This is a genomic window from Proteus mirabilis ATCC 29906 (assembly GCF_000160755.1).
GTDB classification, from domain to species: Bacteria; Pseudomonadota; Gammaproteobacteria; order Enterobacterales; family Enterobacteriaceae; genus Proteus; species Proteus mirabilis.
On sequence record NZ_GG668576.1, the window covers coordinates 1,074,308 to 1,131,978 of the forward strand.

Consider the following 57,671-nt stretch of genomic DNA (forward strand, 5'->3'; position numbering starts at 1 on the left):
GTTTTTTATATTATCTTCTTTATTGATAAACAAAAAAACCTGATATAAACATACCAGGTTCTATCATTACTTAATGATTTTTAGTGAAAATTACAGGCTTTCAGTGAAAGTACGAGTAATTACATCACGTTGTTGTTCTGGTGTCAGTGAGTTAAAACGCACTGCATAGCCGGATACACGAATAGTCAATTGAGGATATTTCTCAGGATTGTTAACGGCATCTTCTAATGTTTCACGGCTTAATACGTTAACGTTTAGGTGTTGACCACCTTCTACACGTACTACCGGTTTAGATTCTACCGGTACTTCACGGTATTCGATGTTGCCTAATGCATCACGGCTAACAACTTGGCCTTCTTCAAAGCCTTTTTTTGCACAAATACAACGTGCTTCGCCGTTTTCATCATCTAACAACCAAAAAGAATGTAATAAATCGTCGTTATCAGCTTTAGTAATTTGGATACCAGTAATCATTTCGACCTCCAATGTGGGCACAAAATCAAATTCTAATGGCATATCAGAATTTGGGTATTTGGTCTAACCAATGTTTCTGTTTACTTATATACCAGTATAAATGGCGTCATTCTTTGATAAATATCAATAAAATTGATAAGGACATAACGGGTAATGGTGCAAAGTCTTGTTTTAAATCAATAATTACAACCCATGCAATTGCAATTTTTTTTGTAAATTTTCAAAAAATTTTTTAAATAACAATTAATTCGATTTTTTCGAGACGGAACATTTTCTTTCCATGGGTGAAATCGGTAAGCTTAGCCCCATAAGATATCAACAAGGATTTTATGTTATGACTACACCATTAACTTGGCATGATGTAATAGGTGCTGAAAAAGAAAAACCCTATTTTCAGCAAATTTTGTCTCAAGTCGCACAACAAAGACAAGCAGGCAAAATAATTTATCCTCCACAAGAAGATGTATTTAACGCTTTTCGCTTCACTCCCTTTGAAAATGTTAATGTTGTGATTTTAGGTCAAGATCCTTACCACGGCCCCAATCAAGCCCATGGGCTTTCCTTTTCTGTACGTCCCGGTGTTCCGGCTCCCCCTTCATTAGTTAATATGTATAAAGAGCTTGAACAAGAATACCCTGACTTCAAACGACCTAATCATGGTTATCTTGAGAGTTGGGCTCAACAAGGGGTATTACTACTTAATACTGTTCTTACGGTAGAGAAAGGCCAAGCTCACTCTCATGCTAACTATGGTTGGGAAGTTTTTACTGACGCGGTTATCGAACAAATTAATCAACGTCGTGAAGGAGTTATTTTCCTACTTTGGGGCGCTCATGCTCAGAAAAAAGGTCGTTTTATTGATACTAATAAACACTTTATCTTAAAAGCCCCTCACCCTTCACCACTCTCTGCACATCGTGGTTTTTTAGGATGTGGTCATTTTAAACAAACCAATAATCTATTAGCGCAACAAGGACGCACGCCCATTAATTGGCAACTTGATCCTATTGAATAAACTAGTGATAAAAACACAAAACCGCACAAAAGTGCGGTTTACTTATCCTACGCCCTGACTTGGCGCATTGATATAAGAATTATGGCTCTTATTTCGATACTACTACCATTGCTGGACGTAATAGACGACCATTTAAGGTATAGCCTTTTTGCATCACATCAACGACATGGTTTGCTTCATGCTCAGGACTATCAATTAATGTCATAGCTTGGTGTACTTCGGGGTTGAAGGCGACATTTTTTTCTTCAACGACTTCAATACCAAACTTACGCACCGCATCTAAGAATGATTTCAGGGTTAACTCTAAACCTTCAATCATCGGTTTCATTTGTTCATTTTCATGATCAGCGGCAGATAAAGCACGCTCTAAATTATCCAATACAGGTAGTAGCTCATTAGAAAATTTCTCAAGCGCAAATTTATGTGCTTTTTCAACATCCTGTTGAGTACGACGGCGAATATTCTCAATTTCGGCTTGAGCACGGATCATCGCTTCACGTTCCGTTTTTTGTGATTGCTGCAACTGTTTTTCCAACTCATCAACGCGTGCAAGCGCTTGAACTAACTCAGCTTGTGCATCAAACTCCGCCTGAGCGTCTTCGCTTTTCACTTGCTCTTGAGATTCATTCATTACCGATTCCATTCCTTCTTTTTCTTTTGAGACTTGCTCTTCATGTACGTTTTGTTCTTTACTACTCATGAATATCTCCGCGTAGTTTTAGTATTCATCTTCATATTTAGTTTATTATGGGGATCAATAAACGGGTTTCAAGGAATAGGCGCTAAACGAGGGTAAAAAAAATGCCAGATAATACCGTAACGGAAGAAAAACAATTTAAATGCATTGGCATCGTCGGTCATCCCCGCCATCCTGAAGCACTTTCGACACATGAAATGCTCTATTATTGGCTCCTTGATAAAGGATATGACGTCATTATCGATACCCAAGTTGCTGAAGAATTAAAACTCACCGATGCACAAACGGGCGATTTAACACAAGTCGGCAAACTCGCTGATCTGGTTATTGTTGTTGGGGGTGATGGCAATATGCTAGGCGCCGCCCGTGTTTTATCGCGCTATAATATCAAAGTGATTGGTGTAAACCGCGGTAACTTAGGTTTTCTGACCGATCTTGATCCTGATAACGCATTACAACAATTAACTAATGTATTAGCAGGCCATTATCGTGAAGAAAAACGCTTCTTACTTGAAGCTCGTGTCTGTGCTGAAGGACAAAGAACACGGATTGGCACCGCCATTAATGAAGTCGTGCTTCACCCCGGCAAAGTGGCGCATATGATTGAGTTTGAAGTCTATATTGATGATCGTTTTGCATTTTCACAACGTTCTGATGGTCTAATTATTACCACACCAACCGGATCGACGGCGTATTCACTCTCTGCAGGTGGCCCTATTCTTACACCTAATCTTGATGCGATTGCGCTGGTTCCGATGTTTCCCCATACGCTCTCTTCACGCCCTTTAGTCATTAGTAGCGACAGTCAAATTCGCTTAAAATTCTCACAAACCAATATTGATTACGAAGTCAGTTGTGATAGTCAGCTTGTATTACCTATCAAAGAAGGGGATGAGGTAATTATTAAGCGGAGTCGACAAAAACTTAATTTAGTCCACCCAACTGACTACAACTATTTTAATACACTCAGCTCAAAATTAGGTTGGTCAAAAAAAATGTTCTGATTTTTGTGCCTCGCTACTTTACTGTATAAAAAACCAGTTTATACTGTATGTAATTACAGATATGTTTTTATACAGGAGAGGCACTATGCTGACTCAATTAACTATTAGTCATTTTGCCATAGTCCGTGAACTTGAAATCGACTTTTCTGGTGGCATGACCACAATTACCGGTGAAACGGGCGCAGGTAAATCTATTGCGATTGACGCATTAGGCTTGTGTTTAGGAAACCGTGGTGATGCTAATATGGTTCGCCCTGGTGCCACTAGAGCGGATTTATGCGCACGATTTTCACTCTCTGATACCCCTTCAGCCCAGCGTTGGTTAGAAGAACATCATCTTGACGATCATAACGAATGCCTATTAAGAAGAACCATTGCAGCAGATGGCCGCTCTCGTGGTTTTATTAATGGTACTTCTGTCCCTTTGTCTCAACTAAGAGAGCTTGGCTCATTGCTGATCCAAATTCATGGGCAACATGCTCATCAACAACTATTAGAGCCTCGCTACCAAAAACATTTACTTGATATCTATGCTAATGAACCTGCTTTATTAAAAAAGATGAAAGCGGCTTATCAAACCTGGCATCAGAGTTGCCAAACCTTAGCGACTTTTCAACAACAATCTTTAGAAAGAGAAGCAAGGCAACAACTGATTGATTATCACTTAAAAGAGCTTAACGAGTTCCAACCTGTTGCGGGGGAATACCCTGAATTAGATCAAGAGTATAAAAGGTTATCTAATTGTGGTCAATTTCTGACCTTGAGCCAAAATAGTTTGCAGATCTTAAGTGATAACGAAGAACAAAATATTTTAAGTATGCTGAATGTGGCCAAACATGAGATCAGCGAACTTTCCACAATGGAGAGCCAATTTAATTCACTGTTAGATATGCTGGAAGAAGCAAGTATTCAAATTAGCGAAGTGAGTGATGAACTACGCCACTACAGTGATCGTTTAGAAATGGATCCTAACCGTTTATTCGAATTAGAAAAACGTATTTCCAAATATATTAGTCTATCTCGTAAACATCGTGTCACCCCTGAAGAGCTATATGAATTGCATCAACAATTAATTGAAGAAAAAGAGGCACTATTACGCCAAAATGATGACTGTGATGCATTAATGGAACAAGTTAAAATTGATCATGCAGCTGCATTGGACGTGGCAAAACAACTTCATCAAATTCGTCAACAGTATGCACACGAATTAAGCCTGTTGATTACCAATAGCATGCATCAATTATCAATGCCTCATGGCTATCTTACTGTAGATACATTGTTTGATGAAAATGTCTTACAAATTGATGGTGCGACAAAAGTTGAGTTCAATGTCACCACCAACCCGGGGCAACCTCATCAAGCACTCTCTAAAGTTGCGTCTGGCGGTGAGCTATCACGTATCGCACTTGCTATCCAAGTGATCACCGCAAAAAAAATGGATACACCCGCGCTGATTTTTGATGAAGTGGATGTTGGTATTAGTGGACCAACAGCAGCTATTGTCGGTAAATTATTGCGTGAATTAGGCGAATCGACACAAGTTATGTGTGTTACTCACCTACCGCAAGTAGCAGGCTGTGGTCATCAACACTATTTTGTTAATAAAGAGACTAATGGTGAAGAGACAGAAACCACCATGAAGCTGTTAACTAAAAAAGAGCGTTTACAGGAGTTAGCCCGCTTATTAGCAGGAAGTGAAGTGACTAAAAACACCCTTGCTAACGCAAAAGATCTGCTGGCAGCCTAACGATTAACAAACTTTTATCGATATTTAGGGTCTTAGGCAGAGTGTGAAAGGTTTTCAATTGCTGCATTGTCGATTATCATCGTCACTATGACCCTAAAAGGAATGTAATAGCCATGCGTTTTAAACTGTTAAAAGTTGCCGCCTTATCTTTAGTCGTAATGACTTCAGGTTGCTCGATGTTCGAAAGACTGGTTTATCACCCAGATATCAATCAGGGTAATTATTTAACACCAGCCGAAGTCGCCAAAGTTCAACAAGGAATGACACAGCAGCAAGTTCAATTTGCCCTCGGAACACCTATGCTGAAAGATCCTTTCGGAACTCAAACTTGGTATTATGTTTTCCGTGAACAGCCAGGCCATCAAAAAGTGCGTCAAGAAACTCTGACACTGACATTTGATAATAATGGCATACTGACTAAGATTGACAAACAAGGTGATATGCCGAGTTTTTCTAATCAAACCAGTAAAGACTAATCTCACTATACGATTGGCAAAAACGAAATTGCACCCCATTTGTAATTCAACAATGGGGTGTGTTTTATGACCAACATATCGGCGCAATCAATGAGATACAATGATTTGATTATGACGTAGTGAAAATGTTAACTATTCAGTTTTCTGGCGTGCTTTTTCAGCGCGTTTACGGCGCATCTCTTTAGGATCAGCGATTAACGGTCGATAGATTTCAACGCGATCGCCATCACGCACATTATCACTCAATTTTGCTGGCCGACTATAGATACCCACTTTATTTTTAGTTAAATCGATATCATTACAAATCGTTAAAATATTTGAGGCAATAATTGCTTGTTCAACAGTATCCCCCAGTGTTAACTCCACAGGGATAACATATTGTTTATCTGGTAACGCGTAGGCTACCTCAACCCATATTTTAGTCACGATAAATCTCTTTCGCTCTTTGAGTAAACGCCTGCACCATATTATTTGTTAAGTCTTTAAAAATACGGCCAAAAGCTAACTCAATTAATTTATTGGTGAACTCAAAGTCTAGCTGAAACTCAACCTTACATGCATTATCATCTAATGCGGTAAATACCCAGCCTCCGGTTAGTTTACGAAAAGGGCCATCCACAAGACGCATATCAACACGTTCATTGGTTTTTAAAAAATTATGGGTAGTAAATGTTTTACTGATCCCTGCTTTAGAAACCTGAACAGATGCAATCATTTCTTCTGGAGTGCTTTTGATCAGTTTACTTCCAACGCATCCTGGTAGAAAATCAGGATAAGTAAGAACATCATTCACTAGTTTAAACATTTGCTCTGCACTAAAAGGAACTAGAGCAGATCGACTAATCTGAGGCATAGTTATTCCTGTACGACAACACTGTGTGCGATCATATCATTGAACAGTGATTAAATAAAAATCTAATGGAATATAGCTTAAGTTTTACGCAATTGAAAAGAAAACAGACGCTTAAATGATTTCTTTCTATTGCTCATACAGTATAATGTGGAAATTATGACAAAGAAAAAATCACACAAACCCGGCTCTGCCACTATTGCACTCAATAAACGTGCTCGCCATGAATATTTCATTGAAGATGAAATCGAGGCGGGACTGTCGTTACAGGGCTGGGAAGTTAAATCACTGCGTGCGGGTAAAGCCAATATCAGTGATAGCTATGTAATCATGCGTGATGGTGAGGCGTACCTGTTTGGTGCCACCATTACACCGTTAAACGTTGCCTCTACTCATGTTGTTTGTGATCCGACACGTACGCGTAAGCTGTTATTAAAACAACGTGAATTAGCTAATCTCTATGGCCAAATAAACCGTGATGGTTACACCGTGGTTGCCCTTTCCTTATATTGGAAAAATGCATGGTGTAAAATCAAAATTGGCGTAGCTAAAGGTAAAAAAGATCACGATAAGCGTGACACCATAAAAGATCGTGAGTGGAAATTAGACAAAGCACGGATCATGAAAAATGCTAACCGCTAAATTGCGTTAACTACTAGCAATAGCAGGTATTTTTCTGATATACTCACTTTCAACAACTTGGGGCTGATTCTGGATTCGACGGGATTTGCGAAACCCAAGGTGCATGCCGAGGGGCGGTTGGCCTCGTAAAAAGCCGCAAAAAGATAGTCGCAAACGACAATCAATATAAAGCACTAGCAGCTTAATAACCTGCCTAGAGCCTTCTCTCCCTAGCTTCCGCTCTTAAGACGGGGATAAAGAGGAGTCAAACCCAAAAGAGATCGCGTGGATGCCTAGCTTGGGGTTGAAGCGTTAAATTTAATCAAGCTAGCTTATTTGTGGCGTGTCTGTCCGCAGCAAGTAAGTGAATTTAAAGACTAGACTAAGCATGTAGTGCCGCGGATGTAGAAATTTCGGACGCGGGTTCAACTCCCGCCAGCTCCACCAAATAAAACAAGGGGTTACGTGAAAACGTAGCCCCTTTCCTTTGTCTAATGACCACTTTACGTCCACTGCTTAATCTAGATTCATGAGTAGTTGCTATGAAATTTATAATATTATTTTCGCTAGTAACTGTATTAATTTTTATCCTAATGTTTTTTTTATTGTTACTGGCATCTTAGAAGCAAGTAATTTTGATAGTACAAAGTTCGATAACTGGTCAGAACTTTTCTCTATTATAAATGTACTATTAACATCTGCTCTATCTTTTACATCTCTGATGATATTGATTGCGACCCTTAAGAATACACAAAAAATGACTAAATCTACTTTTGATGCCTTAGTCAACCAGAGAGATGATAACCACATAAGCCAAATAGAAAGCCTATGCCAACGTTTTAATCAAACTTTAGATAAAGAAAATACCACTTTTGGTAATAGCGTAGACTGCTATTTTGATACTATGATTTCCGATTGGAACCATGGAACAGCTGATTGGATCATAGAAAATAAAATAAAATCTCATGAACTAGTATTAGAACATTGTAAATCTATAAGCATAAATTATATTGGTAGAATCAATACTGAAACTGATTTATTACTTAGCATATTAAGATCTTTATCTTCAATATCTGATTTAAACAAAAATGATATTGCAAGGGCAATAATAAAAGATAGTATTGATGCAGAGAGAAGATTTTGGTTTTGTTGTATGGTAGACGAAAAATCTAATCATGAGTTTTTTACTCACCTTGCTAACTTTACTGACTTTATGATTATGAATGAGTCCTTATCCCACGAAGTTTTTATGCAAGAAGTTATGTCAACTGACTCATAATCGCTTGGTCACTGGTTCAAGTCCAGTAGGGACCACCAAATTTTAGCTGTTAAATCAGCACATTAAGCCACTTCTTAGCAAGTGGCTTTTTTTTGTTTTTATAGGCCAATGGCGACAAAATGGCGACAGTTTTTGTAAGTATAAAATGAAACTCTTTCTACTTCGTTAAAAATAAGAAAATTAAATACCAAAGATAAATGCATTATTTTGTTATATATTGCATTGAATCATTATATTTTTTAATTTTATTAGGGTTTTCTATGATTATGGTAGGTGATGTACTTCTTGTTAATGGTAACAGTAAGCTTTCATCAGGTCTTATAGCAGCTCAAAAAACTATTTATTTACAAAGCCGCTCTAGCCATGTTGGGTTATTCATAGGGGAGGGGATCCTTATTCATGCAACTGGTGACAATGGTATCCACTTATCTTTTTTACCTGATGAGATTAAAAAAGTTTGTGAGGGATGGCAGGTCATTAGGCTTAAATATCTCACTGATGAACAAAGGGGTAATATTCAAAAGTCAGCTCTTTATTATGTTAGGCAGTCATATAACAAAAAAATCATGATGCATAACTCGTCTGAAACTGCTTTTTGTTCAGAATTAGTAGCTAAGATATATAATCGTGCAGAAATACCATTATTTTCAGGGAAATCATCTAGTAAAATAGCTCCAGCTCATTTCGATGAAGCAATAGATAGGGGCGAGCAATGGGAAGATGTTACTCATGAATATCATGAGTTATTAGCAGATATTGAAAAAAATGAGTTCATGTATAGGCAATGCTTTGATTCAATAAATAAAGGGTTAATGAAAAGGGCATTTACTAGTAGAGCTAGATCGACCCTCTTTGATATTTTAAAAAAAATAGCTGAAGATTCGGATGATACTGATTTTAAAAAGGTTATAGAAAAAATTCAGTTAGAACTTACTGAACAAAGGATTCTTAGTTTTTGGGATGAAAAGGATGGGCTACCTTTAGACGATAAGTAATATTTCAGTTTGCTTTTTCCTCTCAAGCCACATGTTTACTGTCTTTTTGAAATTATGTGGCTAATTTTGAGAATCAATAAAATCCACGTTAAATACAAATTTTCTATATATTTCATTGCATTGTATTTTTAACGCAATCCATTCTGTAATCCAATAACTGAAATCACCTGAAATCTTTTACAATCATTTCAGTTTGACGCTTACGCAAAGAACCCAATCCGCGCGCGCCCTCGCGATATGTTTTGTAAAAAATTCAAACTGAAATATTTTTTTGATCCAAATTGTGCAGGCGGGTGCGGAGTAGTGCGTTTTACGTGGTGAATGATTTTATTTTGTGAGTATTGAACGCCTTAGCGTGGCGTAAAAGTGGTTATATTGAGGGTATAAAAAAGCCCGCAAGCGCGGGCAAGGATGGTAACGGTTTTATCAGCCGATAACAGGTGAATACTTCTGTTTAAGTCCTGCTGATTTGGTGCCTGTGTTGCTAATGGCTGAGGCATTTAACGGACTGCCCGTGTTGTTATGAGTATGGCTTGCAGTGAGTGCAGCTAACTCATTCACCACATCTAAGGTATCTAACATGCATTGCATCACATTCAATTATTCATTACCTAAATAAACAACCGGTGCCGTGATTTTTTGCATGGCGCCTGCGATACTGGAACGAATCCCTCCTATTTTTTCCTCCAGTTTCTGACCAACATCAACCGTCATATTTTGCCCCACTGCAATAATCCTATTGGCTTGCGTTGCTTGGCTAAAGTCACCCTCTGCAATCTGCATAATGACACCTGCCATTAACGTGCTTGTGCCTATCAAGGTAGTTTTATCGGTGGCTTGTACGGTGGTTTCTCTTGCGATAACTGTGCGATTTTCCGTATCAGTTTTCACCTCACGATGCATCGACTCTTCAATAATTTTCTGGTCAGTTTGACGATGCCATGTGCCGTCCTGCGTAACCCGTTGTGATACTTCTTGGCGTTGCTGTTGCAGTTGTTCGCTTGGATGGCAAGAACTGACGGAAATTGACAACAACGCGAGTGAACAATATTGCATTAGTAGAAAGGATGAACTACTTAGCGAAAGACTACTCGAAGCACTATAATACGAGCTCACTGAGTATAGGTTATAGCACTCTTTAAGCTAAATAACGAAGCAGGTGTTTTTTAATCACCTGCGTTTTAGTGGTAACAACTGCATTAACAACAGTAGTTCTTATTTAAAGGGTAACCAGTTCTGCTATCTTTGTTGCAACATCCGTTAATGTATCTTCTCCTGTATCCAAGCCACTTCGAGAGGCAAGTAAAGGACTGACATTACGAAGAGCTTCATAGGTTGTATTATGAACAATCGGAACAAGTTGGTTACCCGCCAAAAGCGCCGAAAGCTCCTTATCAGCAACACCTTCTCTAGGCAGGCGGTTTAGTAATGCAGGTGTAACCAGTACTAACCCAATCCGCGAGTTTGCTAAACCTTTATCAATAGCTCGCATCATCGGGACACCAAGGGCAAGATCTTTCTCGCTAAACCAAACTTTAACACCCGCAGCCTCCAGTAAATCATGAAGCTCTTTGGCAATCCCCTGCCTATCATCCCACGCATGGCATAGAAAAACATCACGGAGATCGGGTTGCTCTACAGCTCGCTTTTCGACCGTTTGTCTAATTGGAGTAAGTGATTGCACTTGAGATGGCGTGTAAGACACAGATGAACCTGATTTTGACCAACTTGGTCTCGAGCTGCTGCTAGTTCCTCTGGTACTACCTCCATAGTTTCCTGATGAAGAATAAGGACTGTAAGTATCGTAGTTATAGCTGCGGCGATAACCACCACGATTTCGGCATGCTGGGCAGGCTGCGGCCGCTGCTGCTGATTTATGCCCACGTACTGGAGCTGTACATCTTGACATATAAGACTTTCCTTCTATTTCTCTAAAAATATTATTTTGGCTTCGTACCAATGATTAAACGTCAGTACCTATAACTATTAGACTCAACTTAAAAATCAAAGAGAGATGACAAGTAGAATCAATTATTACCTGTGCAGTTAAACAGTATACTAAAAGTTATTGTTCAAATAACCTTCAACTTTATACTTTTTCTCTATTTCGAACTTAACCAGTTACTAGATTAATATTTAATATCAAATAAATAATTATTTTATATATTTTATTTTGTCATCACTTAATTTTTAACCTAAGTTAAATATTAAACTCTTTTTACCAAAAAATGTGATTTTGCCTAATTGCGATTCCTGTCAATTTATATAAATGTTAATAATGCATTTAACTTAGGATAAACTGGCTCAGTTCTTAGTGGCTAAAGAATACTTAAGTGTTTGCGAAGAAAAATTCACCATTAAACCCGAATTCCTTCAGCCAATTACCGCTTAAGGTGAGTTACGGGCTGGGGGGTTAGGTTTACCGTCGTTCAGGTGGTAACACACTGTATAGTAACTAGTTTTTTCTCTTCAACTTTAAGGCTGCCGTATTTACGTACGAAAAAATGATTGACTTGGTTGAACGTAAAAAAACGTGGAGAGCGGTTTGAATGCAGGCTATGAGCCAATGTAAGCATTAGCTTCAAGGAGAAAGTTTATGGAGTCTGCTCGTGATAAATGTACCCGGGAGATCGTCGATGCTGAGGATCTCTGGTGGCTGGATAACGTTGATACTGAAGGCTATGTGTGCTGGGGATGCGGTATAACTATGCACCCTGCTGCATGGGAAAAAGATAAAAAAATACTCTTTTAGTTTCTTTCAAATAATAATGTATCGAAGGTAATTCATCTGCTATACATTATTATTTCATTGGTCTGCTTTTTAGGTATCTTAATAATCATCTAATAATAATGGTGATATACGTTAATTTAAATTTAAGATAACACCTTTCTAATGGGATATATAAAAAAGTCTAATAGTCAGCGTTAAGTCAGAAGTAGAAGTAGAAGTAGAAGTAGAAGTAGAAGTAGAAGTAGAAGTAGAAGTAGAAGTAGAAGTAATGATAAGAAAATATAAAACACTATCGTAAAAGTCCAAATTATATGTCAAATAAAACGAAAAATTCCATCTACTACATTGTCTGAATTTTTAAGCTCGTTTTCAAGTTCTCGCATTAGCAATGCGAGAACCATTATGGTAACATATTCACTGACACGCCAAGCATGATATACTATCGTCATCGCAGCCAGCCCAATTGTACATAGAGCACAATCAGGTCTGACTCTTTAAGTATTCTATTTTTAGGTTCTGCTTTTTAGATTTTGATTTAATCCGAAACAAAAAATTTAACATCAATATCATAACTTGATGCTTGTAAAAGCCATGTATCTATAAGCTGATATGCTTGTAATGATTCAGCGGATATTTTTCCAATTCCTGAAAATTGGTTTTCAAAATGTTTTTTAGAAAAAGCATTGCCAATAACAATCCATATTTCTTTTCGAACAGATATCATTGAGCGACGGTCTTTAATTAAGTCAAGAACATCATCTAATGAATGGTTAATATCAAATTTTTTATTATATAACCGAATTCGGCTATTAAGTTTTATACCATTGTCATTTCCATTATCACTTGGCCAACATTTTTTTAATCTTGAAAGGTTTGCATATTCAAGAGATGAATTTTGAGAGATCAAGAAATGTATATTCTTTAATGCTTGACTCCCAACTTCTGTGATAGCACCTGCAGATGATTCTGGATTTATAGTTTTCCCACATTTCACATGAACATATACCAATTTACTTTTCGAAGAAATTACAAAATCTGCAGGCTCAGTATCCATGTCTGTACATAAAATCATATCAACATCCGGAATATGTTCATAAAAATCTCCAAGTTCAGAGATTGTCGGATTATAATTTTTCACATTTGATAGATTATCAATCAGACTAAATATTGAGTTCCTTCCGAATGCGGTTGATGTTAAATTAGGAAGATCCTTTTCACTTAAATTAGGGTTTGAAAGGCATTTTAGTGGATAAATCTTATCACGTACTGCTTGACTTATTTCTCCACCTTCAGAAGGTAGTTGAAACTTATAAAACATTCCATTCAAGAAAGTTACACCTTTGTTAAATAACAATTTAACTGTTTTAGCATTAAAAATATTTTCAGATGATACGATAGAACCATTTATATATATATTAACCTCATTACTATTAACTTTAAACTCACCATTCTTAAAATAAAAAACTATTTTGTTCTTAAAAATCGATGAAATATACTGTTTGTAATCAGACAATCTAAATTGTGGGGATATTTTTTTAATTATCCTAATGTTGGTATCCTCAAATTTAAAAAAAGAAACCCCCTTGTTATATGACTTAAATAAAAATGTATTTGGAATCACAATCCTACAATTAGAATACTCAAACTCAAGAACACCCGATATATCATTAAAATCAATTACACATGATATAGGTTCTTCATCTGGAGCCTCGTTAATAGCTTGAGAGAAAGAACTTAAAAAGTTACTTTTCAGTTTATTATCACTATCGAATATATACTTGATCTCATCAATCCATGCACAAAAACTATCGTAGTCAAAATTTCGATTTTTTTGATCACTTATCCTACCAGAACCTATTCCTAAATAATATGAGGATGCAATTTTGTCATCTATATTCAAATTAGAACCTTTCGCCGTCGTCACAGCATAACTTGAATTTGATTGTGGATGATTTGTACTTTCTAGGTTTTCGCTAATATAGGTAATCCCTTCGGCTTTTAATGAACTTCCGAATAATGCACGAGAAGTTGCTTGTGTTGTTCTAGATTTTTCTGTTTGAGAAAAAACCTTATAAAGAATATCGGAATTCACTGCTCTACCTAGATTCAGGTCAGTTCTATTATTAAATCGACGACGACTACTATCAAATATAGCAACTAAAGTTCCAAGGTCTTTTACTATTACAACTTCTAAGGAGGGTTCAAAAAACAATCTATCCATTAAAAACTTAGAATTATTAAAACAAACAGAAGTTATCACTCCAGTTTTTTTATCATATTTTGACAAAGCCCCTTCTCTAGTAAACTCCCAATAAATTTTATCCATAAAATCAGCCAAATCAAAATTAGGAAGTTTATTTATAAAGCATACTGATGCTAAAGGAATAACTAAGGATTTTGCAGGTTCAAACTCCGCGAAATTAAATTTCTTTTTATATGAAGATTCAAAATAACTATGCTCAGGAAAAGCATCCAAATAGCTTTTTAGCAAAGAGGCAGTATTTAGTGTGTTCAAGAATTTTTCAGAAGAAGATTTATCCGATATATAATCATCGAACTCAATATAGTTACTCCAAAGTCTAAAATTTTTACTTTTTTCTAACTCAAATATGATTGGATTATAATCACGAAAAACTCTCACAACACGACCAATTGTTTGAACTAACTCCTTACCACTTCCAACAGAATAGGTAAGAATCAGTATCTTCGCCTGCGGGAGATCTATTCCCTCGTCAAGCTTACGTTGATGGATATAAACTTCATATTCAAGTTCGTCAATTTTAGCTGGGACATAGTGTAAGTTATCATCTAGAGGCTCATCTTTGAAACGGTCGTGAATCGCAAGTGTTTTAAATGTATCCTTAAGAAGAAAATAATACTCACAAATATCATCGAAATTTCGGCATTTCACAATACAAACAGCATCTGGATATTTTCCCCTAAAATCCAATATCTTACGTATCAATTGTTCAGGAGTAATCTCCTCAAATATTGGTTTAACTATAACCTTATCATTTATAGCCTTCTTATATGTATATATAAATGAATGCTTTACATCTATATCAAAATTAAATAAATCATTTCTATAAGGAGTTGCTGTTATGATTACTTTTTTTGATACAAATTTTCTTATAACAAAACCCCATTGTGGTGATGGTTCAGCATGGCCTTCATCTATAAGTATTAATTGGAAAGAGTTTTTTATTTTATCTATATCCGCTTCTGGTAAATTTGTAAGCTTTTGAAATGTGGTACAATAGACACCACTAAGAACATCTAGCGAGATACCATTGATAACATTCTTTTTTACCAATGAGGGGTCATATTTATCTTGCAATATTTTCTCAAAAAAACTTCCTTTTAGTTGCCTGTATAATTGATTACATACAGCACGTCTATGGCTTACAACCAGGATTTTATCAATTTTACTATAATGAGCCACACAACATATCACACCGCTTTTACCTGAACCAGTAGGTAAACTAATCAGGCATGAGCCTTCTGATGGTTCATCTAAATAATTAGATATAGTATTAATACTGTCGTTTTGACAATCTCGTAACATAGAGACTATTGATTCTGGAATTTCTACGCTCATTAACTATCCCCACAGATTTTAGATATATGTAATTCCGTTAAACCTTTATTAATAAAGGACCATTATAGCCATCCAATATAATGATTTTTGTTATAAATAATCCTTATGATCAGTTTTACAAAAAACTTTAAGTGTCCTTTCCATTCAATATACTTGTCCCCATTTTGTCTGTCCTAAAATAGACTTCACAATAAAAATATCAATTTTTATACTTTTCTTTGATATACTCTGCAGATTTTTCCATCTCAGAGAATATGGTGCTTTTATTTATATTTAACAAATCAAGCTCACCTAGTATTTTCTTTTTATTAGTTATTTTCAGTGAAAATACTTCAAAGTTACCATTATATTGTTTATGAATGGTGCTATTTAAACCAAAAGCAATAAATAATCCAGATTGAGATATCATTCTTTTATTATTTTTTCTTGTCTTTGAAATCATCGGACAATCGAAATGAATAGGATTCATAGTACTTAGAAAGTCAGGCTTTTCATGTTTTATATAATGAAGGAGTTGATATGACTCCTCATTAAAATTCTCACTATGTTGTTTCATCTGAGTATTATATTTTTCGTTAATATTCAATAGGGATAATTGCTTATCCGAAGAATAAATATTATCTGAATTTAGGTAGCTATCTTTTAAAAATTCAATAAACAAATTCATTTTATACCTAACAACATTGGTTTGTAACTTAGATTGTTGATCAATTGACAACTTTGAAACATTCGAAATGCAGCTAATCGTATTAGAATCGTAATACTTGATTTTATCTTTTCTTATTTTGAGAATGAAAAATTCTCCATCAGGTTCTTTTTTACATGCCCTACATTTCCCACAATTTTTGCACCCACTTCTATCATCGCATTCTTTTTTCTCACATGCAAAATACAAAGCTACAAGGGGATTCGTGGTTAAATCTGACCCGTCCTAAATAAATTTGACACTTTTCCAATCTAAAATTAGAGAGTGTAATGAAACCAACAGTTAAACGAACTCAACGTGATTATTCTCTTGCTTTTAAATTGGCGGTTGTTGACCAAGTAGAAAAAGGCGAGCTCACCTATAAACAAGCTCAATATCGATATGGCATACAGGGTCGTTCAACTGTTTTGGTTTGGTTACGTAAGCATGGTAGATTAGATTGGTCGGAAGGTACGCCCAATACTCTTTATAAAGGTGCTGCTATGAACCAAACCTCGGAGCAACAAACACCTGAACAACGCATTAAAGCCCTTGAAAAAGAGCTTGAGGAGATGTAGCTCAAAGCTGATTTTTTTGAGGCGGTTGTCAAAGTGATGGATAGGGATTTTGGCGTTCGTCTCTCAAAAAAGCGCAAAGCCGAGTTATTAAGGAAAAAACGGTTGAAAAACTCACCGTAACCAAAGCTTGTCGTTTTATGAAAATCACTCGGCAAGCCTATTACAAACGTCAAGATACGTCTGATAAACGGAAAAAATTAGATGCAATTATTGTTTGTGCGGTGAAATCTGAGCGAACTGTTCACCTCACCCTAGGCTTGGGGTGCGAAAATTACACTTTCTTTTGAAACAAAAACAATTAATTATTGGTCGTAACCGATTATTTTCTTTGTTGAGAGAACACCGCTTATTAGTGCCTAATAAGCGGTCATATCATCGAACAACACTGAGTCATCATCGATTTCATCGACATCCAAATTTAATTAAATCAGGGTTTATCCCTTCACAACCGGAACAACTGTGGGTTGCTGATATTACGTATTTATTTACACACGAAGGAGATACTTATTTAAGTCTGATCACCGATGCTTATTCGCGAAAAATAGTGGATTATCATCTTGATGACAATATGAAAACAAAAGCCGTCAAGAAATCATTTGTACAAGCATTAAAAAAACGAAGTTCGACCACTCCCTTGATCCATCATTCAGATCGAGGCTTACAATATTGTTCGACGGGGTATCAGGAAATCCATAAAAAACATAATATTCAATGTACTATGATGGATGGCTATGACTGTTATCAAAATGCATTAACAGAGCGAGTCAATGGGATATCAAAAATGGAATATTTGTTAATAAAGCCGAGAAATTTAGAACAGGCTCGGAGGTTAGTTGAAGAATCAATACATATTTATAATGAAAGGCGACCCCATTTATCATTAAACTATAAAATGCCCAATGAGATTCATCGAGCATTTTATACCTGAAAAGTTGTCAACCTATATAAGGACTAGTCATAGAGATGATGAATATTATCCGAGGCTTACTGGCTTTACTCCTTTCTTCGGCCCGACCATATCCATGTCTTTTTCCTTCTGACCAACTTTGGCAAGTTTGTTGCCGTCGATGGAAGCCCAGAAGTCGAGAGAGCGTCTTACACTAGCCATAGCTTTACTAGAAGTGATTTTTCTATGTTGTTTGATCATCTTTAACCTCTTTAGCTACAGATCTTATGGGTAATATTACAACAAATGCTTTTATTAAACAAACAGCCCATCGACTGCTGCTTGAGATTGTCATTCTTCATCTGAGTCAATGCCATCCACTTTCAATTTTATGGTATTGAGGATGTCACACACATTTGCAGACATTTTTCTGTGGTCATGCCATACCTGGGCAAATCCGTAACTCCTATAACGCGGTAGTGCATTTTCAGAAGGATCTTGAATATAAACGTCTTCAAGCTCCTCGAGCTGGCAGAAGGTAGTCGCGTAAATAAGTGCGATGATCAACACGTTGCCTGTTAGGTCAGTATCTTCATCTAAAATGAAGTTTTCTAACATGCAAATTGAGAATTGCTCACGGCGACAGTCGAATTTACAAATGATAACCGCCTGAAGCTGTTCTGGCTCTTCACGATCAATCAGCTTTAACGTTATATCCAGTATTCCGTCTTCAGCGTTACCGCTATAGGCCTGCATCGCCCATCGCCAGTTCAACTGGCTTTGTAAATTTACGTCTTCAATCAGGCGTCTCTCTTCATCGCTCAAAACGCCTACTGAGATATTAGTCCATCCAAGTCTTTCAATAACTTCTTGTGTTGTTGTTAGGCATTGATCATGTATTTGCTGAATAGATAGGAAATTCACTTCATGTCGTCCTTTATCTTTTGTCCCACAGCAATTATATCACTCAAGTGTGAAAGTTAGTGTGTTATTCTGACCTGCCCCCGCTATATGTGATTTTAGAGGTCTGACGTGACTATTCCCAGTTGATTGACACACGGCATTGTTAGCAAGATTCAGGTCGATTCAATTACGAACGTCTGCTTTTCGCTGTGAGTTCAATCGGTGGATGCAACACACTGGTTAAATCGTTCTGCTGGTGATTCATAACCTAGCGTTTTTCTTGGCCTCTCGTTGACAAGCTTTGGGTCTCAAGGCATTATCCCATGCTTTTTTATCCGCTTTCGCTGCACAGTAGTTGGTTAATCCACCATGTCTACGGATCTCACGACTAACAGTTGAAGGGGCTTTTGATATTTTTTTAGCTATCTCCCTGATACTGCACTTCTCTGCTAATCTTCTCGATATTTCTTCTCTTTCATCAAGCGAAAGCGATAATCTGTGGCGTTTACGGGCGGGAGGACGGAAGCCACCCGTTTGATAAATAATGGGCATAATAGAAGAATGGTATCTATCAAACATTCTTGCGATCTCATGTAAAGAATCACCTTGCTTATATCTGTCCCAAATAATCGCTTTTTGTTCAGGTGTATAGTAAATACGTTTTCTTGGCTTCATAACAATGCCCTCCTTATTTAAGGATAGCGTTGCATCGATTAATTGAACTCACAGCTCTAAGCGGACATCGTGTCTTCGGGTATAGGTCATTTAGGACCAGAAGAGGAAGTTAACTGTTTTAGAAATCAATCTAATCAGTATAATATCTCTCAATTGATGAAATTTAGAACGGAAGAAATAAATGACGACAAGAGAGTATTTGCAAAAATCAATTTTTGAGTTGGAAGCAATATTCGAACGGTCGCACAATAATGCTAGTGAACTTGAACGACTATTGAACGAACTGGCCTTTCGAAACACAGCTAAGGCGCGAATGCTGACGACTAAAGTCGAACAAGCCCTAACTGCCGTTAACGATTGCAGTTTAGTCTCTATGCCTAGTTCCACTCCATCAGAGCTTAATCCTAATTCAGTATTCACTCAATCATCCGAAGTTGTTGCCCACAATACACCCGAAATGACGGTACAACTAAAGCATAAACCTACTCCAGACACAGACCAGCAAATTGAGCTAGGTTCGTTCCCGTCTTTCACTCCGTCTGGTAAGGCAAATGATGCGCCCGCGATATTGACTGCATGGACAGCACTCGAAGCTCTGTCACCTCAAAGCTATAAGCGCCCAGAAGATATGGCAGCTGGTGACCGTTCTAGAGTTGCCCTATTGGATCGAGACATTCCATGGGGACCAAATGCCCGCAGCAAGCCTAAGCATAAACTTTATTTCGAAATCATTCTCGGCGCTATCGCACTCGACAAGGCGACAGAGGAATTAGTCAAGGTTTTTGGTGAGGATGAGGAGCAATCAAGGCCGGATGGCAAGAAAGCGGCCATAGGCTCAATCTTGGTCGACAAGGAAGGCTTTGTTCTTGAAAATAACGGAGTCGCCGTTTCCAGTTTTGCTTGGGCGCTCAAACCAGCACTCGATCTGAAGCTTGGTAGCTTAGGAGCCTGGCCGAAAGTAGAACGGCACATTATCGAGTGTTTAGAGCAGATAGTTAGTCGCCATAACGAGGATGGAGAACCCTTACCGATCGATCTGGATACTATTATTAATGCTCATAGATGGCTTGTGTCACAATTCGATGTACCCGAGCATTTGGTTGAACCACCTTCATTTGTAATCAAAGTATTTCATTATTTCAAGAACAAAACACCACCTGAGCCTTCGTTGCTGAATTCTTTCTACCTTGAAGATCTTGACGAAGCAGTAAAATTGCTCGAAGCGGATAATGCAGGAATTGGTTTGCAACGTTACATGGGAATAGGCAGACCTAGCCAGAAAATCGATGTGTTGTCCCCCGTTTCCGCAGTCGAGCCGTTCGTCGCACCGTCGCTCATACCGCAGGCTCGTTGGCCTTCACAAGGTGGTCACCCATTAGTGTTACTTCAACAGGCCGCTGTGAATGCGGCGCGTGTTGAGCTGGTTGATGCTCCAGGTATCATTGGCATAAATGGGCCACCGGGCACAGGAAAGACAACTCTTCTCCGAGATATCGTTGTTGGTTGCATTCTTGATCGAGCCACAGCTATGGTCGCCTTCAACAAACCACAGGATGCCTTTTCCACAACAGGCGAGAAGCAGGCATTTGGCTCTAATGCTTTTCTGCATTTCTACAGGTTACATGAATCCTTGAAGGGCCATGAAATCGTCGTAGCATCCTCCAATAACAAAGCGGTCGAAAACGTCAGCAAAGAGCTTCCCCTCAAAGAAGCTAATGGACGCCATGAACAAATTGCCTATTTCCGATCCATCAGTGACTTAATTGCAAACCCCAAACGCACAGGCGCCTTCGAACCAGAGGATGCTACCCTATCCGAACCTATCGAGACCTGGGGATTGATTGCCGCCACACTTGGTAATAGCAGCAATCGAGGTAATTTCCAGCAAAATTTCTGGTGGAACGAGGACCGCGGTTTCCTTACCTACCTGAAAGCTGCTCGCGGAATGAACGTCATGCGTGAAATCAAGGATGAACAAACGGGAGCAATCATTGATCGAGTGATGCCTAGCGTAGTTATCAATGAGCAGCCCAGCACCAACAAAGCAGATGCCGCTGCCGCTTGGCAAAAAGCACGAACCATATTCCTTAAACTAAAGGAAACGATAGATACTGAAATAGCCAGTATCGAAAGTATGCGCCGAGATATTCAGGCACTCAAGGGAGCGACCATTGAACTTCAAAAACTGGAACAGCTTCGTCCTAGTCTAAATGAAGCCCTCGAACAGACATACCAGATTGCTGAATCTGCCCATAGGGAACAGGAAAAGGCAAAGTCGCAAGTTGAGTTGAACAAGGCTTTGCTCGATAGCCATCTTGCTGGTCGCCCTGGTTTTTTCTCTCGCTTGTTCGGGACCACAGCTTGGAAGTCTTGGAAGTCGGCCTTGCAAAATCTCTCGGAAACCTTACAGCAGTCTGCCTCACAGATGCTGATTGTGAATGATGATCTTGAGCTTGCAAGAGCTAAGTGGAACAACGCTAAGTCCCAGTTACAACAACTAGAACATGAAATTTCAATTAAATGGCAGGTAGTAGAGAAATTGAAGGCAACAGCGACTCGGGCTCGAAATCTCATGGGTGACAGAGTTGTTGATGAGCAGTTTTTCGAGCGAGAGCACGAGGCTATCCACCTGACAGCACCATGGCTTCCCGATGAAATTCATCGCCTGCGTGAGGATCTCTTCGCCGCCGCCTTGGCTGTGCATAAAGCATTCATCGATGCTTCGGCTAACCACTTACAACACAATCTTGGGTTATTGATGTCGAACATGGTAGCTGGCGCATTTCAGTCTCCAGCTCACCGTAGACTTCTCCCTGACCTCTGGTCTAGCCTTTTTATGGTAGTACCTACAGTATCCACAACCTTCGCCTCCGTCCGGACGATGTTCGGAGATCTGCCTCCTGAAAGTATTGGCTGGCTTCTAGTCGATGAAGCGGGTCAAGCCGTTCCTCAGGCGGCAATTGGCGCTATCATGCGGGCAAAGCGTTCTATTGTAGTAGGCGATCCGTTGCAGATCCCGCCAGTAGTTTCTCTTCCTGAGAAGCTGAACGCTGCAATCTGCCAGTTTTTCAATATTGACCCGTTAGAATGGTCTGCCCCCACAGCATCTACGCAGACACTCGCGGATCAAGCATCACGCTTCAAATCCACATTCATCACGGACGCTGGTGATCGAGAGGTTGGATTACCTCTCCTTGTTCACAGGCGCTGCCAGAATCCAATGTTCGATATCTCTAACGCTATTGCCTATTCAGGGCAAATGGTCCATGCCGTCAGACCTAAAAAACCGGATTCTATTGGATCAACATTAGGACAATCACGCTGGTTCGACGTCAATGGCGATGCCGAGACGAAATGGTGCGCTGACGAGGGAGACATGGTTGTGCAAATGCTTAAAAAATTAGCGGCATCAGGCATTACAAATCCAGATGTCTTTATCATCACACCATTCAAGATCGTAGAACAGCAAATGCGTCGGCGTCTCAACAGTGAGACAAGTCTGCTGAAGACGTTAGGTGTAAAGTTGGATGAATGGAGCCGTGATCGTGTAGGCACTATTCATACGTTCCAAGGCCGAGAGGCAGACACGGTTATCCTGCTACTGGGTGCTCCGAAAGCCAGTCAGCAAAGGGCTCGCCAGTGGGCAGCTAGCCCGCCAAACATTATTAATGTAGCCGTCTCACGGGCTAAGCAAAACCTATATGTGGTGGGTTCAGCTGTTGCATGGGCTGGGGCAGGAACTAGTCTGCAGGTCCTACAACGGCAATTAGCATAATCAGCCTGACAATATACGGGTTGGTATTCAATAATGGATGCCAACTCGTAACTAATTTTCAACTTACGTCAGTAATGGGCTAAACGCGCTGTGTTAGAAGTGTTAATCCAGAAATAATAGATACTCCGTACCGTGCATTTCCGATTTAATGGTTGCATACCAATGATGATGCTCCAGTCAAGATTTTGTCTTTCAGGTGGGATCAGAGAAAAAGTAAACTGGATGTGGGCAGACAATAGTACCGGTTAATTTTACAAGTCACCAGAGGGGGCTGGAGGTTTTCATGTCAGTTTTATTAGAAGTGGGCACAACATCCTAATTTTACTCAGACCAAACTGTCAAACTTAGTTAGTTTCTAACAACAAAGCCTGCCAATTCAAGTCTGAGCTAATACAGTCTCAAATAAATCAAAAAATCCTAGGTTATTTTTTCTTCCAATACACTGTTGGATCGATAGCAAATGGGTTAGGTTTTAATCTAACCATTTTTCGTCCATTAGTATTATCGAACCATTTATTCAATCCAGTAATTTGAGACGGAGTCAATGCTAGTTTAGCATGAAGATAACTCCGCAGACTTTCAACATAGCTTAAATCCTTTTCCTGATTATCTTGAATAAATTGATTGATCCAAAATTCACAAGCATAAAAAGCCTGCAAATTTTTAAGTGAATATTCTGGAAAAGAGTTACTGTCTATTAATTTGTACAAAAAAATAAAATCGTTATCTGTTAAGCTAGCCAATTGATATCGTCTATAAATAGCATCAAGTTTACTGTATTTAATTTTAGGGATACTTTGAAGTTTTTGAACACGCAATAACAGATATGCGATAGCGTTTTGTTTGCTATGTTCATCTATTGTAGAAGCAACTCTCACTTTCCCGTCGTTACCTTTAAGCCGAGAACTTGATGCTGCCCCATCGTCTTCACTATCAGGTTCTAAACATCCCTTCGTCAGATCAGGTACTTTTTCCTCTGGATTACTAACATAATCAGGATTGCGCGCACAATTAGGACCGGAGAACCTTTCGTTACCTTCATTATCAACAACGACATATCCCTTACCTGATGTGATATAGTGCGTTTTGCTACCGAAAACACAAGCACAACGCTCAGTGAAATCAATACGAACAACTTTCCATAACATAGAGCTACTCCCACGGTAATAGAATTCTTGCCTTTTATCCCTCTACCCAATTCGATTCTAAAGAGTGTAAATGTTGCGCCTTCATCATAACTGACAACCTCACCTTTTATTTGATATTGCAAAAAGCAAGACTCAATCGCTTGGGCCATTATGTCTAGTTCTTGAGGTGACCAGCAAAGCTCAGAGGTATGAATAAACGGTTGTGCCATCAATTCCTCCCATCTAGGTGTGTTAATTCAGTAAATTAGAGTCACCTTCGATATTTCAGCGATTACCAATCACCCCAATTGATATTTCTTAAAGTTCTCGGCTTGTTCCAGTACACTTTTATATACTTCGTCATTCGCCACTGGAGGGAAACCATAACGGTGTAATAACAAAATCAAGTCAACTTTCAGCTTCGCTTTAATATCTTCCCGGTTGCTCCAGTCAGGGTATTGTGTGCTGTCATCGACAATAAGTTTCATGTCCTTAGCAAGTGCCAGCATTTTGTCGTCATCGTAGGTGAAATCGTATTTCTGGCACATATGCTGCAAAATATCGAGGAAGGCTTTCTCCTCCATATCGATGCCGATATCCTCAAACGACATCATTTCTGCCTTGATGTCATAAATCATATCCGCCATTTGTGCAGTGAAATCGTCGAACTCTTCGCCATTGAGCACATCATTTTCTTTGCGTTGGTTATACTGCTCAACCAATGCTTGGAATCGCTTGGAGAAATTAATTCCTTGCAGCTGATTGACCTTTTGGAAATCACTAATGGCCTTTTGAAGCATCTTTTGCAACAGTTGCATTTTGGTATTCGGCAACTTGATTTTATTGATACGAGCCATGTATTCATCATCAAAAATATCGATATTTTCAGCTTTTTCATCCCCTAAAGTGAAGATCTCTTCCACGCCTTCGGCTTTAAGGGCTTCCGCTATCATCTCACGTACTTTTTGATTCATCTGCGCCGTATCTGGGGCATCACCTTTGGTTAATTTATAGACTATAGAGCGTACAGCCAAATAAAAATGGATATGTTCACGTTCATCTTGGGTGATATCTTCACTGCCCACGCAAATATCATAAGCGGCTTTCAACCGCTTTACTAAGCCCATAAAGCGCAGTTCAATTTTCTTGGTTTGCAGGACAAACTCAGCCGCCCGATTAAGGCAGTCTAATTGCCGTGTTGGCGAGCCTGAAAAGTAATCGCGACTATCGAATTGATGAAATACCTGTGAAAGTAAATGGAGATGATTACGAACTTCAACGATAGACTGCTGTATATCTTCAAAGTTAGACTTATCGGCTTTAGAATACATCGCCAGCGCCATATTCATACGGCTTTTAATTCCGATATAGTCAACAACCAGCCCCTTCTCTTTCCCCTCAAAACGACGATTCACTCGAGAAATGGTTTGAATAAGGTTATGCTTTTGCAGCGGCTTATCGATATAGATGGTATCTAGCTCAGGCACATCAAAGCCCGTCAGCCACATATCCACCACAATGGCGATTTTAAAGTTGGATTTCGGGTTCTTAAACTGTTTATCTAACTCTCTGCGGTAGTCTTTTGTTCCCAGTAAGTTATACATCGCCTCATGATCATCTTTCCCACGAGTCATCACCATATTGACCATTGGTAAAGGCATTAACTCGCTTTTCTCTTGTTCGGTGAGTTCCACACCGTCAATTGCCTGTTTCGCTTCAAACCACTCTGGCCGTTGTAATTTTAGGTTCTGATAAAACGCATAAGCTATATCACGGCTAGCACAAACCACCATCGCTTTCCCTTTGATGGTAGAACCTTCTTCTACTCGTTTTTCATAATGTTGCGCAAAATCTTTCGCTAACGCATCAATACGATCAGGATCACCCAAAATAGAGTTCATGTTCGCCATGGCTTTTTTGCTTTCTTCTATCTGATATTCGCTAGTGCCTTGGGCTTCACATTCTTGATAATAACGTTCGATCTCTTCCAGTTTGCTGTTATCAAGGGCAATTTTAGCCGCACGCCCTTCGTACACAATGCGCACGGTGATTTCATCATTTACCGACTCGGTCATGGTGTAGCTATCGATAGTTTCCCCGAAGACATCTAAGGTGGCATCGATAGGCGTTCCGGTAAAACCAACGTAAGTAGCATTCGGCAGTGAATCATGTAGATATTTAGCAAAGCCGTAGGTCTTTTTAACCGTACCGTCTTCTTGGTTGATGATGATTTTTTGGTCGAGATTGATTTGGCTACGGTGAGCTTCATCTGAGATACAGATAATATTACTGCGCTCAGAAAGCAGTTGGATATCTTCAGTAAATTTATGAATAGTGGTGAGGAATACCCCGCCACTAGCACGCCCTGCTAGCTTATCACGTAAATCTTGGCGACTGGTGACGGGCACAATAATTTCATCGCCAATAAAAGCTTTTGCATTGCAAAACTGTTTTGCCAACTGTTCATCAAGATCAGTGCGATCAGTGATTAAAATAATCGTTGGGCTGGCAAAATCGACGCTTTTCATCAATAGACGCGCTAAAAACTGCATGGTGTAGCTTTTACCACACCCTGTGGCGCCAAAGTAGGTGCCCCCTTTACCACTACCACCGATATTTTCACCATCCGCAGTGATCTGTTTACGCTCTTTCTCAATGTTGTAATAGAGCTTACGAGCCGCGTAATACTGTGGGTAGCGGCAGCACACTTTCACTTCATGCTTACTGGTATCTGGGAAGAAAACAAAGTTTTTTAGTACGTCCAATAAACGAGCAGGATGGAATAACCCTTCAATTAAGGTGTACAGGCCGTTGATGCCCTGCTTTTCCGTTGATTCGTTGCCGTTAATTTTACGCCATGCGTAGTAGAATTCATAAGGGGCAAATAGATTACCCATCTTGTTATTCACGCCATCGCTCAAGATACACAAGGCGTTATAGACAAATAACTTGGGAATATCGCGACGATAACGCACACAAAGCTGTGTCCATGCATCAAATAGCGTTGCCTCTTCCTCACGCACTGCCGATTTGAATTCAAAGACCACCAGCGGTAGCCCATTGACGTATAAAATCGCATCAGGGATGCGCAGTTGCACCCCGCCGTCTCGCGCCTGACCTTCTATTTCTAACTGATTAACTAGCCGATAGCGATTATTATCTGCTACGGATAGCTCGACTTCCCCTGCAAATAACCTCTCTAACTGAGAGGGCAAGGTTTGAGTATCGATAAGTTCGATATATAGGTCTTTTTGGTTGCGATCTTCACGCTTAAGTAAAAAGCCGTTACTGAGCCAATGGCAGAAGGTTTTGTTGCTTTGGTAGAGATCACTCGCAGGGAGAGATTGCAACTGCTGTACAATCCTGGTGATCTCACCGTCGGTGATGCCATCTGCTTGATACTGTTTAGCAAGATACTGGCGCAAATCATCCACTATCAATACTTCACTGTTGTTTTTGCGAGGAATAGTAATGCCGAGATAATGCGGATAGCAGGTTTGCCCAGCATTGTTTGTATGTTGTCCTAACAGTTCTATTATCGCCTGTTCCAATTTGGCTTCAGTGAAGATATGGCTCATATCAGTGGCTTCTTTTTTTATTTTTAGCGAATTCGTTTTTATACTCTAAATCATTCGAGTTGCCGCTAGGCGGCAAGGGAAATAATCCCGATGAGCTTACTGGAGTAAGTGATTCGGGTTATTGAGCGTAGCCAACAACGCAGCAACTTGAAGGATAACGAGTATATTGAGTTGTTTTAATTAAGATAGTTTAATTGATTCGATAACAAAAACCGCCTCACAATAAGAAAAATGTGAAGCGGTCGAATAAATTAAATAAGTGTTTCTTCTGGAATATCTATTTTTATATCACTCAAAGACAGCTCGCCGGAGATAAGTTTTGGGAGGAGTGTGTCTCGGAGTTTAGTTAATGAACGGCTTTCATTTGTATTCTGTGTTAACTTTTTAAACGAAGGTGAAACTATATCAGCAAATCTATTCATTACTTCGCCAGAGGGCACTGCAATTTTATAGTCATTAAAGCACCCATTCTGAACTCTCTGGCGCCCTGATGAACCAACCATACTTTGTATAACGTGTTGCCTAAATGATTCATATCGAGCTAAACAGGCAATATATGAGTAATGTATGTTTTTATTACCACGAAGAATAATGAATTCAGTTGAACCAAAACCAGCTTCATTTTCTGACAGGAAATCTACTATTCCAGTTTTACCATTTTCTAAGCACGGTGTTATACGAGCCAATAATATATCGTTATTCTGAAATTTCATTCCTCCCGAAAAAGGCTTTTCACTAACTTCTTCTATTGAATATCCGCTAGTTGAAAGGGCTTTCATATCAACAAATTTCGCAACAGTATCTTTAGCTAAATTTACTTTCGGATTAATAAAAATAGCATCAGATATACTTTTACTCATCCACCCTTTCGGCATCCAACCGCCAAGCCCTAATGCAGGCTCAGCACATTCTTCAAACGCATTAGGAAATAACCGCCGAATATCCTCTGATAACGGTTTAAAATTATCACTTTCGCGTACTGCTTTGCGCACTTCAACCCGACGCAGTAATTCATCAGAGAAAGCTAAATCCTGTTCAAAAAAACCAGCATCTAGTGCGTTATCAACCACAGGATCAAAATCTACAAACCATGATTTAAATAGGGTTTGCGCCATTTGTTCTAGGGTTTGGTTGATTTGGCGGTTGAGTTTTAATTTATCATCCAGAGTCTTAAGTACTTGAACAATCTTAGTTTGCTTCACTCTAGAAGGTAGCGGTATTTCCAATTTTTTAGCTGAGCTGACATTAAAGTGTTGCTGCACAGCTCCTACAATATGAGCATTTACTTGCCCATGAGCCATTGCATTCATGAAATACGATAAGTAATGTGGACATAGTAGCTCGTTATTAACTCGAGCAATAACTATGTCTGAACAATTAGCCTCTCGAAGGTCATTTGGTATAACGCATGTAGTTCCTGGCTTTCCGGTTCTCACAATTGCAACATCGCCCGGTTTGAGGACGGACTTAGAAAGTTTTTTATGAAACGCAGATGACACATACTTCATGTCATCCCATTTAACATCATACTCCTCAATATTTTTTGAACGCAAAAATGGAATACCATTTTCGATATATTCATTCGTCATCGTACCAACAAAACCAACTGTTATCTCATGACAAAGTTCACCAAGTAACCTAGTTTCAAATTTACTCCCCATAACCCAACGCCTCCATATTTTTACGGATCGCTTTATCTAGCTCTGCCGCTTCATTCATCTGACGATAAAGGGTTTGGGTCAGTTCCTGCATCTTGGTTTCAAATGCCACACCATCATCTTTAACCTCCGCAGCGCCCACATAACGCCCGGGTGTTAATACAAAATCATTGGCCTTGATATCATCAAGGGTAGCAACTTTGCAAAAGCCCGCCTGATCTTGATACTGCTCAATACCGATTTCTTTGGTAGCAATACGACGTTTCAATTCACTTTCACTACTGCGCCACGCATGGAAGGTATCAGCGATAGTGGCGATATCCTCTGCGGTAAGCTCTTTTTGGGTACGGCTTATCATAGTGCCGAGGTGACGGGCATCGATAAACAAGGTTTCCCCTTGGCGATCACGATAACCATATTTGGCACTGGCTTGTTTACTTTTACTAATAAACCATAAGCAAACAGGGATTTGTGTGGTAAAAAAGAGCTGACCGGGTAGTGCAATCATGCACTCAATACGATCATCTTCGATGAGTTTTTGGCGAATTTCACCCTCACCGCTGGTATTCGAACTCATCGAACCGTTGGCTAACACAAACCCCGCAACACCATCTTCACTCAGCTTAGACAGCATATGTAAGATCCACGCATAGTTAGCGTTGCCCGTCGGTGGCGTGCGGAAGCCGGCAAAACGCGGATCATTAGTCAGTTCGGCTTCATTGCGCCAATCTTTTAAGTTAAACGGCGGATTCGCCATAATAAAATCGGCTTTTAGATCAGGGTGTTGGTCGGCAAAAAAGGTATCCGCAGGGCGCTCCCCTAAATTGCCTGTTAGCCCCCTTACCGCCAAGTTCATTTTCGCCAGTTTATAGGTGGTGCTAGTCAGTTCCTGCCCGTAAATTGCAATATCTTTGCTTTTCCCTTGGTGGCTTTCGACAAACTTTAGTGACTGCACAAACATACCGCCGGAGCCACAGCACGGGTCATATACTTTGCCTTGATAAGGTTCGAGCATTTCAGCAAGTAATGTAACTACCGATTTTGGCGTATAGAACTCGCCCCCACCTTTACCTTCGCTGGCGGCAAAACGCCCTAAGAAATATTCATAAACGCGACCAACTAGATCTTCTTCCCCTACCCCACATTCCGTGGCGAGGGTATTGATGTTTTCAATGCTGTCGATAAGTGAAGCGAGCTTTTTCGGCTCTAGCCCTTGGCGGGAAAAATAGTTATCTGGTAATGCACCCGTCAATGATGCGTTACTTTTTTCGATGGTGGATAATGCAGTGTCAATAATCACCGCGATATCGTCTTGTTTCGCACGCTCTTGGACGTAAGACCAACGGGATACTTGTGGCAAAAAGAAAACGTTATCTTGTTGATAGAAAACATCCATATCAACAAAAGCTTCCTGACCATTTTTGATTAATTGGCTGCGTTTGGCTTCGAATTTATCACTGATAAATTTCAGGAACACCAAACTGAGTACCACATGCTTATACTCAGAAGATTCAACACTGCCACGCAGTTGATTAGCAGTATCCCAAAGGGTTTCTTCAAAGCCTTTGGTTGTTTTCTTCGCGGGTGATTTAGCCATGTCGATAGATTCTCTTTTTTATCAGTTATTATCGGCAAGCGCTAAGTTAGCGTCGGTTATTTTTACGCTAACTGCCGATAATATATACAAAATAGGTTTGGTTAAGATTATCTCATAAAATCAGGTTGGTTTGGGTGGTAAAAGCTAAATTATATCAACCTAGATACCCCATATTTATTGCTGAGCGTTAGGAGGGTAAAACTGATAATCAACAATATCTGCACCAATAGGCCCTGTTTTTGCTGTAACCCATACGGTTCCCGTATTTTCCTTGGTTTTCGATTTTGGATCTCTAATACACCAAAAAACCCATTCCCCTGTATAAATTTCTTTTATCCGTATACCATATTCACATTGAGGGGCTTTAAGACGTTCAGGCCCTGGCGAGACGATATGATATTGTGTTTGGTAGTGAATTGTTTGGTCTAATGATAAATAAGCAAGCACATTAAAAGTTGGAATAATTATCATAAGGCCAAGAAAAGCCCCCCAATAATAATCACTGATAACATACTTTGATGGGCGAAAGAAAGGGTGCCATATTCCCCCAATAATCCCTGTGAAAATAGCAAAAATAATAATAATCGTCCATTTAGGAAGCCATTCAAATAATACAATGTTATCGCCTAAATAAAGCGACAAAAATAGATAAGCTAACCAAGAGCAGTACAGGATAACAAAGATGTAAGAAGGTAATGATTTTTTCTTGCTACCTTTACTGTATGATTTGAATTGGTATTCCATAAAAACCTTAATTTATTTCCCTAAATTAATTATTTATAGTTCGAACTATCGACCTATTTATTGCCATAACCTTTCGTGAAAACAATAAGAACTATTATTTCAAACTCTAAAATGGCATCGATTTACTGATTAATTACATAACCAATACTGGAAAGTTTGGTTTATCAATGTCAGATAAAGTAAAAAGTGTGTTGCTGAACGCTAAAAACTATAATAAATCAGATGAAGAAATTCTACATCTACTTGTTCGAGAACTACAGTATGTTGACGGTAGAACATTAGCGAATACGATCCCTCGTAACGGTATTAAATAAGCCGAAATTGTAGATGATGTAGCTAAAAAATTTAAGATTAAATGCCCCAAATGGTTATATATTTATATCTATTTAGCTAAATCTTTTAATGCAAACAGACCTTGTTCTGCTACTATAGCTGTTTTATCGGATGCCAGCAATTGTGCTAGTTTAAACGCATCATCCCCAATATTTTCTAACTGCTTGGCTAGTAATCTAGAACTGGCTAAGGTGTCGGTGGCTAGGGAAAGATAATAATTTTTAGACATCTATCGAAACCATTGGATAATTGGACTCGACTAACTCCCCCAGCAATTGGAGTGAAGCGTTTTAATGCGTTTATTATCTTATCGTTTTTATATTGAAACACAAAACACTCTAAATAAGAGTATCACATTATAAATTTCAACCATTAAATATAAACATTACATATCTATTAAAAATTAAAATTAAAATTAAAATTAAAATTAAAATTAAAACTCCATTTTAAATTATCTTTTTTAGATAATATTAGATATTAAAATAAACTCAGTTTAAGAGAGTCTAAATTGGATATATTAAAAATATATTCAGATATCATTAAATAAATAAACAAAAGGTGTATTATATAATATTGTTTTGTTATTTATCCTCTAAAAAGGAATAATGATATGAAAAAATTATTACTTAGCCTTACTATGCTGGCGATAATATCTACGCCAGTGTTGGCTAAATCCCCTGTAGCTAACTTAAAAATCAACGGTGATATTAAGCCACCAACTTGTACTGTTAATGGGGCGACACAGCGTGATGTTATTTTTGATTACGGAGTCATAAGCCCAACACTTATCCCTCAATCGACTGTCTACTCTTATTCTGACATTGGAGTTCAAAATACAGTTACGATTGAATGTGATGCAAAAACATATTTAACATTTACTGCATCTGACACTTATGCTGATACAGAATTAAGTGTTAATAATACATCAGGCTGGTTTCATTTAGTTGATAAAGCAAATCCTGAAACCGCGGTTGGTGCGGCATTCTTCGCATGGGATAATGTGACTGTCGATAGCAAACCTGCGTATATTTCACGAGCAAACGATGTGTCTATTACAGGAACCAGCTACAATAACGCCCTATATAAAGGGCCAACCAATGGTTGGACATCAGAAAAACAAACAAGCGTTGATAAAAACGCCTTGGCTCTAATTTCAGGTGAAATTTTCCAAGCAAGTTTTAGACAAGGAATGACAATGAGTACTTTTATTTTATCTAGAGATGAATTAAGTAAAAAAGGAATAGATTTATCTAATGGTTTAGATTTTATGGGAGAAGCTGTTCTCACTTTTAACTTTGGTGTCTAATTTTAAAGTAATTGATAATCACAATATCATTAATTTTTATATTGTGATTATCTTTTACGTTAAAAATTTAACAGTACTTAACAGTACTTAGTACGCTATCAATGTTCTGAATATCAAATTAGCACATCATTCAATCAGGAACGATACATCAATACTTCCTTTATAAGTATTCGTAGGTATATTTCCATTGGCACAAAGGTTAAATGATAATGACTTATAAACAGATCCCCCATTATATTTTCCCAAAGATTGTCCTGCATAAAACTCTAAGGCCTCGGCAGAATTATTATTACATACTGCATTAGTTATTTTTTTAGCTGCATCAGATACAGTAATATAAGGTGCGACTTCTTTATCTTTCAAAGGGATATTGGGAGACATTGTCATCCCCGTTTTACTTGCATTGACTAGCTCATTATAGGGTTTTAATGTCACGTACATATTTCCTGAATGAGGGCAAGAGACAAGCATACTAGCGACACTTTGCTCAAGTAACTTGGCTGACTTAAAATTTTGTGCTAGTTGAGCGGCAAATTGTATATTTGTTGAGCTAGCAGGAGAAACATTACATGTTTTTAAGACGTGAATAGGACCATTACCAAATGAAAAAGGAACTGAAGATAGATCTGGATTAGCCCCGCCTGAGGTTGCTGTTTGAGCTGTAGTAAAATATATTGGAGCTACAAAATCGTAAATACCGGGTTTAACATGGCCTACTGCATAAATAGAATAAGAGCTTATTCTCAAGCTAGTATTACTTACACGTGATAAATTACCATACCAGCACATTGGGTGACGATAGACAAATTGATTAGAATATTCCTCTGTTCTAGAAATTTCTTTTCCTCGACGCAGGGTAATTCTTGTCGGGGAAGGTAATCCATTCTGATAATACAACGCATCGATAGATACTATTCCATTGATAGCTGCAACTAAATAATTTTCCCTATTTTCCTCTTCACTTACGTTTTTATTATATAATTTTAATCCGTACTCCCCCTCTTGACTTCCTGGGAATGGGAATAAAAAATTCTGCCATTGCGCACTGTTTTTACTACAATAATCTACAACATTATTAACACCTACAGCCGCTCCATAGTAATTACCACTACTACGAAGTGACATATATGATTGAGGAGGCGTTAATTCACCTATATACCCCGTTCCATTATCTGGAATAACAAGTGCTTTTGTTAGGAGAGGGAAAAACAGTGACAAAACAAAAAGACTGATTTTAATAGTTATCGTTTTCAATTTTCACCACCAAGCATAATGACAGATAGAACCATCTATATATTATTTATTATATGATTATTATTGATTTTTATCTCTAACAATAAGAATAAAAATCATTATTCCATATAAAAACTAAAATAAAAACAAAGTAAAGAAAAGCATTCTAAAAAAGAATCATTCCCGCTATTTTTAGTAAGATAATATTTTCAATAACTGTTAACAAACATCATTTTAAGATTTTCTCCTGCGTTCTTTTTTCACTTTCTATGCTTATTCCATTTCACGTATTCTCACCTTATAGCTTGATTGCTCTGACAATAATCTGCACACAAATGCACTTGAAAAAAAATAAAATAGCTATTAGCGATATAAAAGGTCTATTTTTAATTATCACTTTTAGATAATATTAGACATTAAAATAAACTCAGTTTAAGAAAGTCTAAATTAGATATATTAAAAATATATTCAGATATCATTAAATAAATAAACAAAAGGTGTATTATATAATATTGCTTTGTTATTTATCCTCTAAAAAGGAATAATGATATGAAAAAATTATTACTTAGCCTTACTATGCTGGCGATAATATCTACGCCAGTGTTGGCTAAATCCCCTGTAGCTAACTTAAAAATCAACGGTGATATTAAGCCACCAACTTGTACTATTAATGGAGCAACACAAAGTGATGTAATTTTCGATTACGGAGTCATAAGCCCAACACTTATCCCTCAATCGAAAATTTATTCTTATCCTGCCAGTATGGTTCAAAATACAGTTACAGTTGAATGTGATGCAAAAACATATTTAACCTTTGTTGCGTCTGATACTTATGATAATACAGAATTAAGCGTTAATAATACGTCAGACTGGTTTCATTTAGTAGATAAAGCAAATCCTGAAACTGCGGTTGGAGCAGCTTATTTTGTATGGGATAATGTGACTGTTGATGGCAAACCTGCGTATATTTCACGAGCAAACGATGCTGCTATCACAGGGACTAACTACTATAATGTCCTATATAAAGGGCCAACCAATGGTTGGACATCAAAACAACAGACAGAATCGGTTGATAAAGGCTCTCTGGCTCTAATTTCAGGTGAAATTTTCCAAGCAAATTTCAGACAGGGAATTGAAAGTAATCCTACTCAAACCTTTATTTTATCTAGAGATGAATTAAGTAAAAAAGGAATAGATTTATCTAATGGTTTAGATTTTATCGGGGAGGCTGTTCTCACTTTTAATTTTGGTGTCTAATTTTAAAGTAATTGATAATCACAATATAATTAAAATTTATATTGTGATTATCTTTTGCTATCAATAAGAACCCCTCAAAATTTAATATAATTAAGGACTTCTCATATAACATAAAATTATTTTTGTATTTCTTTTAAATAATCAGCAACACGATATTCAATATTTTTACGCTCAATGTCAGATAAAGAATAAAACATAGCGACATTATTCACATCATAATTTAATAGTAAACCATAATAATATGCTTCTTTCACATCACCTTTGAGTAGAAGTGCTTCATAAAGTTTGTCAAAAGAAGATATTGCAAAATTCATTTTTCCTAATCGAATATTCATATCTAAAATATAATCGTTATGATTTTTTAGTGTAGATAAATACACATTCACGAAAGGATCCTTACTTATGTATTTTGGTGCATTAGTATACATATTATTTAATTCAGAATACAAAAAATCATTTATTTCATATGGATAATCTAACGATAATTGATACCACTCAATAGCCTTATCAAGGTTTCGTTCAACTAAACACGGTGACTCTAAATAATAATCAGCAATGATACTAATACTAGAATATTTGTATTCATTAGAAGAGCTGTATTTACTAGGTTCTTCTCCTGTTGTTAGCCATTCTTTAAGATAGTAGTCTGCTTTATTGATATTATCTTTATCTTCACAGATATTTTGCATATAGTACCAATAAATTAACTCAGCCGCTTCTTTATTTCCTAAATCATATGCTTTTTTGGCATAAATTAAACTTCTTCCACTATCTTCAATACTATAAAATCTTGCTAATTCTAGTTGTTGTTTACTACTCTCTTTTTGGTTTAGTAAATAATCAAGTGTATTATCTCTTTTTTCCTTCCATCTTCTATCTATTTCATATTTTTCTGATTCCAGCTCAAAGTGAGACGAATTGATGCTAATACGTCGTTCATATTCAGATGCTTTCGCAATGTTCTTTCTAACCCCCTCTTTACCGTCTCGATAAATTATAGCTAATTCTTTTAAGCAAATAAAATCACCTAAATCTGCACATTTTTTTCGCCAAGCCAAACGTTCCTTAATAGTGATATTAGTTAACTTATCAAAAGAATAGTCTTGATAAATTTCATCACCAGCACTCTTATCTTTATACTCTTTTGTAATAATAAATTTAATTGCATCAATAGAACCTATTTCAGCTAATTTAAATATATCCTTATAATATTTTTTTAAATTATCTTCATTAATATTGTTAGCTGAGTTCTCATGTATTATATTCTTTATTGTATATTGAAATGCAAGATTTGTATTTTGACTTAATAATGGTTGAATAGCCTTTCTTATTTTATCATCATATAGCGAACGTTCCACAATAAAATCAATTACATACTGTGAATCCATTCCATATCGGAAAAGAATACTATATCCTTCCTGTCGTTTTTTTTCGGTCAACCTTCTGCTTTCTAAATCATCTTTCAATTCTGAAACAATATTAATAAGACCTTGATCATCTATTATATTTTTATATTTAATAGTCGCAATTGCTTGATGAAAAGTAGCTTCATAGGCATAACCTCGTGCTTTTTGATATAATGAAAAAGCATATTCTTCATTATTGGCGACATTTTCTTCTAAAAGAAGATCTGCATAAAAATGAGCTAAGCTATAGTTTTGATTAAATGTACCCGCTGATTTATTTTTAATTACACTCTCTCTTAAAATATTCACAATCTCTTCTTTTTTAAGATAATCAGAAGCACCAAAATCAAAATATATTTTTACTAATTCTCTTTGGCTTTTACCTGTCAATTTATCATTAGTTATGTTTTCTTGCAGAAAACTAACTGCTTTTCTAATATTCTGATGAACCCTCTCACTATTAGAATATAATTTAGCCAATAATAATTTACTTTCAGGAGATGGCTGTATATTATATGATCTCTCTACCAGCTTGAGCGCTTTTTCAAAATTATAAAAACTACTATTTGGTTTTAAATAGACATTAGCGAGCGCTAGCATGGCTTGTGGAGAGTTTGGATATTTCAATAATAATGTATTAATATATTTTTCAAGCAAGTTTCTAAAATAATTTGATGATAATGTATCACTATTATTTAATTTCTCTATTATTTTAATTAATCCATCATGATGCGCTAAATCAGCAGATTTTTTTAAATATATATTAGCTAAAAAAGAATTTTCTTGAAGGGGATAGTTTTTCTTATCACCCTTGTAGATTTGATACAGAAGATATGTTGCCTCAGGATAGTTCAAATATGCTGAATCAAAAAGTAAGTTAATATCTTGACTTATTAACTTATATTTTAAATACATCATTTTAGGATCTTTTTCTTCAATAAAAGGACGTATCATATTTTTAGTCTTTTTTGATTGTTTTACTGAATCATTATTCTCTAAATATTGATATACAGCTTCTTTATTGCCTTCTTCTGCTAATTTTTCTAATTCTTCAAGTGTTCTTTTTTTTTCAGACCAAGATTGCTCACCATAAATAGGGAGTAGCGTATATTCTTTTTGATCATAATAAATCACAGGAAAATTAAGGTCATGTAAAAAATCTTTCGCTATTGAAGAGCCTAAATCAGCAGCTTTAGTTAATGACGTTAATCCTTGAGCATCATCAGTAGGGCTTTGGATTAATCCTTTGTTACGTAAATATCCTAAATTATAAAGTGCATTTTTATTTTGTAAATTTGCTGATTTTATTAACCATTTTTGTGAAGCTAAGGCATTTTTATCAACCCCTATGCCATCCCAATACATCATTGCTAAACTAAATGCTGCTTGCGGATCACTTTGCGCATGTTGTGAAAAATAATTAAATGCCTCTTTATAGTCACCTTTTTGATAATAGCTATAACCATTTGGCTTTGACTGTGGTTGGATTTGATTTTTATTGAGATAAAACCCCAAGGCCATAAATACTAAAAAAATGGAGATAAATATATTTTTAATTTTACGAGACATAATATTCCTTTTAAAGCTCATTCTTTTTATATAAATATAGCACAATAGTAAAAATTAAAATCAATATAATTGCTATTCTTTTATTTATATTTTTATATTAATTTATTTAGATTTGTTATAAAAATTGATTGACATTCAATACTCCACTCTATAATCAGCCCTCGTTGTGTCGTATTATTCAGCAGCTTGGGTAGCCAAGGGATTTTGTTAGTCCTCAATAAAAAACTAATAGAGGTCAGCGATTGTTACGGACATTAATCAAGATATTAGACGTTTAGGTGAAAATCTGAAAGGGCGTTTGGCGCCTGATATTGTTGATTTTGACTTAGAATATATAGACCACTCAGAAAGTATTTTAGCTTTTGAAACGTTATGCGATCACATAGCTGACTATGATGTCGTAATAACCAGTGATGAGTATAAGCAGATCATTGGTATTGTAAATAAGCTAAATCTTGAGTTAGATGATAGATATTTATATATAAATCCAGATAATATTAAGTGAATTAGGGTCAATGAAAAGATCCTAGTTCAATACTAGGATCTTTTGTATTTATCTCATCCCTTCAGCCACTTACCGATAATAGTGAGTTGTGGGCTAGGGTTAGGTTACCCCCCTGTTCGGTAAGTAACCCACTGTATAGTGTCTGGTTTTACCCCCCTTCTTCTTTAGCTGTCTAGCTTTTTGCCTTACAACTGCGCACTAATGCCAACCGTCGAAAAGCGAAACCCACACCGACAGCCACCAGTCGCAAGGCAGTACCTTATTTACCGATATGAAGACCGCAGACTGAGTAATAGAAATGGTATAGCTGCAAATCAAGATAAAATATCTACTTTTATGGTTGAAAGCGATACTCCAATAGTCCTTAATCATGGTTCGTCTACAAATATAAATAGAGTTATCTATAAAGAACAAATATTAATAAATAATTAACTTACCATCATCAAAACAATAACAATTTAATTTTTAAAATTACTCTACACTTACTCTAAAAAAGATAAAAATTATTTTTATCTTTAGTAATATCTATGATAATTGGATAGCTACAGTTTAAAAATAGAATAAATATAAAATAACAATCACTTTAAGAATATCTTAATTAGATAAATTAAAAATATATCAATTTGTAATTAAATAAAATTATAGATTGTGTATTATAGAGTATTATTTATATTTTTAAATTTATAAAAAGGAATGGCTATATGAAAAAATTGCTATTTAGTCTTGCTACGCTGATTGTAATGTCAACACCAGCATTAGCTACTCCACCAGGCGCTAACTTAAAAATAAACGGTGATATTACTCCCCCTACTTGCACCGTTAATGCTGGTGATAATGATATTATTATTGATTATGGTGTAATATCCCCCTCTTTTATTCCTGCTGAGGAAAATTACGCACTAGGAGCTAAGAGTGCCAATATCAAAATATCCTGTGATGCAAGCAATTATTTAACACTTAAGGTATCAGATACTTATAAAACAAGTTCAACAGATTCAGCGAAAATTAGCGTTTTTGGATTAGTTAATGCAAAAAATACAGAACAAGAGATTGGTGGATATATAATTGATGTCATTGATATCAAAGTTGATAATAAACGAGCTTATTTAGGAAGAGTGGCAGATAAGATTTGGACTGGATCGTCTGCAACTATTTTTAAAGATACCTTAACAGCGTTAACTAGTGAACCTCAAGCCCAGGTTGATAAAAACAATTTAAAACTAATAGCTGGAAAAGTGTTTAATGCAAAAATACAAATAGGAGCTTATAACGAAAGTAGGTATGCGTATATTTTATCAAGAAAAAAATTGGCACAAAACAATATCGATTTAACTGATGGAATTAATTATATAGGTGAAGCTGTTTTTACTTTTAACTTTGGTGTCTAAATTTCAAAATCATTGATAATCACAATATAATATATGTTAATTTTTATTGTGATTATCTTGTGTTATCAACTTATCTATAATGCTGTGTACTGATCGTGCTGATACCTAAAAACCACCAATCAACCCTTCAGCTAAACTTAATCACATGCCAATAAGAGAGTAATTACTATAACGATAACAAAAAAAGAATCCCCCTCTTTCGTCAAAAGCGTGAGGAAATATCTCTATCTTCGTTAATCCAAACTCTGCACTCTAACTATTTTTATTAATATAAATTATCAGTATTAATACTTAAAATATGACACAACAACCAAAAATAATTAACTTTAAAAAATATCTTTTAGCGAATTATTTTCAATAAAAACAAAACACAAACATATCTATATATCACATCAATAAAAATAAACCTTCCCCTTAAAGTTAGAGACTAAATAGCTATAATAATCAACTATATTATTTAATTACTGCTACGATTATTTTAGTAATAAAAACGCCTAATTGTGATAGTGATTGGAAGAAATAATAAGAAAGTTATCTATACTAAACTAATATCAAATTTTAAGTATCAAAATATTAAAGGAGTTTGACGAAATGATACGATGTGTTCGCTTATGGACCGGAGAAGATGGTAACTCTTTATTTGAAGAAGGTATCATCGAATTTAAGGATAGTTCACGAGGCGATAGTGAAAGTTTGCCAATTGCTGTTTCAGAGTTATCGTTTAGAGAAACAACTTCAGGTGGTTCATATGATTGGCATCAAGATCCCGTTCCTCGTTATGTTATTACGTTATCAGGAACATTAGAGTTTGAAACAAAAGATGGCTCAACTTTTATCATTAAACCCGGTGATGTGCTGTTAGCGCAAGATAACAGTGGCACTGGTCATAAATGGCGTCTTATGGATGATGAACCTTGGCGACGAGCTTATGTTGTTTACAAAGAAGATGCAGGATTATGTTTTAAACCTACCAAAACAACTAAGTAATTGGGGTCTGTATGAATAAAACTATTAGTGAACATGTAGATGTCGCGCTCATTGGTGCTGGCATTATGAGTGCAACACTTGGCACACTTCTGAAAGAACTAGAGCCTAATTTAAAAGTCGCAATGTTTGAAAGACTTAATGATTGTGGTCAAGAAAGCTCTAACTCATGGAATAACGCGGGAACAGGACATGCTGCTAACTGTGAGCTAAATTATACGCCACCAAATCCTGACGGCACCGTTAATATCAGTAAAGCGTTAGAAGTGAACACCGAGTTCGATTTATCGCGCCAATTATGGTCTTATTTAGTAACAAAAGGAAAAATTGCCGATCCGCGTGATTTTATTCATGCTTGCCCTCATATGAGTTTTGTTTGGGGTGCAGATAACGTTAAATTCCTTCATCAACGCTATCGCCAAATGTCTGCCAATCACTGTTATGAAAATATGCAATACAGTGAAGACAAACAGCAAATTGAAGATTGGGCGCCATTAATTATGGAAGGGCGTGATCCGAATCAACAGCTTGCTGTCACCCGAGTAGCTACTGGTACTGATGTCGATTATGGCGCATTAACACATCTATTAGTTAAGCAACTTTCTCAACAAGATAATTTTGAGTTGTACTATAAACATGATGTTATTGATATCAAAAGAAATGAGACTGGTGGTTGGAATATCGAAGTTAAAGATCTCACCACCCATGATAAATACCTAATTACAGCTAAATATGTATTTGTTGGTGCCGGTGGACGCGCTATCGATTTACTCCAAAAATCAGGTATTCCTGAAGGTAAAGGCTACGGTGGTTTCCCTGTTAGTGGTATTTGGCTACGTTGTGATGAAGATAAAATCAGCTCTCGCCATCATGCCAAAGTTTATGGAAAAGCAGATGTAGGCTCACCACCGATGTCTGTCCCCCATCTTGATACTCGTATTATTGCGGGTAAACGCTCCCTACTCTTTGGCCCCTATGCTGGATTTTCAAGTAAATTTTTAAAAAACGGCTCCTATTTAGATTTATTTGAGTCAATTCGCCCCAGCAATATTGAACCTATGCTAGATGTCGCGAAAGATAACTGGTCATTAACTGAATATTTAATTGGTCAAGTATTACAAACGTCAGCACATCAATTTGAAATGCTTAAACAGTTCTATCCTCAGGCTCAACATGAGGATTGGCAAGAAGCTGTTGCAGGTCAACGAGTGCAGATTATTAAACCCGCAGCTAAACATCATGGCGTATTAGAGTTTGGTACTGAGCTAATTAGTAGCGCAGATAAATCATTTTCAGTGTTATTGGGGGCATCACCTGGCGCTTCTACAGCAGCATTTATTGCCATCAATATCATTAAATCTTGCTTTAAACAGCAACTTGAAAATGAGGGTTGGGAAGATCGTCTTAAAACGATTATTCCAACTTATGGTATTGATCTCAAAATAGATGCCGATGCTTGTCGTAATATTCGTGCATCAACGGCTAAGATATTAAAATTAGAAACACCTTAGTTATATCTTACCGATAAAAATAAAACAGACCGGAAATTAAAGGTCTGTTTTATTTTTTATTTGCATCGTTATTATTAATTACCCTTTTCCAAGTAAATATACTTAGAAAAATTACATCATTTCTACAATAGTGATACCACCAATAATAGAAAGTAATGAACATAGCGTACTTAATAATACAGTGCCCGTTGCCATATCAGCATAGGCCTTATTTGTAATAGCTAAAGCAGGCACCGCTGTTGCAGTAGGCAATACACCAATTAGAAAGACGGCTTTTAATAATTCAGTTTCTAATCCAAGTGCAAATCCCGTTCCTAAAATTAATGCCCCTTGTACAACATTCTTTATTATCACATTAAAAACAATTTCAGTATTAACTTTGAGTTTGAGCCCTGAAATTAATAGTCCTAAGAAAAATAATGCTACACCACCAGATGTTTTCCCTATTTCATTCACTGAGTTTTGTAAAATCTCTGGTAGCTTAACGCCGAAAATAGCTAGCATAGCCCCCAAAATAGGCAGGAAAACTAATGGCTGAGAGATAGCATTAAGCAATGACTGTAAAATGCTTTTTCCTTGTTTGGCACCACTAATGATCATGATAGTAAAAGGTAAAATAATTACCGTGTAGATCAAATTTCCCACCACCATAGCAATCAAACCAGATGAGCCGACTGTTGCCAGTAATACTGGTGGTCCACAATAAGCCATATCAGGAAATGAAACCGATAATGCCTGCATTGCTGAGTTCTTTTTATCATGTTTAAAAAAGAACTTGCCGCCTAAAAAACCAATAAGATAAGAAACAATTAATCCTACCGCGAGAGCTAATAGGTAGTCGATATTAAAGAAAACCGACGGAGAAGCTTGGGTTGCCGCTAAAAAGAGTGAAAAAGGCAGAGCAATTTTAACGACAAAATCAGCAAAGGCTTGTGAATACTCTCTTTTAATAAATCCATATTTACCGGAAAGCCAGCCAACTAAAAGCCCCAAGATAATGGGCCCCAGCGCTGCTAAAATGGTTTGTAGTAACATATTACCTCTGGTTGCTTAATATAGTGTCCCCACTTTATTCAATGGCTATAACTGATAACAAAATAGTTATCTATTATATGAATAAAGTAAAAATATTCGTATTATTACTTAGTAATAAAAAATAGAACATTTTAATTATCGGATATATTTAAAATCATTCAAATGATAAATAACAATATTACTTCACAATGATCAACAGGATACTTTATTGAGTAAACTAAACAGGGAAGTAAACCAACACGACAATTAGGATTTTAAGTATTTTTACTTAAATTAAACCTAACAATGGTAATAAACAGATAATAAAAGAATAGTTTTTGAATAAGAAATAAAATAGGTAACAATAAATTAAACCATATGGAAATGATTAATCGAGCTTATTTTAATATATATGACAATGCTATATTGCATTTTTCAGCCTAAGGACACTGTTTAGGCACATCATTTAGCTGTTGATGCTGTTGCTCAAAGAGCACTTTTTTCTTATCTGCTTCTTTGATTATTTTTAATATATAGATACTATCAAAATCACCACTTTCCCATTTAGGAATAGCTTTTGGATCACCACCAAATTGCGCCATAATATCCCTTACTACTTTAACTAAATTATCATGCTCCCAAGCAATAAAAATGACTGAATTCTGATATTCTTCACTCAGCAGTTTATTACGTAATGGGTCTATCTCTTTGGCATGGTAATTTAAATGGATTGGCAGTGATGTTTTCACCGCAAGAGGTGTTAAAGTTTGAAGAGAGCGTAATGAATTTCCAAGTTTATTTTGTTTTGGTGCTGCAGCAAATAACGCATCAGGCTGACCAAATTGTGTTATCAATCGATTAGGTAGTGCTAGCGCACGATTTAATCCCTGACAACTTAATTGTCCGCTATCATTATTAGGCTTTTCACCATGACGGATAAATACCAGCGTTTGTTCTGAATAAGCCATAAGATTAAATCCATATAAAATGAGGCTCAAAAAGATAATGATATAGCGCATATAACACTCCTTTTGAGCCGTTTAATTTTCAGCCAAAGACTTTGGTTAGATGTGCTTTATATTCTACAATATCTTTCTCAATATTAGGCTCTTTAATGACGTTGTTGGTCATAAAAGTAGGCAGCTGAGATAAACCAAGAAATTGTTGTGATTTATGAAAAGCAAAATAGACACCATCAACCCCTCGCCCATCAAAGAAATTACCAAATTCATTGAAAGCTTCAATAGGGGCATTCCAAGTCACGGAGATCATATATTGCTTACCTTGCAACAATCCCCCGCTACCATATTGTTTGCTTGGATCATGACGAGTACGTCCATCGTTTTCATATAGTTTGCCGTGACCATAAGTATAGACTTCATCCATATACTTTTTCACTTTCCATGGCATCATCATCCACCAGCCCGGCATCTGATAAATAATAGTATCAGCCCAGATAAATTTCTCTATCTCTTCGTTGATATCATAGCCTTCTTCAATTTGTGTTTCTTTTACCTGATGCCCTAATGTCGCCAAATGTGCCAGAGCGATATCATGTAATGTACGGTTTAATTGTCCTGCAGAATGCCCAAATTTTTGTCCACCGTTAATAAGTAGAATATTCATATTTACTCCTAATTTTCTTACTACTAAATATTTAATATGAGCTATTTTAACAGAAAATAAACGGATGCACTTCAGGGTAAAAAATCACCAAAAAGAGAAACTGCAGTATTAATCACTCTTATCATAACATAAAAAACCAATAATAAGTTAAAAATGCTAAAAAAGCAGCCATTAATCACTGTGTATTTCAATAAAGTGGATTATTGCTTTTATCGCAAAAGTCTATTGTTTATTGTCTACTTTATTGCCTAAATTGAGTTAATTAACGATAACGCTGGTGGATACTAGTGACTTACTCCTAGTTTATTTATAAATCAAAAAGTATGCTCTTACTGATTGTTGTTTAAGATCCTTGTCAGCATAAAACATCTCAATATTGTATGAAATTGCGACTCATAATGAATCGCTTTTTGATTTAATCGCTGTTCAACACTGCTAATCACAATCACCATACAGATGCTTTTTATGAACAACATGGCTACTTTTCACTCTGAGCATAAAACAACCTCAAATGTTAAATCCTAAAACATTGCTAACATAACTTATGAGATTATTTATCAACGATAAAGATTTTTATCAGCTGATCTTGCTTTTTATGGGCGTTATTTTCAAACTATCAGACTTTATAAGCGATCGTACTTAACGCGATTTCAAATAAACAAGCGTCAAAGTCTGTAGAAAAAAAAAGCAGCAAAAACAGAATAAACCTGATTGTTAAGTGGCAGAAATTTTCGCTACTTGCACCCGATAACAAAGAAATAATAATAAGCGGAAAAACAGATAAGTGAGTGAAAATGATATGCTGACAATTTTCTAGTGTATGTATTATTTCCTCTTTGTTAATACCCTAACAATAGTCGTTTTAGTCACAATTAAAAATAGAGAGTAATAATAAGACATCCCCTTTTTTGGTATATATGACGATTTTTTATTAAGAAAAAAGCAGATCTCGATCACTATTTTAACTTTAGCTATATTTACTAGCCATTCAATATTTACAGCATTCTTATCTAATCACTTGTTTAAATATTAATTATCACACTGATTTGTAATACAAATAATTTACCTATTATACTAGTAATATCATAATGTAACATAAAAAAGAACTTCATCACTGATAGTAAAGTGTCAACTAAACAATTTGTATAATATTATCTTTTTTTTATGATATTTGAATAACTAATATATCTAACATTAATCATATTCTTATTTATTGGAACAAAGCAATATAAAATAAATTAGCGTTTATTTTTTATCATCTTTATTTTCCACAAAAAAATAAATAAAAAATCTTAAAATAAAAAAACTTTTAAAATTAAAAATAAAAAGAATTAATCTCTATATAAATTTAAAAATAAAATATTATTATTTATTAATTATAATGAAAGATAAAATATAAAAAATAATTAATATCAATAATGAATATATTAAATGGTAACGTACTTTGGTTTATAAAACTGATTTTTATAACACAGACAAAAAACATTAGAAAAATTTATGATTAATGAGTGTCGAATGAGCCGGATACCAATAAAAAAAGCCAAATTAGACTTTAATGTATCGAACAAGTTACCAGTATAAGTAATAAAAAACTCTATTTTTACTATCAAAAATCATCTTGATAACAATAACAATAAATTAATTACATTGATAAAAGTCAAAAAACAAGACAAATAATAACTAGTTAGTAACAAAAATAGATTTTTTTTATATTTGTCACACAATTGATTTTATTCTATTACATCTTTCTAAATTTTTCCTACAATAGCCCACAACCTAACCTGACAATAGTTTAAGTAACGAATGCTTATATTATTTCTTTAGGTAACTATCTTTTTTTCTTTATGATTTATCGTTTCAGCAAAATAGAAAACCATCAAACTAAGTGCCCTACACAAAACATAAATGACGAATGAATAGGTTTGCCGGTGCAGTGATAAACGATAAAAAATTGCAAACTTAAGGATAAAAATAATTATGTCAGACTATCTATCATTTTTACTGGGAATTGTTCCTTTAGCCGTTCTGATTTTTATGATTTTAAAAATGAAATCGGCCGTTCATCACGCTGTCCTCGTTTCGCTAATTATCACTGTGGCTCTCGCTATTTTTCATTGGAATAACACCCTACAATTTGCCTCTGTATCTGTACTTTATGGTGCGGTAAAGGGGTTATGGCCGATTATCATCGTTATTCTGGCGGCTATTTACAGCTATAACCTAATGCTAAAAACAGGAGGAATGGAGGTATTAAAAGACGTATTAGCGGGGATCAGCGATGATAAACGCGTACAAGTTTTACTTATCTCTTGGTGTTTTGGCGGTTTTTTAGAAGCAGTTGCAGGTTATGGTACAGCAGTTGCTATTCCTATCGGTATTTTAATCGCACTAGGTTTTGATCCCTTTAAAGCAGCTGTCGCTTCACTAGTCGCAAATACGGTACCTACCGCATTTGGTGCCGTTGGTATTCCAGTGTCTATTTTGGCACAAAATACCGGCCTTGATGTATTGGTGTTAAGTAAAACCATTATTATCCAACTTGGTTTATTCAATATTCTATTACCTTTTGTCATTGTTGCTATTGCTGGTGGTGGTATTAAAGCCATTAAAGGTGTCGGCTTTATTACTTTAATGTGTGGGATCAGCACCTTAATCCCTCAATATATTGTCGCAGCTAATTTAGGTGCAGAATTACCAGCCTTTGCAGGAAGTCTAGTCAGTCTGATTGTGGTTATTTTCTTGGCTAAACGCATGAAAACAGGCCATGATAAAAGTAAACAGCCAACAAAACACTCAGCTAAAGAGCTATTAGTCGCTAGCTCTATCTATCTGTTTACTTTTATTTTTATCTTAGCCTGCTCTCCGCTATTCCCTACAATCCAAACCGCAGTAGGAACTATTGCAACTAAAATTCCTTTTGTATTAAGTGATACTCAAACTGAATATCAAACTATTGCTTGGTTAAGTACGCCTGGGGTATTGATTATTTTAGCGAGTTTTGTTGGTGGCACTATTCAAGGTGCAAGCCTTTCAACACTCTTTTCTGTATTAGTAAAAACCACAATTCAATTAAAGAACTCTATTATTGCCATTATGGCTATTGTTGCGATGGCAACGGTAATGGATTTCAGTGGCATGATTGGTAGCATTGCGGAAACATTAGTTAACTTTACTGGCGCTGGATTTATCTTTATTGCCCCTGTCATTGGTGCACTAGGAACGTTTGTAACCGGAAGCGATACAAACTCTAACGTACTATTTGGCAAGCTTCAAACCAGTGCAGCGGCAAAACTCCATGTTGATCCCTTTATTCTCGCAGCGGCTAATACCTCTGGGGCGACTGGCGGTAAGATGATTTCACCACAAAGTATCGCGATCGCCGTTTCGGCGACCAAAATGGATGGGCAAAGCAGTGCCATTATGCGAGAAACATTAAAATATTGTATTGCCTATATCATCATTCTAGGTGCCAAAATCGGCATTATTTATCACCTAATGAATTAACTATACAAGATAAGTGATGGCTTATCTTGGCTATCACCTATCGCTTTGACATAACGAAAATAAAGAAAAATAACCAATAAGAATTTTATCTTAAATAAAAATGACAACATCTGAGCGATGTTTTGGAGTTCGGTGAATGAAAGTTAATTTTTATGCAACCTGTCTTGGTGATGTGCTAAAAGCAGATTCGGCACGAGATACCGTATTATTGCTCGAAAAATTAGGTTGCGAAGTATTATTTCAAGAGCGCCAGGGTTGCTGTGGTCAGCCAGCACTTAATAGCGGTTATGTTAATGATGCAAAACCCGCAATGAAATCGTTAATTGAGACATTAGAAGTTAATGATTATCCGATTATTTCCCCTGCAGGCTCTTGCACTTATGCGATTAAAGGCTATCCCAGCTATCTTGCCGATGAGCCTCAATGGGCGCTGCGAGCCCAAGGTGTGGCCGATCGTTTAATTGATCTTACCAGCTTTATCGTCAACACCTTAGGTGTGGTTGATGTTGGCGCCCGCCTTGCGGGTAAAGCGGTTTATCATCCCTCTTGTAGTTTAACGCGAAAGTTAGGGGTTGTTAGTGAACCTTTAACCTTATTAAAACATGTTGAAGGACTCGAAATGTTACCTTTCGCCAATTCAGAAACTTGTTGTGGTTTTGGCGGCACCTTCTCAGTAAAAATGTCAGAAATTTCCGGTGAAATGGTCACTGAAAAAGTAAAACATATCATGGAAGTCAGCCCTGATTACGTCATTGGTGCAGACACCAGTTGTTTAATTAATATTCAAGGCCGTTTAAGTCGTGAAAAGCGTCCTGTCAAAGTGCTACATATTGCACAAGTTTTAATGAGTCAATAAGGGGGCTGCAATGTCTATTAAAACCAGTAATATCGATTTTAGACCACGCTTAGCGCATGAAATGAATGATACCATTATGCGTAACGCCGTTGTTATGGCACAAGAGCGCATTGGAGCCAATCGCCAAATAATGGTAAAAGAGTTAGGTGATTGGGAAGCGTGGCGTGATCGCGCAGAACAAATCCGTAACCATGTTCTTGAAAACTTAGACGCTTATCTTTATCAATTATCAGAAAAAGTGACTGAAAACGGCGGTCATGTCTATTTTGCCAAAACGGCAGAAGATGCGACACGCTATATTTGTAACGTTGCCAAACAGAAAAATGCCAAGAAAATCGTTAAATCAAAATCGATGGTAACCGAAGAAATCGGTATGAACAAAGCCTTACAAAATGAAGGTATTGAGATTATCGAAACCGACCTTGGTGAATATATTCTGCAACTGGATAACGATCCCCCTTCTCATATTGTTGTACCGGCGATCCATAAAGATCGCTACCAAATACGTAAAGTGCTAAATGAAAAATTAGGTTATCAAGGTAGTGAAACCCCTGAAGATATGACCCTTTTTATCAGGCAACGTATTCGACAAGATTTTCTTTCTGCTGATATTGGAGTCACAGGTTGTAACTTTGCGGTTGCAGAAACGGGCTCAGTCTGTTTAGTAACTAACGAAGGTAATGCACGAATGACGACCACATTACCTAAAACCCATATTGCCGTTATGGGAATGGAACGTGTTGCGCCTACTTTTGAAGAAGTCGATCCGCTGATCACGATGTTATGTCGTAGTGCGGTTGGCTCACGCCTAACCAGTTATAACACTTGGGTAACTGGACCTCGTGAAGCGGGTAATGTTGATGGCCCTGAAGAGTTTCATTTAGTGATTGTCGATAATGGTCGCTCTGAAATTTTAGGCTCACAATTTAAAGATATTCTACGCTGTATCCGTTGTGGAGCCTGTCTAAACACCTGTCCTGCTTATCGTAATATCGGTGGTCATGCTTATGGCTCTATTTATCCCGGCCCTATCGGTGCAGTTATTTCGCCACTCTTAGGAGGCTATAAAGATTTTCATGACTTACCTTATGCCTGCTCATTATGCAATGCATGTAATGTGGTCTGTCCAGTCAAAATCCCTTTAGCACAATTGATCCTTAAACATCGTCGAGTCATGGCTGAAAGTGGTTTAACACCAAAAGCTGAGCGTCGTGTAACCGGTATGTTTAATTACATTAATGCGCACCCCACGCTTTGGAAAGTTGGCATGAATGTAGGGGCTAAGATGGCGGGCTTGATGATCAAAAATGGCTCAACTCCAATCAAGATAAGTGTACTCAATGATTGGATGGCATCACGTGATCTCCCAAAACCCGATGGTTATAGTTTCCGTAGTTGGTTTAAGCGCCACAAAGCAGAAGGAAAAAAATAATATGTTAAACGAACAAAATCGTGCTGAGTTTCTGCAAACTATTGCTCAAAAATTAGGACGTGAGGTGACGCATACGCCAAAACCACAAGATCCCCCTATTAATAATTTAGCTAAAACACGCTTAACAAATTTAACCCAAGATGAATTATGCAAAGAATTTACTGATTTTGCACAAACCCAGCAAGTAAGATGCGTTATCACTAAACCAGAACAAGTGATAAATAGCTTAATAGCGCTTTGTGAAAGCTATGATTGTCAAGGTTCAGTGATAATAAGTGGTGATGAGCGCTTAAATGCACTTGGTGTAACACAAGCTATTAGTGAAAAATATGAAACTTATATTTGGGATCCTAAACTCGGTCATGAAAATATTATTCATGCTGAGCGCTCTCAAATAGGGATTGTCTTTGCGGAAGCGGGATTAACAGAATCTGGCGGGATTGTGCTGTTTTCTTCTCCGGAAAAAGGGCGTTCTGTCAGCCTGTTACCTGAAACCTCGATTGTTATTTTACGCAAAAGTGACATTTTACCGCGAGTGGCTCAACTTGCAGAGCGTTTACACAAAATGGCACAAGATGGGATCAGAATGCCTTCATGTATCAATTTAATTGGTGGTGCAAGCTCAACGGCTGATATTGAATTAATCAAAGTATGGGGAGTTCATGGTCCAGTTCATGCCGCTTATCTTATTATTGAAGATTGTTAGTTTAAACGAAACAATATAAAAACGATAACCAAATAACTTAACGTCATGGTCAACGGATTGACCCAAATACAAAACACCTTTTATACAGGTGTTTTGTATTTATGGCTTAATTAGTGAGTAATAATTTAGCTCGCCATTGATTTAATTTTATTTCACAAGCCAGCAGTACTTCATCAGCACCATTGCCCCCCATCATTAAAGCAGATTGACGTTGGCATTCACTACTTCTAAAAAGAATAAACTGCTCTTGTGAACTGACTAATGCATCAATAGCACTTTTAGCCGCGATAGAGTCACTATCTTCAAGGTCGCCTTTGCTTTTATTATAGATAACATTCAACTGCTCTTCAGATAATCTTAGTTCATCTAATAGACAAGCTTTAATGGTTGTTTGGCTTGCATCTGTTGACAACTCATAACATTTGGTCAGGGGATCGTGATTTACTTGAGCAAAGGAGGAAAAAGAGAGCAAACTCATTGTGAGTAAACTGTAAGAAATTAAAAGCGTACCTATCTTCACGTTGGCTCCCAATAATAAGTTTTTTACTAAATTTGACTGTCAAATATAAGGTATTAAAGAATTAACACCACATCTATTAGTGCGAAAACACAAATTTAGGATATGTCGCATTAAGTGTAGAAAATAAATCTTAATAAGAAGTAAAACTATAATTAATAAGTCTTTAAATCTATCTATTTTATTAGTATTTTTTATAAAAAAAGATGTTTTAATAATAATCTTAGTAAGCGTTATATTTATCTATTGAGAGGATAATATAAAAAAATCAGGTTTAGTGTTTTTTCTCGATTTAAGTCAATTTTTTTTGATCCTCCGAAGTTCTATTTTTAGCAATAGAAGCAAAAAAATAGACTTTTTTTACTTGATGTCAATAGCAAAACAAAGCGTTTTGCAGTAATCTCATCGCTGATTTTTTGCTACTTTCTCCCTTTAAAACCTCTGGTGGTATGACAAATATGTTGTATAAATTTACCCCCATTATTCTGCTGATAATTTCCAATATCTTTATGACTTTTGCTTGGTATGGCCATTTAAAATATGGTAACAAGCCGTTAATTATAGTGATCTTACTCAGTTGGTTAATCGCTTTTGTTGAATACTGTTTTGCAGTTCCTGCAAACCGTATCGGCCACAACTATTACAGCGCAGCCGAATTAAAAACCATTCAAGAAGTCATCACACTAACCATTTTTGCTGTTTTTTCGGTGACTTATTTAGGTGAAAGTTTCACACTTAACCACTTTATCGGTTTTATTTTAATTGGTGCGGGTGCGCTATTTATTTTTAAGGGGCCATTTTAAAGAATAAAAAATAGTTGCTGATAAAATAAATGAAAATTTTCAAAACCTCATTTCGAAATGAGGTTTTTTGTTTTGTAGAGCCCCGCATCAGTCGAACAAAAAACAATCAAAATAATTGATTGCTATTATTAAGTACTAACCAGTAATTCACGGCAAGATTAAGTTATATCATTCAATAAATTACCACATCCCATATTATGCACTGCATTAGTAAAAATTTGACTACAAAAAGCAAATATTGCTCTTGAAAAAATATTTTCATTCAGCGCATAATAGCTAGCTAAGAGAGGCATTGTTTCTCTTTCTTTCTTTGTTGCTTCTCTTAAGTGAAAACGATTTTCAAAAACTTCTTATATTACTTTAAGGTCAGATAAAACGGTATCTGGTATGAGCAAACATTCTAACGATTTTATTTATATGCAGGATAATCCCTGTATGCATTGTGGTGCATGTTGCGCCTATTTTAGAGTCTCTTTCTATTGGGCTGAAATGAAAAGTGGTGGTGGTGTTGTTCCTGACGAATTTACCGAACCCTTAACCCCTTTTCTATCATGTATGAAAGGAACTAATGAGAAACAACCACGCTGTGAAAAATTGATTGGTGAAGTTGGTGAATGCGTGAGTTGTGCAATTTATGAACAGAGACCATCCCCTTGCCGTGAGTTTGAACAATCTTGGGCTAATGGCGTAAAAAATGAAGCTTGCGATCGGGCAAGAGCCGCTTTTGGGCTTCCTCCTCTTCCTAATATTTCTCTACCGCATTCTGCGTAGAACATCAGAGGGGCTAGCCCCTCCTGAGTCTCTTTGATCACAATTTTGCACTTCTTTGCATAAAATAAAGAATTTTCACTAAAAATAGCATTATAAAATAATAGGTTAGTTTGACTTTATTTATAAATCATCTAGTATAGAGAGTAATCAATTAATAACGTGTATTTAGTGAGGTTTTTTATTTAAAAATAGCAATAAATTAGGAGGTCACTATGATCAGTAGCTCATTTTTCATTCTTTTCCTTTCCTTTATTTGTTCCGTTGCCGTTGTCAGTATGTTACTCGGTGGCTTAGAGGACTAATTATGAATATTTCTGATGAAAATATTCTCCCCCAGAAATAGACGCCCATACCAAAATAATTATTTTTAGTATGGGCGTCTATTAATATTATATTAATTAACTTTCTTTTTATTTTGTTATTACTCGTTATTAGTAAATATTTTTATATTCTATTTAAATCTAGTTTTAATAACTGTAATGACCGGTTATTTTCCACGAAAATAAAACATCTTCAGCGACTTGTCCAAAACCAATATTATGCATCACTAAATAGCGCTGATTATCACTGCTTTTCTTGTCTATGACGAGACCAATATGAGGACGCCCATTATCTAAGCGCCAGCTAACAATATCACCAGGCAAGTAGTCTGACGCCTCTTTGCTAATAGGTTTCACCTTTCCCTTACGCGAGAAAAAAACTTCCAAATTGGGTACTCTGCGGTGATCAATATTAGTATCAGGTCGACTAAGTCCCCAGATACGCTTACTAGGGTAAAGTGCAAAATTGGCTTTGATATCTTCATGTAACAATTTTTGTAAATCAATGCCAATTCCTCGGTAACTACGAATAATCACATCACTACACACCCCATAATGAGCAGGCACATCACCATTAGGATAATTAATTTTACGGTAGGCTGGATCATAAATAACGGCTCTAGGTAGATCCGTTGCATAAGCCACCAGCTGTTTATTTTGTGTCGGTGTTATCGCTTGGGAAACAGAAATGGGTAAGATAATCAGAGAGAGAAAGCCAAATATGAATATTTTCAAAGAATTATTTCCATGTTGTATCAATCGATGATAATTAAAATCATCTTTATTTAATGACTTTATCATTTGCTAAATAGTGGGGTAAAAATATGAGAAGGATCTTAATTAGCCATCACGCATCAAATAAAAAAAACCGAGTTACTCTTAAAAGCAACTCGGTTGATATCAAAGAATGAAAGTGTTTAACGCAATTAGTTAAGCACAATATGGCTTTTGCGTCGTAAACTGGCAAATAACATATATACAGCTGTCGCTAATAACACGACAAAGAAAAAGTTCATAATGCCGTTACTTGCTTGTGACATAAACATACCTGCGCCTAATGGCCCCATTGCTGAACCCACGCTGTAACTTAATAACATCACCTGAGTAATTGCCACAATATAGCTCGCATTAACATGATCACAAGCTAATGTGATAGCAATAGGATAAAGTGCAAAAGATGACATTCCTAATAAAGCTAATGCAATAATTAACACCACATAGTCATTAGACAGATAAGTCATGCCCATCGCAAATACCCCAACTAAGCACATCATGGCTAATAATAGGGTTTTACTCATCATCACCGACAATTTGCTAATAATAGGCTGAACAACCATACCACCTAAAATAATTGCTGCCATCAACACCCCAATTTGGTCGGTGTTAAATTGTCCTTGATTTAAAGCCAATGGCATCATGCCATAAATACTCCCCATCACAACGCCAGAAACCATACAGCCTACTAAAGAAGCTTTATTCAGCCGGCTAATCTGTTTAAGTGACAAACTTTTATGCTCGTGGCATTGGGGTTGTCCTTGTTTAAAAAACAAAGGAGGTAACACTGCAATTAATAGCAATGCCAATACCGCGATAAAAGGAATTGCCCCTTGCGTACCAATGGCACCAATAGCAAGCTGACCTAATGTTGTGCCACCATAAAGTGATGTCATATAAAAGCCCAAGCGTTTAGCTCGCTCTTTAGGATTATCACCAATTAATAACCATGATTCGACTACAACAAAGATACCCGCAACCGCCATACCACCGAAAAAGCGAGATACTAGCCATACCGATAAATAAGGTAACAGTGGCAAAATACTCACGGTGAATGCTAACAACAATAAAAACAGCACAAAAGAGAGCCTATGCCCTATTTTTGCAATAATAGGTTCGATCATCACTGAACCTATAAGTAATCCAATAAAGTAAATGCTTGCTAACCAGCTAGCATAAAAAGTATCAATACCAAAACTATCCATAGATAGTGGAATTAAACTCATTAAATAGCCTGATGCGATAGCAAATACCGTTAAACCCGCGACAGGTACTAATGTACTGTCACCTTTGCGTACCAAAGTAGTGTTCTGTTTCACTACCCTCGTCTCCACAATCAAAACGGTTAATCATGCGCTGTTTTCTCGAAGCCAGACATTGGCACTCCTTTCATCTAGAAAAGATGAAAGCAATAGTGATGAAAACAGTGGGTGGCGTCCCTAAGTTAGGGGTGCGTGAATATAGCTCGTTACTAAAAATAAATAAAATTATAAAATCTAATGCTAGCGAGTAATTTTATTTATCCTATCCGTTATTATCGTCCTTTCACGGTAAAAAAGTAGTCCTTGGCGCAAATTATTTTTTAAAATTGAGAATAATCTATAACCTTTGTGATAACAGCGCACAGAGCAGAATAGCGGCTATTTTATTAAATAAAACAGCCGTTAATAACAACGCTTATTCTGTACTTTGTTCTAAAGCGGTTTTGATTGCATCAGGGATTGAACTGCCATGTCCTTTACCCGTAAAGAGGTAAAATTGGCATGTTTTGCCGGCATCAGTAAGATAATCACAGAGTTGTCGAGGAGTAAGCCAGCTACTACGCGTTTGATAGCGCAAGCGTTGCTCTTCGCTCATTTGAGAAAAATCAGGGGTTTCTTCTAATTCACCTAATGTAATGGTCACCGCAACATTATTGGGGATCTGTTGCCATTTATCTTGAGTGATCCACTCACCTTTTCCCCACCAAAGAGATGGGCTAGCAGCAATATAGCGTTGAAAAGCGTCTGGATGATTAAATAATACATATAGCGTAAACACGCCACCAAAGGAGTGTCCAAATAGTGATTGCTCAGTAATAGTGATGTTTTCTTGCGCCGCCTGTGCTAGTACATAGGGTTTTAATTGGCTTACCATAAACTGATAAAACTGTTCAACATTACC

46 protein-coding genes, 1 other RNA gene and 4 pseudogenes (1 of these 51 cut by a window edge) are annotated in these 57,671 nt (G+C 36.7%); 24 read left to right on the top strand and 27 right to left on the bottom strand.

The window, feature by feature from the left end:
• Positions 1-90 precede the first annotated feature (90 nt).
• Complete coding sequence (gene grcA / locus HMPREF0693_RS04960) at positions 91-474, bottom strand: autonomous glycyl radical cofactor GrcA (RefSeq protein WP_004248459.1); 384 nt, start codon at positions 472-474, stop codon at positions 91-93.
• 334 nt (positions 475-808) lie between these two features.
• Between grcA and ung the strand changes: the two genes are divergently transcribed.
• Complete coding sequence (ung, locus tag HMPREF0693_RS04970; protein WP_012368143.1) at positions 809-1,489, top strand: uracil-DNA glycosylase; 681 nt, start codon at positions 809-811, stop codon at positions 1,487-1,489.
• An 88-nt stretch (positions 1,490-1,577) separates the two neighbouring features.
• On the opposite strand, the gene grpE is transcribed toward ung, so the two are convergent.
• Positions 1,578-2,189 carry a nucleotide exchange factor GrpE gene (grpE, locus tag HMPREF0693_RS04975; protein WP_004243909.1) on the bottom strand — a complete coding sequence of 204 codons (612 nt, stop codon included), beginning with the start codon at positions 2,187-2,189 and terminating at the stop codon, positions 1,578-1,580.
• 101 nt (positions 2,190-2,290) lie between these two features.
• On the opposite strand from grpE, the gene nadK reads away from it, so the two are divergent.
• The 3 genes from nadK (at position 2,291) to bamE (ending at position 5,413) form a co-directional block, all read left to right on the top strand.
• The gene (gene nadK, locus HMPREF0693_RS04980; protein WP_004243910.1) at positions 2,291-3,190 is read left to right on the top strand and encodes an NAD(+) kinase; all 900 of its coding nucleotides are present in this window, start codon (positions 2,291-2,293) and stop codon (positions 3,188-3,190) included.
• Between the two features lie 85 nt (positions 3,191-3,275).
• On the top strand, positions 3,276-4,937 hold the full coding sequence (recN, locus tag HMPREF0693_RS04985) for a DNA repair protein RecN (protein ID WP_004243911.1): 1,662 nt from the start codon (positions 3,276-3,278) through the stop codon (positions 4,935-4,937).
• A 113-nt stretch (positions 4,938-5,050) separates the two neighbouring features.
• Positions 5,051-5,413, top strand: coding sequence for an outer membrane protein assembly factor BamE (gene bamE, locus HMPREF0693_RS04990; RefSeq protein WP_004243912.1), 363 nt, complete (start codon positions 5,051-5,053; stop codon positions 5,411-5,413).
• A 132-nt stretch (positions 5,414-5,545) separates the two neighbouring features.
• On the opposite strand, the gene HMPREF0693_RS04995 is transcribed toward bamE, so the two are convergent.
• Together HMPREF0693_RS04995 and HMPREF0693_RS05000 are read right to left on the bottom strand one after the other, a co-directional pair.
• A complete protein-coding gene (locus HMPREF0693_RS04995; RefSeq protein WP_004243913.1) occupies positions 5,546-5,839 on the bottom strand; it encodes an RnfH family protein in 294 nt (97 codons plus the stop codon).
• Positions 5,832-6,266: a type II toxin-antitoxin system RatA family toxin gene (locus HMPREF0693_RS05000; RefSeq protein WP_004243914.1), complete on the bottom strand. Its 435-nt coding sequence runs from the start codon at positions 6,264-6,266 to the stop codon at positions 5,832-5,834. Before HMPREF0693_RS05000 ends, HMPREF0693_RS04995 begins: the two co-directional genes overlap by 8 nt.
• Positions 6,267-6,422: 156 nt before the next feature.
• Between HMPREF0693_RS05000 and smpB the strand changes: the two genes are divergently transcribed.
• From smpB to HMPREF0693_RS05015, 4 genes are all read left to right on the top strand, one after another.
• Entirely contained in the window at positions 6,423-6,905 is a 483-nt protein-coding gene (gene smpB / locus HMPREF0693_RS05005; RefSeq protein ID WP_004243915.1) for an SsrA-binding protein SmpB, read from the top strand.
• 59 nt (positions 6,906-6,964) lie between these two features.
• Positions 6,965-7,331: a transfer-messenger RNA gene (gene ssrA / locus HMPREF0693_RS18485) on the top strand.
• A 310-nt stretch (positions 7,332-7,641) separates the two neighbouring features.
• A complete protein-coding gene (locus tag HMPREF0693_RS18490) occupies positions 7,642-8,163 on the top strand; it encodes a hypothetical protein (RefSeq protein WP_150024396.1) in 522 nt (173 codons plus the stop codon).
• 260 nt (positions 8,164-8,423) lie between these two features.
• Positions 8,424-9,158, top strand: a complete 735-nt coding sequence (locus HMPREF0693_RS05015) for a YiiX/YebB-like N1pC/P60 family cysteine hydrolase (protein WP_004243918.1) — start codon at positions 8,424-8,426, stop codon at positions 9,156-9,158.
• Positions 9,159-9,584: 426 nt separating this feature from the next.
• Here the strand turns inward: HMPREF0693_RS05015 and HMPREF0693_RS05020 are convergent.
• Positions 9,585-10,163, bottom strand: a pseudogene (locus HMPREF0693_RS05020) (hypothetical protein); the annotation flags it as partial.
• A gap of 214 nt (positions 10,164-10,377) precedes the next feature.
• A complete protein-coding gene (locus tag HMPREF0693_RS05025) occupies positions 10,378-11,067 on the bottom strand; it encodes a toll/interleukin-1 receptor domain-containing protein (protein ID WP_036932184.1) in 690 nt (229 codons plus the stop codon).
• A gap of 687 nt (positions 11,068-11,754) precedes the next feature.
• On the opposite strand from HMPREF0693_RS05025, the gene HMPREF0693_RS18885 reads away from it, so the two are divergent.
• On the top strand, positions 11,755-11,910 hold the full coding sequence (locus HMPREF0693_RS18885; protein ID WP_004243923.1) for a hypothetical protein: 156 nt from the start codon (positions 11,755-11,757) through the stop codon (positions 11,908-11,910).
• A gap of 514 nt (positions 11,911-12,424) precedes the next feature.
• Here the strand turns inward: HMPREF0693_RS18885 and HMPREF0693_RS05030 are convergent.
• The gene (locus tag HMPREF0693_RS05030) at positions 12,425-15,487 is read right to left on the bottom strand and encodes a DEAD/DEAH box helicase (protein WP_004243925.1); all 3,063 of its coding nucleotides are present in this window, start codon (positions 15,485-15,487) and stop codon (positions 12,425-12,427) included.
• A gap of 199 nt (positions 15,488-15,686) precedes the next feature.
• On the bottom strand, positions 15,687-16,205 hold the full coding sequence (locus tag HMPREF0693_RS05035) for a hypothetical protein (RefSeq protein ID WP_150024397.1): 519 nt from the start codon (positions 16,203-16,205) through the stop codon (positions 15,687-15,689).
• A 257-nt stretch (positions 16,206-16,462) separates the two neighbouring features.
• Here HMPREF0693_RS05035 and HMPREF0693_RS05045 point away from each other — a divergent pair.
• Positions 16,463-17,678 (top strand): annotated as a pseudogene (locus HMPREF0693_RS05045) (IS3 family transposase).
• A 45-nt stretch (positions 17,679-17,723) separates the two neighbouring features.
• On the opposite strand, the gene HMPREF0693_RS19095 reads toward HMPREF0693_RS05045, so the two are convergent.
• From HMPREF0693_RS19095 to HMPREF0693_RS05055, 3 genes and pseudogenes are all read right to left on the bottom strand, one after another.
• Entirely contained in the window at positions 17,724-17,897 is a 174-nt protein-coding gene (locus HMPREF0693_RS19095) for a hypothetical protein (RefSeq protein WP_004243930.1), read from the bottom strand.
• A gap of 90 nt (positions 17,898-17,987) precedes the next feature.
• On the bottom strand, positions 17,988-18,560 hold the full coding sequence (locus HMPREF0693_RS05050; protein WP_004243932.1) for a hypothetical protein: 573 nt from the start codon (positions 18,558-18,560) through the stop codon (positions 17,988-17,990).
• Positions 18,561-18,830: 270 nt separating this feature from the next.
• A pseudogene (locus HMPREF0693_RS05055) lies at positions 18,831-19,214 on the bottom strand (helix-turn-helix domain-containing protein); the annotation flags it as partial.
• 181 nt (positions 19,215-19,395) lie between these two features.
• Here HMPREF0693_RS05055 and HMPREF0693_RS05060 point away from each other — a divergent pair.
• Entirely contained in the window at positions 19,396-22,989 is a 3,594-nt protein-coding gene (locus tag HMPREF0693_RS05060; protein ID WP_004243934.1) for an AAA domain-containing protein, read from the top strand.
• Positions 22,990-23,411: 422 nt separating this feature from the next.
• On the opposite strand, the gene HMPREF0693_RS05065 is transcribed toward HMPREF0693_RS05060, so the two are convergent.
• The 6 genes and pseudogenes from HMPREF0693_RS05065 to HMPREF0693_RS05085 form a co-directional block, all read right to left on the bottom strand.
• Complete coding sequence (locus HMPREF0693_RS05065; protein WP_004243935.1) at positions 23,412-24,137, bottom strand: hypothetical protein; 726 nt, start codon at positions 24,135-24,137, stop codon at positions 23,412-23,414.
• Positions 24,138-24,172: 35 nt separating this feature from the next.
• Positions 24,173-24,346: pseudogene (locus HMPREF0693_RS19725) on the bottom strand (DNA translocase FtsK); the annotation flags it as partial.
• Between the two features lie 69 nt (positions 24,347-24,415).
• Positions 24,416-27,694 (bottom strand): type I restriction endonuclease subunit R, encoded by a 3,279-nt coding sequence (locus tag HMPREF0693_RS05070; protein WP_004243936.1) that lies wholly within the window; start codon positions 27,692-27,694, stop codon positions 24,416-24,418.
• Positions 27,695-27,945: 251 nt separating this feature from the next.
• Positions 27,946-29,355: a restriction endonuclease subunit S gene (locus HMPREF0693_RS05075; RefSeq protein WP_004243938.1), complete on the bottom strand. Its 1,410-nt coding sequence runs from the start codon at positions 29,353-29,355 to the stop codon at positions 27,946-27,948.
• Positions 29,345-30,949 (bottom strand): class I SAM-dependent DNA methyltransferase, encoded by a 1,605-nt coding sequence (locus tag HMPREF0693_RS05080; RefSeq protein WP_004243939.1) that lies wholly within the window; start codon positions 30,947-30,949, stop codon positions 29,345-29,347. Before HMPREF0693_RS05080 ends, HMPREF0693_RS05075 begins: the two co-directional genes overlap by 11 nt.
• 174 nt (positions 30,950-31,123) lie before the next feature.
• Positions 31,124-31,693 (bottom strand): hypothetical protein, encoded by a 570-nt coding sequence (locus tag HMPREF0693_RS05085; RefSeq protein WP_004243941.1) that lies wholly within the window; start codon positions 31,691-31,693, stop codon positions 31,124-31,126.
• Between the two features lie 188 nt (positions 31,694-31,881).
• On the opposite strand from HMPREF0693_RS05085, the gene HMPREF0693_RS19690 reads away from it, so the two are divergent.
• A complete protein-coding gene (locus tag HMPREF0693_RS19690; protein WP_263281902.1) occupies positions 31,882-32,007 on the top strand; it encodes a hypothetical protein in 126 nt (41 codons plus the stop codon).
• Between the two features lie 68 nt (positions 32,008-32,075).
• Here HMPREF0693_RS19690 and HMPREF0693_RS05090 read toward each other — a convergent pair whose 3' ends face one another.
• Entirely contained in the window at positions 32,076-32,255 is a 180-nt protein-coding gene (locus tag HMPREF0693_RS05090; protein ID WP_004243943.1) for a hypothetical protein, read from the bottom strand.
• 381 nt (positions 32,256-32,636) lie between these two features.
• On the opposite strand from HMPREF0693_RS05090, the gene HMPREF0693_RS05095 reads away from it, so the two are divergent.
• Complete coding sequence (locus HMPREF0693_RS05095) at positions 32,637-33,332, top strand: DUF1120 domain-containing protein (protein ID WP_004243945.1); 696 nt, start codon at positions 32,637-32,639, stop codon at positions 33,330-33,332.
• Positions 33,333-33,458: 126 nt separating this feature from the next.
• On the opposite strand, the gene HMPREF0693_RS05100 is transcribed toward HMPREF0693_RS05095, so the two are convergent.
• Positions 33,459-34,586, bottom strand: coding sequence for a hypothetical protein (locus HMPREF0693_RS05100; protein ID WP_004243946.1), 1,128 nt, complete (start codon positions 34,584-34,586; stop codon positions 33,459-33,461).
• Between the two features lie 528 nt (positions 34,587-35,114).
• Between HMPREF0693_RS05100 and HMPREF0693_RS05105 the strand changes: the two genes are divergently transcribed.
• Positions 35,115-35,822 (top strand): hypothetical protein, encoded by a 708-nt coding sequence (locus tag HMPREF0693_RS05105; protein ID WP_004243947.1) that lies wholly within the window; start codon positions 35,115-35,117, stop codon positions 35,820-35,822.
• A 116-nt stretch (positions 35,823-35,938) separates the two neighbouring features.
• Here HMPREF0693_RS05105 and HMPREF0693_RS05110 read toward each other — a convergent pair whose 3' ends face one another.
• Complete coding sequence (locus HMPREF0693_RS05110; RefSeq protein ID WP_036932186.1) at positions 35,939-38,797, bottom strand: tetratricopeptide repeat protein; 2,859 nt, start codon at positions 38,795-38,797, stop codon at positions 35,939-35,941.
• 241 nt (positions 38,798-39,038) lie between these two features.
• On the opposite strand from HMPREF0693_RS05110, the gene HMPREF0693_RS05115 reads away from it, so the two are divergent.
• The 4 genes from HMPREF0693_RS05115 (at position 39,039) to mqo (ending at position 43,185) form a co-directional block, all read left to right on the top strand.
• On the top strand, positions 39,039-39,302 hold the full coding sequence (locus HMPREF0693_RS05115; RefSeq protein ID WP_036932188.1) for a MafI family immunity protein: 264 nt from the start codon (positions 39,039-39,041) through the stop codon (positions 39,300-39,302).
• Positions 39,303-40,003: 701 nt separating this feature from the next.
• The gene (locus tag HMPREF0693_RS05120) at positions 40,004-40,690 is read left to right on the top strand and encodes a fimbrial protein (protein WP_004243952.1); all 687 of its coding nucleotides are present in this window, start codon (positions 40,004-40,006) and stop codon (positions 40,688-40,690) included.
• Between the two features lie 591 nt (positions 40,691-41,281).
• Entirely contained in the window at positions 41,282-41,677 is a 396-nt protein-coding gene (locus HMPREF0693_RS05125; RefSeq protein ID WP_004243954.1) for a cupin domain-containing protein, read from the top strand.
• A gap of 11 nt (positions 41,678-41,688) precedes the next feature.
• The gene (gene mqo, locus HMPREF0693_RS05130) at positions 41,689-43,185 is read left to right on the top strand and encodes a malate dehydrogenase (quinone) (protein WP_004243955.1); all 1,497 of its coding nucleotides are present in this window, start codon (positions 41,689-41,691) and stop codon (positions 43,183-43,185) included.
• A 111-nt stretch (positions 43,186-43,296) separates the two neighbouring features.
• Here the strand turns inward: mqo and HMPREF0693_RS05135 are convergent, their stop codons facing one another.
• The 3 genes from HMPREF0693_RS05135 to HMPREF0693_RS05145 form a co-directional block, all read right to left on the bottom strand.
• Positions 43,297-44,220: an AEC family transporter gene (locus HMPREF0693_RS05135; protein ID WP_004243956.1), complete on the bottom strand. Its 924-nt coding sequence runs from the start codon at positions 44,218-44,220 to the stop codon at positions 43,297-43,299.
• A 419-nt stretch (positions 44,221-44,639) separates the two neighbouring features.
• The gene (locus HMPREF0693_RS05140) at positions 44,640-45,218 is read right to left on the bottom strand and encodes a histidine phosphatase family protein (RefSeq protein ID WP_004243957.1); all 579 of its coding nucleotides are present in this window, start codon (positions 45,216-45,218) and stop codon (positions 44,640-44,642) included.
• 28 nt (positions 45,219-45,246) lie between these two features.
• Positions 45,247-45,825, bottom strand: a complete 579-nt coding sequence (locus tag HMPREF0693_RS05145; protein ID WP_004243958.1) for an NAD(P)H-dependent oxidoreductase — start codon at positions 45,823-45,825, stop codon at positions 45,247-45,249.
• A 1,977-nt stretch (positions 45,826-47,802) separates the two neighbouring features.
• On the opposite strand from HMPREF0693_RS05145, the gene HMPREF0693_RS05150 reads away from it, so the two are divergent.
• From HMPREF0693_RS05150 to HMPREF0693_RS05165, 4 genes are all read left to right on the top strand, one after another.
• Complete coding sequence (locus HMPREF0693_RS05150; RefSeq protein WP_004243961.1) at positions 47,803-49,329, top strand: L-lactate permease; 1,527 nt, start codon at positions 47,803-47,805, stop codon at positions 49,327-49,329.
• A gap of 136 nt (positions 49,330-49,465) precedes the next feature.
• Positions 49,466-50,185, top strand: a complete 720-nt coding sequence (locus HMPREF0693_RS05155; RefSeq protein WP_004243963.1) for a (Fe-S)-binding protein — start codon at positions 49,466-49,468, stop codon at positions 50,183-50,185.
• Positions 50,186-50,195: 10 nt separating this feature from the next.
• Positions 50,196-51,617 carry a LutB/LldF family L-lactate oxidation iron-sulfur protein gene (locus tag HMPREF0693_RS05160; protein ID WP_004243964.1) on the top strand — a complete coding sequence of 474 codons (1,422 nt, stop codon included), beginning with the start codon at positions 50,196-50,198 and terminating at the stop codon, positions 51,615-51,617.
• 1 nt (position 51,618) lies between these two features.
• Positions 51,619-52,323: a LutC/YkgG family protein gene (locus tag HMPREF0693_RS05165; RefSeq protein ID WP_004250409.1), complete on the top strand. Its 705-nt coding sequence runs from the start codon at positions 51,619-51,621 to the stop codon at positions 52,321-52,323.
• Between the two features lie 106 nt (positions 52,324-52,429).
• On the opposite strand, the gene umoC is transcribed toward HMPREF0693_RS05165, so the two are convergent.
• Positions 52,430-52,843: a flagellar biogenesis regulator UmoC gene (gene umoC / locus HMPREF0693_RS05170; protein ID WP_004243968.1), complete on the bottom strand. Its 414-nt coding sequence runs from the start codon at positions 52,841-52,843 to the stop codon at positions 52,430-52,432.
• 455 nt (positions 52,844-53,298) lie between these two features.
• Between umoC and HMPREF0693_RS05175 the strand changes: the two genes are divergently transcribed.
• Entirely contained in the window at positions 53,299-53,643 is a 345-nt protein-coding gene (locus HMPREF0693_RS05175; RefSeq protein WP_004248496.1) for a DMT family protein, read from the top strand.
• 387 nt (positions 53,644-54,030) lie between these two features.
• Complete coding sequence (locus HMPREF0693_RS05180; protein WP_004243972.1) at positions 54,031-54,414, top strand: YkgJ family cysteine cluster protein; 384 nt, start codon at positions 54,031-54,033, stop codon at positions 54,412-54,414.
• A gap of 467 nt (positions 54,415-54,881) precedes the next feature.
• On the opposite strand, the gene HMPREF0693_RS05185 is transcribed toward HMPREF0693_RS05180, so the two are convergent.
• From HMPREF0693_RS05185 to HMPREF0693_RS05195, 3 genes are all read right to left on the bottom strand, one after another.
• Complete coding sequence (locus HMPREF0693_RS05185) at positions 54,882-55,535, bottom strand: DUF1287 domain-containing protein (protein WP_004243973.1); 654 nt, start codon at positions 55,533-55,535, stop codon at positions 54,882-54,884.
• 125 nt (positions 55,536-55,660) lie between these two features.
• Positions 55,661-56,827: an MFS transporter gene (locus HMPREF0693_RS05190; protein WP_004248501.1), complete on the bottom strand. Its 1,167-nt coding sequence runs from the start codon at positions 56,825-56,827 to the stop codon at positions 55,661-55,663.
• A gap of 358 nt (positions 56,828-57,185) precedes the next feature.
• Positions 57,186-57,671 carry the 3' portion of an alpha/beta hydrolase gene (locus HMPREF0693_RS05195; protein ID WP_223307199.1) on the bottom strand. Its footprint extends 342 nt past the window's final position, so only the last 486 of its 828 coding nucleotides appear in the window; its start codon lies beyond the right edge, outside the window; the stop codon is at positions 57,186-57,188.

Coding starts and splice junctions, on each gene's coding strand:
- HMPREF0693_RS05060 (WP_004243934.1), top strand. CDS start 19,396: ATGACGACAAGAGAGTATTTGCAAAAATCAATTTTTGAGTTGGAAGCA.
- HMPREF0693_RS05185 (WP_004243973.1), bottom strand. CDS start 55,535: ATGATAAAGTCATTAAATAAAGATGATTTTAATTATCATCGATTGATA.
- HMPREF0693_RS05155 (WP_004243963.1), top strand. CDS start 49,466: ATGAAAGTTAATTTTTATGCAACCTGTCTTGGTGATGTGCTAAAAGCA.
- grpE (WP_004243909.1), bottom strand. CDS start 2,189: ATGAGTAGTAAAGAACAAAACGTACATGAAGAGCAAGTCTCAAAAGAA.
- mqo (WP_004243955.1), top strand. CDS start 41,689: ATGAATAAAACTATTAGTGAACATGTAGATGTCGCGCTCATTGGTGCT.
- smpB (WP_004243915.1), top strand. CDS start 6,423: ATGACAAAGAAAAAATCACACAAACCCGGCTCTGCCACTATTGCACTC.
- HMPREF0693_RS05015 (WP_004243918.1), top strand. CDS start 8,424: ATGATTATGGTAGGTGATGTACTTCTTGTTAATGGTAACAGTAAGCTT.
- grcA (WP_004248459.1), bottom strand. CDS start 474: ATGATTACTGGTATCCAAATTACTAAAGCTGATAACGACGATTTATTA.
- HMPREF0693_RS05025 (WP_036932184.1), bottom strand. CDS start 11,067: ATGTCAAGATGTACAGCTCCAGTACGTGGGCATAAATCAGCAGCAGCG.
- HMPREF0693_RS05000 (WP_004243914.1), bottom strand. CDS start 6,266: ATGCCTCAGATTAGTCGATCTGCTCTAGTTCCTTTTAGTGCAGAGCAA.
- HMPREF0693_RS05135 (WP_004243956.1), bottom strand. CDS start 44,220: ATGTTACTACAAACCATTTTAGCAGCGCTGGGGCCCATTATCTTGGGG.
- HMPREF0693_RS05145 (WP_004243958.1), bottom strand. CDS start 45,825: ATGAATATTCTACTTATTAACGGTGGACAAAAATTTGGGCATTCTGCA.
- HMPREF0693_RS05150 (WP_004243961.1), top strand. CDS start 47,803: ATGTCAGACTATCTATCATTTTTACTGGGAATTGTTCCTTTAGCCGTT.
- HMPREF0693_RS05105 (WP_004243947.1), top strand. CDS start 35,115: ATGAAAAAATTATTACTTAGCCTTACTATGCTGGCGATAATATCTACG.
- HMPREF0693_RS05125 (WP_004243954.1), top strand. CDS start 41,282: ATGATACGATGTGTTCGCTTATGGACCGGAGAAGATGGTAACTCTTTA.
- HMPREF0693_RS05180 (WP_004243972.1), top strand. CDS start 54,031: ATGAGCAAACATTCTAACGATTTTATTTATATGCAGGATAATCCCTGT.
- bamE (WP_004243912.1), top strand. CDS start 5,051: ATGCGTTTTAAACTGTTAAAAGTTGCCGCCTTATCTTTAGTCGTAATG.
- HMPREF0693_RS05075 (WP_004243938.1), bottom strand. CDS start 29,355: ATGGGGAGTAAATTTGAAACTAGGTTACTTGGTGAACTTTGTCATGAG.
- HMPREF0693_RS05175 (WP_004248496.1), top strand. CDS start 53,299: ATGTTGTATAAATTTACCCCCATTATTCTGCTGATAATTTCCAATATC.
- HMPREF0693_RS05165 (WP_004250409.1), top strand. CDS start 51,619: ATGTTAAACGAACAAAATCGTGCTGAGTTTCTGCAAACTATTGCTCAA.
- HMPREF0693_RS05160 (WP_004243964.1), top strand. CDS start 50,196: ATGTCTATTAAAACCAGTAATATCGATTTTAGACCACGCTTAGCGCAT.
- HMPREF0693_RS19095 (WP_004243930.1), bottom strand. CDS start 17,897: ATGATCAAACAACATAGAAAAATCACTTCTAGTAAAGCTATGGCTAGT.
- HMPREF0693_RS18885 (WP_004243923.1), top strand. CDS start 11,755: ATGGAGTCTGCTCGTGATAAATGTACCCGGGAGATCGTCGATGCTGAG.
- HMPREF0693_RS05030 (WP_004243925.1), bottom strand. CDS start 15,487: ATGAGCGTAGAAATTCCAGAATCAATAGTCTCTATGTTACGAGATTGT.
- recN (WP_004243911.1), top strand. CDS start 3,276: ATGCTGACTCAATTAACTATTAGTCATTTTGCCATAGTCCGTGAACTT.
- HMPREF0693_RS05085 (WP_004243941.1), bottom strand. CDS start 31,693: ATGGAATACCAATTCAAATCATACAGTAAAGGTAGCAAGAAAAAATCA.
- HMPREF0693_RS05140 (WP_004243957.1), bottom strand. CDS start 45,218: ATGCGCTATATCATTATCTTTTTGAGCCTCATTTTATATGGATTTAAT.
- HMPREF0693_RS05070 (WP_004243936.1), bottom strand. CDS start 27,694: ATGAGCCATATCTTCACTGAAGCCAAATTGGAACAGGCGATAATAGAA.
- HMPREF0693_RS05110 (WP_036932186.1), bottom strand. CDS start 38,797: ATGTCTCGTAAAATTAAAAATATATTTATCTCCATTTTTTTAGTATTT.
- HMPREF0693_RS05120 (WP_004243952.1), top strand. CDS start 40,004: ATGAAAAAATTGCTATTTAGTCTTGCTACGCTGATTGTAATGTCAACA.
- HMPREF0693_RS05065 (WP_004243935.1), bottom strand. CDS start 24,137: ATGTTATGGAAAGTTGTTCGTATTGATTTCACTGAGCGTTGTGCTTGT.
- HMPREF0693_RS05080 (WP_004243939.1), bottom strand. CDS start 30,949: ATGGCTAAATCACCCGCGAAGAAAACAACCAAAGGCTTTGAAGAAACC.
- HMPREF0693_RS18490 (WP_150024396.1), top strand. CDS start 7,642: ATGACTAAATCTACTTTTGATGCCTTAGTCAACCAGAGAGATGATAAC.
- HMPREF0693_RS05095 (WP_004243945.1), top strand. CDS start 32,637: ATGAAAAAATTATTACTTAGCCTTACTATGCTGGCGATAATATCTACG.
- nadK (WP_004243910.1), top strand. CDS start 2,291: ATGCCAGATAATACCGTAACGGAAGAAAAACAATTTAAATGCATTGGC.
- HMPREF0693_RS05090 (WP_004243943.1), bottom strand. CDS start 32,255: ATGTCTAAAAATTATTATCTTTCCCTAGCCACCGACACCTTAGCCAGT.
- ung (WP_012368143.1), top strand. CDS start 809: ATGACTACACCATTAACTTGGCATGATGTAATAGGTGCTGAAAAAGAA.